The organism is Micromonospora sp. NPDC051300, from assembly GCF_044455315.1.
Lineage (GTDB): Bacteria > Actinomycetota > Actinomycetes > Mycobacteriales > Micromonosporaceae > Micromonospora > Micromonospora robiginosa.
The window spans coordinates 1-57,671 of sequence record NZ_JBITEP010000033.1; the positions used below are offsets into that span (position 1 = coordinate 1).

Below are 57,671 nucleotides of genomic sequence, written 5' to 3' on the forward strand. Positions count from 1 at the left end.
TCACCGCCCACGCTTCGTCGGTCAGTTCGCCTCGACGTACCACCGGCACATCGTCAACGACCCACCGCTACAAGATCGGCAGGACACGCCCTAGGCCATCGGCAGCCGGTAGTCCCGGGCCCCACCGCCGGCGGTGACCACCCGCACCTCGCCGGTGCGCAGCCCGTACGTCACCGACCAGCGGGTGTGCGGCTGCCGCACCGCGTCGAGCAGCCGCAGCGCGCCGGCCGCGTCGACCCTCCCGCCGGTGCGGTCCAACTCCTTCGCCAGCACCCCGTACCGGTGGTCCTGGCGCAGGTCCCGCTCGGGCACCCCGACCGCAGGCACGTTCGTCAGCGCCTGCCACGGACCCTTCCGGCGGTCCACCTTCAGCGTCCCGTCCACGAACTCGACCACCGCGGAGGCGCCGGTGGCGTCCGCGAGCAGGTAGTGCAGCGGCGGGCCGCCGTCGAAGTCCAGGTTGTACCGGCCGAACACGGCGAGGGCCTCGTCCACCGTGGCCGCCGAGTCGAGCACCAGGCGCAGAATGCGCACCGAGCCGACGGTCGGCCGGCCGGGCACCGGCTCGGCCCGCGCGCCGTCGTCGGCGGCCAGCCCCACCGCGAGGCCCCGCTCATTCATCCCGTCGAACGGCAGCAGCGGCGCGTCGAGCAACCGCCGGTCACCTGTCGGGTCGGCGGCGACCCCCAGGTAGGAGATGTCGACCAGGGAGATCGAGGCGTGCCCGTCCGGCGGGTCGGTGCGCAGCACCAGCGCGGGGTTGCGGTCCCAGTCGAAGTTGCGGGCGAACAGCGGACGGTCGCGGTCGGCCACGGCGGCGAAGAGCGAGCAGCCGAACGGGCTCGGCGGGGTGCTGCCGGCCACGCCTGCGGTCGGGTCGTAGTCGCCGACGTAGGTCATCTCGTACAGCGGCAGGTCGTCGACCTTGCGCAGGCTGGCCAGCGTCTGGTCGACCTGGCCGGGGTCCTGCCGGGAGGCGGTCGGCGTGCCGGCGGCGGCCGGGCCGGCCGGCGCGCGGCCCTCTCCGCAGGCCGTGCCGAGCAGGAGCAGTGCCAACCCGGTGGCGACGAGGGTCCTCCGCATACCGGCGACGCTAGAAGAGACGGCGCGCGCTGTCCATCGAGGAATCGGCTCGACCCCGGTCACACGCCCATCTCGGCCTCGTACGCCCGGCGGAACCGACGGCGGGCGGCCGGCGCCAGGCAGAGATGCCGGGCCGACCCCTCGTCGACGACGTTGATCTCGCCGGCGTCCTGGCGGGCCAGCACCAGCCCGGCGAGGGCGGCGCGCGCGCCGAACCGGTCGTACCAGTCCAGCTCCACGTCGACCGCCCAGCCGAGGCTGTGGGCGCTCGGCAGCGTGGCGGCGTGGCCCAGCCGGCGCAGCCGGTGCTGGTGCTCGGCGCTGCGGACCAGGCTGGTCACCCAGAGCGGCGGGGTGCCGGGACGGGTGACGGCGGCGAACTCCCGGGCCAGGTCGTTGAGGAAGGCGATCATCTCGCGGCGGGCCCGGGGGATCAGCAGGCCCGTGGTGTCCGGGGCGGCGCCCGGGCGCACCCGTCGCCGGACCGCCCGCAGGCCGCGCCCGAGCGCCGTGCCGGGCCGCTCCCGGTAGCGGAACTCCAGCAGCCCCCGGCGCCGCAACCACTCCAGGTCGACCAGGTCGACGCTGGTGCGCGCCTGGTCGTCGGTGAGCAGGGCCGGGCTGTCGCCCCACCACAGCACGTCGACCCGGGAGAGCAGGAAGGACCGGACCAGGTCGGTCAGGTCCGGCGCCGGGGGGCGGGAGTCGGGCCGGTGGCGGGCCAGCTCCAGCAGCAGCGTCTCCCGGGCGCCGACCAGGCCCTGCGGGGTCGCCTCGAGGACCGCGGCGACGGCCGGCTCGCGCAACCGCTGGTCGAGCAGCACCTGACGGGCGGCGGTCGACGGCGCGTCCGCCACCGCGCCCACCTCGACCAGCAGCTCCGCCACGGCGGCCCGGTAGGCGGCCAGGTCGGGCCGGGCGCCGCTGGCCGGGCGGTGCCCGGACGGCAGCCGGCGTCCGGGAGTGCCGGAGACGACGGCGGGACCGGGCTGGCGACCGGGGCTACGGTTGGGCATGGTCTCCGCCCCCTCTCGGCAGGACGCGACGTGGTCGAACCTGCACACACGGTAATCGGGCGAGAAGGGCCAACGAGAACAATCCCCCCGAAGCCGCCCGATCAGGTAGCCGACCCGCCCGCCAACGCCTGCACCTCGGCGTAACCGGGCGCCGGCGGGAGCCCGGCGTCCCGTCCGGCGGCGACCGCGTCGACCAGGCGCAGCGCCGCGCCCAGCGCCGCCCGGAACGGCAGCGAACCGGTGCTCACCCGGGCCACCCCGAGCCGGCCCAGCGCGACCAGGTCGGGCCCCTCCGGGCGGTGCAGCACGTTCAGCGGCAGCCCCACCTCCGCCGCCAGCGGCCCGACCTCGTCGTCGGGCGCGCCGGGGACGAAGAAGCCGTCCGCCCCGGCCGCCCGGAACACCGCCGCCCGCCGCCGGGCCTCGGCCGACGGCGACGGCACACCCAGCCACCAGGCGTCGGTGCGGGCATTGACGAACAGCCCGGGGACCGCCGTCCGCACCGCCGCGATCTTGTCGGCGACCAGCGACGCCGGGGCCAGGCTGCCGTCGGGGCGGCCGTCCTCCAGGTTCACCCCCACCACCCCGAGCGCGGCCAGCTCGCCGACGTACCGGGCCACCTCGCCCGGGTCGTCGGCGAAGCCGCCCTCCACGTCCACGGTGAGCAGCGCCGGCACGCCCCGCAGGCGACGGGCCAGCGCCAGCGTCTCCGCCCGGGTCACGCCCACGCCGTCCGGGCGGCCGGCGGCCGCCGCGAGGCCGAGGCTCGTCGTGCCGATCGCCGGATGGCCCCGGGCGGCGAACGCGGCTGCGGAGGCGTGGTCCCAGGCGTTCGGCAGCAGCAGCGGGCGGCCCGGCCGGTGCAGCTCACGGAAGGCGGCGAAACGGTCGGTCATCGTCGGCCGGGGGTAAGGCGGGGCCCCCGGTTAACGCCTCCGGTATAGGCGGGGCCCCCGCTTAACAGGTCGGCGACGCGCAGGGCGCCCGGGGACGCGCCGGGCCCGGCCGGCGGCACCACGCGGCGGGGGCCGGTCAGCACGGCCACGACGTCCGCATGCCGGCCGACCACCCCCTCGCAGTCGCCACGCGCCGGCATACCGGGGAGGGCAGTGATCGTCGGTAGCTCCATCGGCCAACCCTAGGCCGCCGACAGTTCGGCCCGAACCGAACGAACCACCTCGCGCCGCGGCCGGCCCGTGCGTCGATCTTGGAGTTGTGGCACCTCCGACAGCGGGCGAACCCGGACTTTCGAGGAGCCGCAACTCCAAGATCGACGGGGCGGGGCGGGGCGGGGCGCGGCGGGCGGCGCGGGCGGGGCGGGTGGGGTGGGCGCGGTCAGGCGCGGGCGGGGCCGCTGTCACGGGGCGGTGGGGCGAGAGCGGCCGGGGTGAGGGCGAGGGCCTCGGCGAGCGCGTGGCGGCCGGTCGGGGTGAGGCGCACCGACCGGCCGGGGCCCGGCACCGTCCAGCGGAGGTCGCGCAGGCGCGCGTACAGTGCCGCGCCGAGCGCGCCGGCCAGGTGCGGGCGCCGCTCGGTCCAGTCGAGACAGTCGCGCACCAGCGGTCGCCGGGCGGCGTGCAGCGGTTCGACGGGCACGCCGAGGTCGCCCAGCCAGGACGTGCCGGCGGGGGTGAGCGCCAGGCCGGCGCTCCGGTCCAGCACCCCGCGCGCGAGCAGCGCGTCGTACAGCAGCACGCCGAGCCGCCCGGCCAGGTGGTCGTAGCAGGTCCGGGCGTACGCCAGGGCGGCGTCGGCGGTGGCGCCGCGCGACGTGCGCGGCGGCGTGGCCGGCGTCGGGGCGTGGGCGGCCAGGTCCTCGACGAGGTGGGCGACCGCCGGGTCGGCGAGCCGGACGTACCGGTGCCGGCCCTGCCGTTCTTCGACCAGCAGTCCGCCGCGCACGAGCCGGGTGAGGTGGTCGCTCGCGGTGGAGGCGGCCACGCCGGCGGAGCGGGCGAGTTCCCCGGCGGTCCAGGCGCGGCCGTCGAGCAGGGCGAGGCAGAAGCCGGCCCGGGTGGGGTCGGCGAGCAGCGCGGCGAAGCCGGCCAGTCCTCGGCCGTCGGCACGGGTGGTCATCGGCCCATGCTGGCACGGGCACGGTTCGGCAGCCGCCGAACGGTTCGGCACCAGCTCTTTACATCGTTGTATCCAACGTTGTAGAAACGTGTGCACCGCAGTGACCTCCGTCGACTCCGAGGCAGGCCCGATGCGACACCTCCACCGTGGCGGCGTGCTCGCCGCCGTACTCACGCTCCTGCTCGCCGGCGCGGCGCCCGCGCCCGCCGCCGGACCCGACCGCTACCGCAACCCGGTCTCCGCCGGGTTCGCCGACACCTTCGCCGACCCGGTCGTGGTCCGCGGCGACGACGGGATCTGGTACGCCTTCGGCACCTCCGACCCGCTGCGCGAGGGTGAGGGGACGGCACACCGGGTGCCCATCGCCCGCTCCACCGACCTGGTCGACTGGACCTACGTGGGCGACGCGTTCGGCGCCGACCAGCGCCCCGCCTACGCCGCGCCCGGCTCGGCGTTCTGGGCGCCCGACGTGCGCCGGGTCGCCGGACGCTGGGTCATGTACATGACGGTCACCGACACCACCGTCTCCGACGACACGTTCGACACCGCGGTCGGCGTGGCCACCGCGCCGGACCCGGCCGGTCCGTGGACGTTCGTCGACACCCCGGTGGTCGCGCCGCGCCCGGGCGCCGGCGGCGGCTACCTGTGGACCATCGACCCGAGCCAGCTCACCGGCGCCGACGGCCGGTCCTACCTGTACTACGGCAGCTACTACGGCGGGATCTCGGTCACCGAGCTCTCCCCCGACGGCCTGCGGGCGGCCGGCCACCCGACCCTGGTCGCGGTGGACAACAAGTTCGAGGGCGCGTACGCGCTGCGCCGCGACGGCTGGTACTACCTGTTCGCCTCCGCCGCGAACTGCTGCGCCGGCCCGGCCACCGGCTACTCCGTCCAGGTCGGCCGGTCCCGCGACCCGCAGGGGCCGTTCGTCGACCGCGACGGCCGACGCCTCGACGTCTCCCGGGCCGGCGGCACGCCGGTGCTCACCCAGAACGGCAACCGCTGGATCGGCACCGGCCACAACGCGGTCCTCACCGACCTGTCCGGGCAGGACTGGATCGCCTACCACGCGATCGACCGCGCCGACCCCTACCTGGACGAGCCGTTCGGCATCAACGAGCGGCCCATGCTGCTGGACCGCCTCGACTGGTTCGACGGGTGGCCCACCGTCAACGCCGGCGCCGGCCCCTCCGACGGCGCCCGCCCGGCGCCGGTCACCACCGGGCGCGTCGACGCCCGCTTCGACACCGCCGACCTGGGCGGCTGGCGTACCGAGGCGGGCACCTGGCGGGCGGCCGGCGGGGTGCTGGCCGGGACCGGCACGCTGACCTCGCGTACCGGACTCGGCGGCGACCTGCGGGTGGAGACCGACCTGCGGCTCACCGGCGCGCGGACCGCCGGGCTGCGACTCGACACGGTGGACGTCCGGGTCGGCCGGGGCCGGCTGGCCGCCGGCTCGGCGAGCGTCCCGCTGCCCGCCGGCACCGACCTGGGCGACACGCACAACCTCGCGATCGAGGTACGCGGGCGGCAGCTCGTCGCCACGCTGAGCCCGTCCCGCCTCGGCGACCCGGTCGCCCGGGTGACGCTGCGGCTCCCCCGCCCGGCCAACGGCCCGCTCGCCGTCCGCGCCGAGGGCGGCCCGGCGGAGTTCGACAACGTCAGCGCCGCGCGCCTCTACCGCCCGGCCCGCCACCCGGTCGCCCCGCCCCGGGTCGGCCCGGTGCTGCGCGACTGGTCCGACGAGTTCGCCGACGGGCTCGACCCGGCCTGGCGGTGGATCCGCCAGGACCCGGCCGCCACGGTGTCCGGCGGCGCGCTGCGCTGGCCGGTGCAGGACGCCGACCTGACCGGCACCGGCAACACCGCCGGGGTGCTGCTGCGCGACGCGCCCACCGGGAACTACGTCGCCGAGACCAAGGTGACGCTGGACCTGGGCGAGGAGACGGTCCGCAACTACCAGCAGGCCGGCCTGGTGGCGTACGTCGACGACGACCGCTTCGCGCGGCTGAGCACGGTGGCGATCTGGAACACCCGGCAGGTCGAGTTCGGCTACGAGCTGCCCTTCGCCGGCCAGCCGGTGTACGGCGGCAGCATCGTCGGCACCCCGGGCACCACCACCTGGCTGCGGCTGGCCCACCGGGTGGACCCGGTGAACGGCGAGCACGAGTTCCGGGCCGGCTCCAGCCCGGACGGCAAGCGCTGGACGTGGGGCGCGGTGTGGACGTTCCCGGCGGACACCACGCCCCGGATCGGCCTGGTCGCACATGGCGGGGCGACGCCTGCGGTGACGGCGGAGTTCGACTACCTGCGCTTCCACCGCTGACGGACCACTTCGACTACCCAACAACATAGTCGCTGGCCCTGTCGCACACAGCGACAGGGCCAGCGTCGAGCAAGCTGCGGCGATATCTGAACCAGATCGACGGAGGGCTTGACGGACCGGCAAGAGGATGGAGGGTGGGGTGTAAAGCAGGCATTCCAATGCGATGTCCACCGAAACGACGATGCCCTGCTGCCGCCCCATATGTTTGGGTAGTATACCGAATGTTATCTTCCCATAGGGCCATGAAAGGCGAGCATCCGAGTAACCTGAGGTCCGATCGCATCCATGATGGCGGCATCTTCGGACTGGAATGCCGCCCACGCCACAGCTCCCATAATTTCGCGCGGCTCTGAGATCTCGCGCACCGCCTGCATTACGAGCCCTGGATCAAACTCCCCCAAAATGCGGCGAGCGAGTTGCCCGTCCCCTGCGACAGCCTCCGCCGGCCACGTCGCCGAGCCAAGCCATGCCATTAGCTGGCGAACAGCCCGCCTTGATTCTCCCTCCGCCCGCAAGAGGCGGTCCTTGAATCCCCTGACCATTCCTTGATCAAGCTGTGCCGCCTCCTCTCCGGAGTAGGGCCGCAGTCCCTGGACCAGCGACGGTGGCACATGACGGACTGCTAAGGCCTCGTCGTCTCCCGCCTGCCGAAACTGGACCTCCCCCTCATGCAGATCCAATTTCGAGATCAGACTATGCAGCACACCGCTGGCAGCGCCGTTGACACCCACATTCGCAAGCAGCAACCGCAATGCCAGCTGATCACCCAGGACTAGATCATTCCGAAATATTTCTCTTTCCCAAGCCAAGCTTTCTGGATGCAGGGTGGCGACGCCGATTCGGAAATCATCGCAGTCCAGAAGCACAAGAGTTAAATCCCCCGGACAGCGACAGATTTCGTCAGTAAAAATCCCCCTCGTGGTCAGCGATCGGAGGCGGCCGAGCAGCACTTCATGCTCGACAACAGCAAGAACAGGCCGTCGACCTAGCGGTACGTCCTCTCCGCCTTGACGGATCTCCACTCGCCTCACTTCCGGCCATACTCGGTCCAACCACTGGCGAATTGATACGCCCTCGCCAACCAAGCCCACGCGCAGTCCACCAATCTAGACGACTTGCCGAGCGCACCGTGCAGGACAGCATGCAACCCGCAAGACACTAGCGCCTCACGCCGCCGCAGGCAGCCCAGTGACAGGTTCCCATATCCGGGCCAACGAGGTCACTTAGCAGAGTCGGCTTCGTCACGGTTTCCGAGTTGGCTCGGATGCGTAGACCACTCGGCGGCTTGAGCGTGAAGTTCGGCATTGACTCACCCGACCTGTAAACCCGCAAGGGGTCTATCGATGAAGTTCCGCTCTCCACAGCGAACCCCTGCGAGTCGCTCAACTGTGAGCCGTACCGTGCATATACCGCAACCTCTGTCCCATCAGGAACGATGAAGTTTCCACTTGACAGGCTGTGCTCACCATGCCCGGCAAATACGGTCTGACCATCTGGGCGGCCGCCTTGGACCACCTTTCGCGCCGGTGTCGGCATGGATTCCGAACCGGCGCGCCACTGCCCTCCACAGTTATGCACCAGCACCGACGAATTGCCAGCAACCACATAGTACGTGTGCAGGCCGTCGACGGTCAGGTTGTAGACCGTCTGCCACTCCGACGACTCCTTGAGCCGAACAGCGGTGGCAGGCCGATGGTCACCCGTCTCGAAGACGTACCCCGGCCGGATGTCCTTGGCCTCGACCCAGCGTCCCTCACTCGCGACCCAGAAGTGGTGCCCCTCGGTGGCGGTCAGCTGAGCGGTACGGTCCCCACGCTTGCCGTCCACGTCGACGGTGACCTGGACAAGCTTCTTGACGCCCGTGCCGACGATCAGGGCGGTGACCACCCGCACCTGCGTACGCCCCGTGGTGGGGTCGGTCGCGACGACGCGGTCACCGACCCGGACCTCGCTGATCGGCTTGGTTCCGCCACCGGCCATCAGCACCCGCGTCTCCGCTGTGAAGCTGTTGCACCCTCCAGTGATCTTGGTCGCGATCGACCGGGTCTGCCCCGCGATCGCGCGGGCCTCGCCGAGGCCGGCGCTCAGCGCCTTGCTGCCCGCCGAACGGAGGCCGCCGCTGAGTCCCTGCAGGCCGGCCTTGATGGCCGCGCCGCCGATCGAGCCGAGCGCTCCGCCGACCGCGCCGGTGACCGCGCCGAGTGCCGCCGTGCCGACCAGGTCCCAGCCGCGCTTGCCGTTCATGTAGCCGGTGACCGCGGAGCCGACCGCGCCGGCCAGGGCGCCGCAGGCGACCGCGCCGACGCCGGTCCACCCGATCGCCGCGCCGCAGGCCAGGCCGACGACGGTGCCGGCGACGAAGCCGGCGATGTCGGCCTTGTGGTCCTCGACGAACTGGGTCGCCTTGTCCCAGACCGCCGAGACTCCCTCGGTGATCGAGCCGACCGCCTTCGCCGCGTCGAGCCACAGCTTCTGCTGGAACTTCTTCGGATCCTTGATGGCCATCGTGGTGGTCTGCACGACGGCGGCCAGCATCTTGGCGCTGCTTGAGACGATCTTGCCGAGGCTGAGCAGCGGAGCGGTCAACGCCTTGACCACGGGCAGCTTGGTGAACTGGACGAGTTTCTTGGTCGCCGCTCTCGCCTGGGCGACCGCGACTCTCTTGAGCTGTTGGGCCTGGGCCACCAGCGCCTGGCGCTTCTCGTTCGCCCAGTTCACCAACCTGGAGGCGTTCGACTTGATCGTGTTCCGGATGGAGTGGAACGCGCTCGTCGCCTTCTTGACCAGGTAGTTGGCTGCCGACGAGATGACGTTGGAGGCAGCCCGGTAAACCGAGGTCGCGAAATTCTGGGCGTAGTGCCAGCCCGCCGTCACCACGGTCGCGGCCGTGTTGACCACGAACGAGGCGGCGCTGCTCACCCGGTTGACGGTCCGCTTCAGCCAGCGGGGCCAGTGCCCGTCCGGGTCGTCGAAGTCCAGTGGGGCGCCGCCCGCGTACGTGTACCGGTTCGCCAGGATCGAGTCGCCGCTGGTGTAGGTGACGCTGTCCCGGGAGGTGAAGCCGCCGGTGCCCGGGTCGTACCAGCGGGCGCCCATGTCCACCTGGCCGGTGACCGGATCGGTCCAGTCACCCTGGTAGCCCACCCGACCGGTGTTACCGACGCTGGCGGTCCGCTTGCCGAACGGGTCGTAGGCGGTGGAGTCGTTCAGCGTGGACAGTTGCGTGTCCGCCGGGTCGATCGCCGCCACCACGTCGCCGTGCGCGTCGGTAAGCGACAGCCGCTTGTCCGCGCCGATGCCGGTGGCGAGCAGCGAGTTGTCCGCTCCCCGGGCGTAGTATTCCGCGCCGTCGTGCACCACGTCGTCGGTGAGACCGGCGTACACGAAGGGCGTGCCGGACCGCGACAGCACCCGGTCGAGGCTGTCGTACTGGTAGGTCTGGTCCTTCGCCGAGGTGAGCCGGTCGAACGCGTCGAAGGAGTACTGCTCGGCCAGTCCGGAGCTGGTACGCGAGCGCAGCGTGCCCCGCGGGGTGTACGCGTACGTGTAGTCGCCGTCTGAGATCAGCCGGTTGCGCTCGTCGTAGCTGGCCGTCTTCGACCCGGCCTTGGTCCGGTTGCCACTGGCGTCCCAGGCGTAGTCGACAGTGCCGGCCGCCGACGTCCAGCTCGTGAGCCGCCCCGCCTTGTCATAGGTGTAGCCGTTCGTCCCGGCGCCGGCGGTGCCGGTCGTGTTCTTGCTGGTGACGTGCCCGTTCAGGTCGAAGCCGTAGGCCACCGACGCGACGACCTGGTCGGCGGAGTTGCGCAGCACGTCGCTGTTGACCCGGCCGTAGTCGTCGTAGCCGAAGGTCCGCACCCGACCGGCGCCGTAGTCGACCGTCTCGACGTCCCCGGCGGCGTTGTAGCCGTATTTCTGTTGCTGCCCGGTGATGCCGTCGGTGGCGGTGTCCAACCGTCCCTTGACGTAGCCGAAGGTGGAGGTGCCGGCGATGTCGGTGCGGCTGGTCACCAAGCCGTCGTCGTCGTAGCCGAAACTGGCCGTGCCGGACGGGCCGCTCGCGGAGAGGACCTGGCCACGGTCGTTGTACGTGTAGCTGTTGTCGCCGCCCGGCGCACCCACCGTGGTGAGCCGTCCGGCCCCGTCGTAGTCGAGGGTGCGGGCGGCGGTGACGGTCTCGCCCCCGGAGCCGGTCTCACCGGTCAGCCGGCCGGCCGCGTCGTAGGTGCGGGTGCGGCTCACGCCGCCGGGCGCGAGGAGCTTGACCGGGTTGCTGTCCGCGTCGTACCCGATGGTCCAAGTGCGGTCGGCGGGTGACGGGTGGCTCGCGGTCGCCGGCTCGATCGCCGACTCCGGCAGACCGAGATCGTTGTACGTGTAGACGGTCGAGTTGCGGCGACCGTCGGTGTAGCGGGTGCGGTTGCCGGCGGCGTCGTAGCCGAACGTCGTGGTGATCGACTCGGTCGCGCTGACCGGCTCGACCTGCTTCACCAGCCGGTCGGCCGCGTCGTAGTCGTAGGTGTTGACCGTCTGGTACGGGTCGGTCGCCGAGGTCAGATTGCCGGCGATGTCGTAGCCGTAGCTCTGGGTGCGCAGCACCGAGCCGTCCGGCTTGAGGTCGGAGTCGCCGACCCGGTTGCCGAACAGGTCGAAGTCGACCCGACTGGTCCGGCCCAGGCCGTCGGAGACCCGGACCTGCCGCCCGACGTGGTCGTACCCGAAGAGGGTGGCCTCGCCGGTCGGCCTGGTGCTGCGGGTGATCGCACCTACCGCGTCGAAGGTGTTGACGGTGGTCGCGCCGCTCGGCGCGACCACCGACGTGATGTTGCCGGCGTCGTCGTAGAGCATTCTGGTGACGAGGTTGCGCGTGGTCGGCTTGCGCTCGACGACGGTCTGGGTGACCTGCCGGTCGAGGTCGTCGTAGGTGGACTCGGTCCGCGTCCCGGTCGGGCCGGTGGCGGACAGCACCTCGCCGGTGCGGGTGTAGGTGTAGCTGCTGACGGCACGGTCGTCATTCGTCTTCGACGGCTCGTCCCGGGTCACCAGCCGGCTGAGCTGGTCGTAGGTGTAACGGGTGGTGCCGGCCGGGTCGATCTCCTCGACCACGTTGCCGAGCGGGTCGTAGGAGCGCCGGACCTCCGGGGTGACCGGTTGGGTCACCCCGGGCGCCTGGTAGGGCGGCGCGACGCTGCGGACCGGCCGACCCAGCTTGTCGAACTCCGACCGGTTGACCAGGCCCCGGGCGTCGCGGGAGGCGGTCGCCTCGCCGAACGTGTTGTAGCCGGTGCTGCTGGTCGGGTTGGTCGGGGTCGCCGCGCCGCCGTCGCTCTCCGCGGCGACGGTCGGGCCGACCACCCTGACCTGACGGCCGAGTTCGTCGTACTCGAAAGTGGTGGTGTATGCCGCCGCGTCCGCCCCCGCGACGTTGCCACGCGGGTCGGTGACCGTCTTCCGCAGCCCACGCTGGTCGTAGGTGTAGCTGATGATCCGGGCCTCGGACCCGTTCATCACCTTCTCGGTGCGGACGTTGCCGGCGTCGTCGTGGGTGTACTCGACCGTCTCCGAGGCGACGGCTGTCGTCCAGGGCACGTTCGACGGGTTGCCGGTGAGCACCGACTTGGTCACGTTGCCGTTCGGGTCGTACGTGACGGTGGTGCTGCGACGCAGGCCGGTGGGGTCGACGACCGTGCTGGTGGTCTTGCCGGCCCGATCCGGGGTGTAGTCGGTGGTCTGGGTGCCGTTCGCGCCGACCTTGCGGGTCAGGTTGCCGGCGCCGTCGTAGGTGTTCTCCTCGACGAGGTAGTCGCGGGTGGTGCCGTCGGGGTTGTGGAAGCCCTTCAGGGTGATCTTCTGGAGCAGGTCGTCGCGGTAGTACTGGTATTCCAGGCGCCGGCCCATCGCATCGGTGTCGCTGGCCAGGCGACCGGCGAAGTCGTACGAGTAGGAGTGCAGCACCAGGTAGTCGCCGGTGCCCGTGCCGGGCGAGCCGGCCGGGTCGCTGCGCCAGTCCCGCAGCCGCACCTCGGCCACCTTGTTCTGGGCGGTGTAGGCCCAGTCGTACCGGTTGCCGTTGGCGTCGGTCATGGTGGTCTTGTTGCCGAAGCGGTCGTAGCCGAAGGTGGTCTCGTTGCCCTCGGCGTCCACCACCCGGGACGGGCGCCCCTGCTCGTCGTACTCGGTCGTGCTCTGCCGGGAGGCGTCGCCGCCGAGCAGGTCGGCGACAGTCACCGTGGTCTGGTTGCCGTCCGCGTCGTACTCGGTCGTGGTGCGGCTCTGGTGCCGGGTCCCGTCCACCGCGTCGGTGGTGACCGGTCCGGTGACGGTGGCGACGCGGGAGTGCTTGTCGTAGGTGATGGTGGTGGTGACACCGGCCGGATAACTGTCGGAGATGACCTTCTCGGTGATCCGGCGGCCGAGAGCGTCGTAGGTGTATTCGGTGACCAGCCCCGACGGCTCGGTGGTCCGGGCCAGGTCACCGTTGCTGTAGTACCCGAACCGGGTCACCTTGGTCCGGGCGTCGGTGCTGCTGGCGAGCAGGCCGGCGGGCACGCTGCCACCGCCGACGGCCGCCTCCGCCCCGTTGGTGTAGCTGTGGCTGACAGAGCTGCCGTCCGGGCTGGTCTGGCTCTTGAGCTGGCCGTTGGTCTCGTAGACCATCGTCGTGCGGTACGTCGTGTCGGTGGCGCTCGCCGAGCGGCCGTCGCGGGTCTCGACCGCCAGGTCCTTACGGGGGTCGAACGGGTTCGTGATCGTCGCCGGGTAGGTGTAGTACGTGGTGAAGCACTGCGTGCCGGTACGGCAGTTCTTTCGCGTGGCCAGGCGGCTCTCGCTGTCGTAGGTCATCTCGACCGTGTCACCGTTCTCGTTGGTGACCTTGGTCTGCAGGCCCTTCTCGTCGTAGGAGAAGGAGCGGATGGCCATCCCGTCGAGCGTGTGCCGGACGAAGACCGGACCGTCGGAGTCGTCGGGGATGACGGTGCAGAACGCCGGATCGTTCGGGTCCGGCTGGGAACAGGTCTGCGTGGGGCTCGGGCTGGGCGACGGACTCGGCGGGCCCGGCTGGTCCTCGGGCCGGGTCTCGATGCCCAACGGGCTGCCCGAACGGAGCATCTGGCCGCCCAGCGCGTCGTACTCGTACAGGTAGGGGCGGTTGGCCGGGTCGAGCACCTGCACACTGCGCCGCAGGTCGGTGTCGCCGCCGTAGATGGTCGGCCTGCCGAGCTTCCAGGTTCCACCGTCGTCGTCGGTGTACTCCTTGACCCGGTCGGTGGACGTGTCGTACTCCACCTCGGCGCCCACCCGCCCGCTGGGCAGCGTGACCCGCGTGAGCTGCTGCGCGGCGGGTGAGGCGTACCGGAAGTGCGCGGCGACGGTCTCCTTGCCGAGCGGGCGGGAGTAGACGGCGACCTCGTCGATGGCGCCGGCGAAGTAGCGCTGCGCGGTGCCGCCCCACTTCGGCCACGCGGTGGGCGTGGTGGCGGAGGCGAGACCGACCTGGTTGAAGGTGAGCGCCGCGGCGTCGACGGTCCCCGTCCGCTGCCCCACCGAGACGCCGTCGAGGTACATGGTCTGCGTGCTGCCCATCGTGGAGAGCACGACGTGGTGCCACTTGTTGTCGTTGACCTTCTTCGTCGAGGTGATCGGGTCGACGACGCCGGTGGCGAACTGCCCGCGCAACAGGCCGTCGGTGTCGGTGTAGAGGACCGGAACCCCACTGGTCGCCGTCGTGCCGACCGCCTTGTCCTGATAGCCGACGAGCGGGCCGCCGGTCTGGGTGAGCCCGATCTTGAACCACAGCTCGACGGCCGCGTCGCGGCTCTTCTTCACCAGCCCTTTCGGCAGTTCCAGGTAGGCCGAGGTGCCGTTGAACGCGGCCGCGGTGCCGGTGTCGCCCTCGACGACGCCCGGCTGGCCCAGCGTGACGTTGCGGTAGACGGCGGCGTCCTTGCCCAGGTTGATCGCGACCTCGCTGGCGGCGGCCGTGCCCTCGGACTCGCCGAGGCGGTAGTACGAGTCGGGTTTGGCGTCCAGGACCGCGCTCCGGTAGTGCGACCCGGCCGCGTACTCGTAGGCGGTGCAGGCCGAGCCCGGGCCGCAGACCTTGGTGAGCTGGTCGCCGGTGTAGGTGTAGTCCCAGGTCAGCGCCGCACCGTCCACCGGGTCGGTGCTGACCGTCGAGATGTGGTTGCCGGTCCAGGTGAAGCGCAGCGACCGGCCTGCGGTGTTGGTCTGGCTGTTCGACACCTGCGCCTTGGCCAGCTTGCCGGTCATCGTGTCGTAGGTGAGGACCACGGATCGCGACGAGATGTCGGTGATCTTCTGCAACTTGCCGGTCAGCGAGAACTGGTAGGTCGCGCCGGAGCGGTCGAGCAGGGTCCACTTGGACGTGTCGACGGTGAGCCTGGCCACCCGGCCGGCCGGGGCGGCGTACGTGCCGTCGTTGTTGCGGCCGAAGCGCACCTCTTGGCCGTCCGGATAGCGGATCACCACGTTGCCGGTGCCGTCGTCGTCCGGGGTCAGGAACATGTCGTAGCGGCTGGACCAGCCCGCCCCGAAGACGCCTGTCGCTCGCGGGTCGAGGCTGTTGTACGTCCGGGCCAGGTTCAGCTCGGGTCCGACGGTCTGCACGGTGGCGTCGACGGCGGCGGTGGAGAAGTTGCCGGTCTGCGCGTCGAACTCGCGCCCCTGCTCGGCGCCGGGCGCGGTGCCGACCCGGGACAGGAGTTCGGGCTGCGGCACGGCGGCCGTCAGCACCGAGTACGGCGAGATCACCTCACTCGCGGTGTCCTTGACGTACGCCCGCCACATGTAGCTCTTGCCCCAGAGGAGCCGCCCGGCAGGCGCCACCCACGACTGCTTGCTCTGGTAGCCGGAGTTGGTGCAGTTCGTCGCCGTGCCGGAGTCGGTCCGGTCGCAGATCTCGAACTTGAACGTCAGCGAGGACCCGGGAGGCGCGTCGGTGTCCACGGCGCGCGCCCAGAGCAGCGGTGTCAGCGTGCCCGCCTGGTAACCGTTGCCCGGGTAGAGCTCCTGCACCACCGGCGGCACGTCGAAGACCTGGAGCACGATACGTCCGGGTGGCACTTGCTGGTCGGTGAAGACGATCCCGCCGGCCCGGACCATGGTGAAGTCGAGGAAGTACGAGCCCGGGGGCAGCGCCTTGACGGTGGCGTCGAGGGTGACCTTCGCGCCGCGGGCCAGGGTCGCCGGCAGGCTGGCCGCCCGCTGCTGGGTGACCGCCGCCCCGGTGGCGGAGTTGTAGACGCGGTACGCCAGGTAGTAGTTGCTCGGTGACCACGCCTCGGCACCGAGGTTGGTGACCGTGACCTTGACCTTGCCGCTCTGGTTCCGCAGCACCGGCGGCTCGGGCGTCGGCTTCGGGATCGCGTAGGCGGCGTTGTAGGGGGTGTGGGTGACATAGAGCGCGGGTGGGTTCGCGGTGCCGGTCCCGGCGAACTTCTTCCACGCCGTGCCGTCGGTGGCGGACGCGCGCAGGGAGAGTCCGTTGTTCGCCTGGGAGCCGTTCGCCCAGCGCTGCACGAGGTTGCGGCCGCCGGCGCCGAGGTCGAACATCTCCGCCGCGGCCGGGCAGGACGACTGGGACTGCCCCAGCGCCACGTATCCGTGGGCGAACGAGCGGGTCGCGATCGCCCCGCCCACCGCCGGACCCGGGTAGGAGTAGCCCGTTCCGGCCGTCCAGGAACCGGTGACCGGGTGTACGGACACCGCGCGCGGCTTGCAGGCGGCGGCGTCGAAGTTGACCACCGAGAGCGCGGCCCCGAGGATGGTGTGGTTCTGCAGGCGGCTGACCAGACTGCCGAACTTCAGGTAGGCCGCCGCGCTCTGCCCGCCCGAACGACCGACGAGCAGTTCGCTGCCGCCCGAGGTCGAGCTACCGCCGTGCACGTACATGCTGCTGTCGGCGTTGATCGGGTCGACCGCCGGGCCGACCGTCGGGTCCACCTCGACCGGGTAGACACGGTCCGGGTCGGCGAGCCAGGCGCGGTCGAGCGTCACCCGCAACGCCTGTCGGCCGCCCTCGGTGACGATCTGGTAGGTCACGCCGGTCGAGGTGGCCGGACCGGTCGCACCCCCGCCGGAGTCGATCATGTAGCCCGGCGGGATGACGCCCCGCTGGCGGCCCTGGCGGTCGGCCAGCACCACAGCGCCGTCGACCAGCCGCGCGGTGAGGCCGCGCAGGCCCAGCGGGAAGAGGTAGCTGGTCGTCGCGCTCGCCGAGCGCAACACAAGCGTCTCCTTCACGCCACCGGCGTGCGGCTCCAGGCGGAGGTCCACCTCGGGCAGGACGCCGGCATAGGTGACGCTCCGGCCCTCGGCGCGCCCCGGTACCGTCGCCGCGCCGGCCAGCCCGAACGAGAAGGTGGTCTCACCGTCGAAGGACACCCGGGCGAGTTCCGCGGCCGCACCGTCGGTGGCCAGCCGCAGGCCGACCGAGTCCGCCGTGGTCTGCCAGCCGGCGCCCGCGGGGGCCGGTACGAGATCGAGGTCGATAGGGGTCCAACTGCCGTCGGTGCGCCGGAAGTTGATCGGGGTCGACGAGAACTCGGTGGTCTGGGTCCCGTCCGCGTTGTCGAACGACCGCTGGTTGGCCGAGCGTTCGGTGGCCCGCTCCCGGCTGGTGCGCTTGTCGTATCCGCGCGTGGCCACGACGGGCGCGGTGGCCACCGTGGCCCTGTTCCGTGCGGACGGCGCCTTCGCATCCACTCGGTGCAGCGGAAACCGGCTTCGCATCGAGCGCGGCACCTCGCGGTTTACCGGCCCGGTCCGGACGTGCGACCGGCCGGCGGCCGATCCCCACTGCTGACCGGGCTTCGGCCCGGCACTGCGACCCGCACCGCCCCGCGCCTGTTGGGTGGCGTCGGCGGAGAGGGCCGGCACCGCGCTTCCGCCGAGGTTGAGTGTCAGGACGCCGACGAGCGCGAACGCGATCGCCGAGCGGACCGCGGCGGCGCGGATCGGCGCTCCTCCCCGCCGGGACTCGGGACGCGCCCGGGACGGTCGGACGCGCAGATCGGGCAGGCGAGGTGGGCGGAACGACATGGACACCCCTGATCGGAGATGGAGCGGCCGCAGGCGCGGACCGTCGACGGTCACGGCCGGGGCAGGCAGGGACTCTCGGACCGCCCGTGTGGCGGTCGAGCCGGGTCAATGAGCCCGCCGAATTCGGCAGGTTCGACTATCTGGGGTCAGCGTGCTCGGCGTGGTGGAACCGCACACCGGAGAATGAGGCCCGGAAAGGCCGTTCGCCGAAACTTATCCGTGGGTCGGATGCTCACAGCTAGACACCCCCGTGTGCTGCTACTCATCAATTGCGCCGCTGTACAGTGACAGCGCCGCAACGCGGTGTCAAGAGCCCTTACCGTCTCGGCGGTCGTACACCGAGCCGACCTGCGGCAACTACTTTCCGCTACCGGGGTTGGTAAATGGTCCACCTTGGACCGTTAGATACCCGAGCCGGCTGCAGAGTGGTGGCGGGTGGCGCGAACGCACGGTGTCGTGCATCATGACGCTCGGTCGGCGCCTCGCCGGCCGGCAGGTCGGGCAGCCGCGAGCCGAGCACGGATCCGCACACATCCGGATACCCTCCCGCGCGCCCTTATCGGGGAGAGTGGAAAATGGACAGACACCCACGGAAATCGCAGGGCGGAGGCGTCCGCCGACGCACGCTATTAGCCTTTGGAAGCGGGCTGGCAATTGTCGCCGGGACGCTGGCTGTTCCATTCCAAGAAGTGCCGGCAAAAGCCGCCGACGCCTTTACCTGCAGCGGTTCGGTGCCATTCGTCTACAACACCACCGCAGGTCTGCTCTACCAGCGTGACCTGCGCAACCCGTTCACTGGCTCCACCACGTGGGGAGGCCAGACGACCATCGGTACGAGTGGCTGGACCGCCGGCCGGATGCTCGGCGGGCCGGACGGCCGTGTCTACACCATCAGCTCCGCCGGCCTGAACCGCTACCGTCGGGTCGGCACGTCCTGGGAACTGGTGGACGGCAAGCAGAACTGGTTGATCAGCAGCAGCTTCACCGGTTACGCGACCGCCGCCTTCCGCGACAAGATCACCGTCGACGAGGCCGGCGACTTCTACCTCATCGACAACGCCGGCAAGCTCCGCTGGTACCGGTTCGACGAACCCACCCGCAAGTGGGTCATCTCCGGCCGGGTGATCGATTCCGGCTGGGAGAAGTACAACCTGGTCGTGGCCACCAGCCCCGGTGTGCTGTATGCCCGGCTGGCCAGCGGCGGCACCCTGCACCGCTACCGGTTCGACCCGTCCACCGAGCGCTGGCTGATGCGCGACAAGCTGGTCGGCAGCAGCGGCTTCGCCAGCTTCACCAAGGGTCTCTTCACCGCCGGCGGCGACTCGCTGTTCGGGGTGCAGGCCACCGGCAACGTGATCCAGTACCGGTACGACGAGGACGCCGGTGGCTGGCCGGTGCAGTCCCAGAGCGTCGGGACCATGAACTACCCGAACGTGTTCACCTTCACCAACATCTGCCACCAGGGGGCGCTGACCGCCCCGGTCAGGCCGTCCACGCCCACCCAGCAGTACAGCCCGATCGCGGTGTTGCAGGCGCCGCCGGCCTCCGGCGCGGCGGTCGGCACCGTGGAGTACGCCTACGTCGACAACATCGGCCGGACGATCCACGGGCGGCAGACCGATCCGGACGCCTACAGCTCGATCCAGTGGACGCCGGTGGAGAGCGTCGAGAGCTCGACCGGCAAGCCCTCGCTGACCACGGACAAGGACGGGAAGCTCCGGCTGTTCACCCACCAGACCTCCAGCGACGTTCGGGTCCTCACCCAGACCGCACTCGGGGCGCCCGCATGGAAGCCGTGGGCGGGTCTGGCCGGCGGCATGCTCTCCGAGCCGGTCGGGGTGCGGCTGGCCGATGACACCCTCGTGGTCTTCGCCCTGGACGCCGGGGGCGCGCTCTGGGCCCGTACGCAGGACAAGGTCGACGGTGCCGACGGCGACCTGCTGGGCTGGACCAAGCTCGGCGGCACCGGGCTGGCCGGAAACCCGGCCGTGACCGTCGGCACGGACGGGTCGGCCACCGTCACCGCGGTCGACGGGACCGGGGCGGTGGTGACCGCGACCTACAAGGACCGCGCCCTGACCACGCCGTTCACCAGCATCGGCGGCACCGGGTTCACCGGCACCCCGGCGGTCGTGGTGATGCCGGGCCGGCGCGCGATGGTCTTCGCCCGCAACGGCGACGGCACCATCAAGCGGCAGTACCAGAACGTCGACGGCACCTGGAGCGGCACCTGGGACACCGTCGGCTCCGGGACGGTCACGGCGGCCGGCAACCCGAGCGCGATCCTCGATCCGAACCTGGGTCGGATCCTGGTGGTGACCCGCACCTCGGACAACACCCTCGTCAACTCGTGGGAGACGGGGCAGGGCACCGGGGTCTGGGGCGACTGGATCTCCCCGGACGGGTTGGCCACCTACCCGACCGATCCCACCGCGTTCAGCCTCCAGAACAGCAGCGGCACCAGCCTCGCGTACGTGAGTCGCAACCTCAACGGCAGCGTCATCGTCTTCGTGGCGCAGGGCTTGACCTCCGCCGCGCGACGGACGACGGCCACTGCTCCCCGTTTCGCCCAGGTGACGATCCCGCAACCGCGCTGATCCCCCACCGACGCCGGCCGGCGGACCGATCCCGGTCTGTCGGCCGGCGCGTCCGGCGGTACGCCGGCCCGCCGAGGCAGGGCTCAGCCGCCGGGGCGCGGGCACGCGGCGGTCAACTCGCTCACCGTGCGGGTGCCCCCGTCGTAGCTGCGCGCCGCCACGAACTCCCCCGCCGGCCGCTGCGCCCCGGCGACCGCCCGGGCCCGGCGCCGGTCCGCGCCCCGGAAGCGCAGCGCCAGGCTCAGGTGCGGGACCCACCGGCCGGGCAGGTGCCACGGGTGCGGACCGGCCGCCTCGGCGAGCACGTCCCAGACCGCCCCGTGCAGCGCGACCAGTTGCGGCGTCGGGCGGACCAGCCAGACCAGCGGGGCGCTGCCGTCGAGGACGTCCAGCCGGCCCAGTCGCACCGGCAGCGGAAGCGCGGCGTCGAAGAGGTCGCCCAGTCGCCGCTCGGCGCCGGGCGGGAACTCGTCGACCGAGGCGAGCGTCAGGTGTGGCCGGTTCGTCGGGTGCGTGTTGGCGGCCAGGCTGGGCAACCCGGCGGCGGCGAGCCGGCTCCACGCCGCGCGTACGCCCGCGTCGAGCTCCGGCGAGCAGGTCAGTTCCACCGTCCGCACAGGATCAGGCTAGTCCCCGGCGTCCGGCCGCGACGCCCCGGCGTGGTCAGAGCCAGCCGGCCTCGCGGGCGCGCCGGACCGCCTCGGCCCGATCGGCGGCGCCGAGCTTCTGCACCGAGGCGCTCAGATGGTTGCGGACGGTGCCGGCGGCCAGGTGGGTCCGCCGCGCGATCACCGCGACCGGGGTGCCCAGTTCGGCCAGCCGCAGGGTCTCCAGCTCGCGCGGGGTCAACGGGCACTCGGGCAGCGTCAGCGCGTCGGCGGCCAGCGCGGGGTCGACGTAGCGCGCGCCGGCGCGCACCCGCCGGATCACGTCGGCCAGCGCCCCGCCGGGCGCGCCCTTGGCGAGGAATCCGCGCGCCCCGGCGGTCAGGGCCGGCCGGAGCTGGGCGGGACGCGCGTGACCGGTCAGGATCACCGACGCGCACCCGGGCAGCAGCCGGGTCAGCTCGGCGGCGACCTCGACGCCGCCCGGCGGCGGCATCTCCAGGTCCAGCACCGCCACGTCCGGACGGTGGGCCAGCGCCGCGGCCAGGGCGGTGCGGCCGTCCGCGGCGTGCGCCACCACCTCGATGTCCGGCTCCAGGTCGAGCAGCGCGGCCAGCGCGAGCCGGATCAGCTCCTCGTCGTCGGCGAGCAGGACCCGGATCACGACGGCACCGGCACGGTCGCGACCAGGCTGAACACGCCGTCCTCGGCGGACGCCCGGACCCGGCCGCCGGAGGGGGCGAGCCGGTCGGCGAGGCCGCGCAGGCCACCGCTGAACGCGTCCGGGCCGTGGCCACGGACGCCGTCGTTGCGTACGGTCAGGGTCACCTGCGCATCGTCGCGGGTGATCTCGATCCGGCACCAGCCGGCCCGGCTGTGCCGCAACACGTTCGTGCCGGCCTCCCGCAGCACGGCGGCCAGGTCGGCGGCGACCGGGGCGGGCAGCTCACCCACCGGCGGATCGATCGTGCAGCGCACCCCGCTGGACCGCAGCACCTCACCCACCGCCGCCGCCTGCTCGGCCAGGTCGACGGCGCGGTAGCCGTGCACGGCCGCGCGGACCCGGGTCAGCGCCGACGCGGCGAGCCGACGCGCCTCGGCCGCCTCCCGGCCGGCCCGGGCGCCGTCCACAGGCGCCAGCCGCTCGGCCAGCTCGGCCTTCAGCGCGATCACGGTGAGGTCGTGCCCGAGCAGGTCGTGCACGTCCCGGGCGAAGCGCAGCCGCTCCTCCGCCGCGGCGAGCCGCGCCCGGGCCGCCTGCCCCTGCCGGGCCTCGACCAGCAGGTCCCAGAACCACACCTGGACCCAGGTGAGCAGCGCGATCCCGGCGCCCACCCCGCCGGTGACCAGCAGCGCCGTGGCCAGCGGTCCGCCGGTCGCCAGCGTCGTCGCGGCGGCGGCGGCGAGCACACCGACCGCCGTGGCCGCCGCCGGCGCCGGCCGGAACAGCAGCGGCGTCATCCCGACCAGCGACGCGCCCAGCCAGGCCCAGGTGGGCCAGTCCCCGGCCGCCACCGGGCCGAGCAGCGGCAGGCTCAGCAGCGCGGCCACCACCAGCGCGAGGTGCCGGCGGCGCCGGGCCGCGCCGGCGAGCCACGGCGTGACCGCCGCGTGCAGCACCGCGACCTGGGCCACCGTGAAACCGACCAGCGCGACCGTGCCGAGCGCCACCCGCGCCGGGTCCGGTTCCCGGGCCAGGCCGACGGTCGGCAGCAGCACCGTGGTCCACACGTTCGTGCCCAGCGACAGCAGGGTGACGCGGCGGGCCCGGCGTAGCCGGTGGTCCACCGCGTCGACCGTCATGCCCGCCGATCCTAGGGCGTGGCTCGTCGTCCGCCCGACCCGTGGACGGGCCGGGCCGACCGCCGGTTCGCGGCGCCCGCGCAGCTTACTGCGGCGAAAATGGAAATGCTAAGACAATTTCTAGGTCAACTTCTGCGGCAGCAAATGCAATTAACCTTTTCTCCGCGTGCGTTTCCCCGCATCGGATGATACGAATGGAGGCAGGGCAAGGAATTCACATCGGTCGGCCTCCGGTCGCCCCGCTGTCGCGGCGAGCAATCGCCGGAAAGGCGCACCGAACAGCACCGATGCGATCCGGGCGCGAGCCGAAGCCGCGCCTCCGCCCCCCGGCGCCCGAGGCGCGGAAACAATTGTCGGCGTCCCACGTGGGCTGGGACGACAAAGGGGAAGAGGAAATGTCGCGAGTCATCCGTAACACCATTCGTTCGCTGCTGGCCGCCGGATGAGCGGCCGGCCTGGTCGCGGTGGCCGCGCCGCCGGCCAGCGCCGCGACGTACACCGGATATCTCCAGGGCACCTGCGCGCAGGCGGTGGGCAGCGCCTACCGGCTCCAGTTGAAGATTCCGGTCAACGAGCTCAACGTGCCTGTCGTCTACGCCGACGGCAGCGCCGGCACGGTCAGCGCCACCACCGCCTTCATGACCATGAACGTCGAGTGGTGCTCGAACGGCAGCGCGGTGACCTACGCCAAGATCGTGTCCAGCAACGCGGACCGGACCAGCGGCGGCGTCAGCACCAACCTCGAACGCAAGAGCTACACCAAGTCCGGCACGCCGCCCACCGCCGTCGGCGGGCCGTACACCCTCGGCACGGCGGCCACCTGGGGGCGCAACTTCTCCGGCACGGTCAGCGGCCAGCCGTTCGGCGTCGGCGGATCGTTGACGTTCACCCCGGCGAACTTCACCTCGACCATGACGGTCAAGGTCTATCCGACCGACGCCCGGGTGGAGTGCACCGGCACCGCGGTCGGACACGCCGAGTTCTGCTCCCCCAACTACTGATCCGCAGCGCCGGTGGCGGCGCCCCGACCGCAGGGGCGCCGCCGCCACCCAGGAGGGATGTCACGGTCGACCCGTGCGTTCCGCACGGTTCCGCGATGACGAACGCGCCTTCTCCGGTGCGTCGGGTGCCGGCAGGGTCGGGGCATGACGGAGATGACTGTGGTCGTACCCCGGCGGTGGGCCGGGTGGACGCGGACCCGGCACCTGGCCGGGATGACGGTGGCGATGGTGGCCGGCATGGTGCTGCTCGGCCCGCTGTGGCGGGCGGTGGGGCAGGCGGTCGGCGGCGCGGGCGCGCTGGCCCGGGCGGACGTCGCCGCGCTGGTGATGGCGACGAACATGTCCCTGGGGATGGTCGCCTGGATGTGGCACCGAGGCGACGGGTGGGCGGCCACCGCGCAGATGACGGCGGCCATGTTCGTCCCCTTCCTGCTCCTGTTCCCGCCCTGGTGGGCCGGCCTGGTCGGGGACCACACGCTGATGCTCGGCGGTCACCTGCTGATGGTGCCGGCGATGGTGCTGGTGGCGCTGCGGCACCACCACCCGGCCGGCGTCGCCCCGCCGCGCCGGCCGGCGGCGGCCGTGGCGCGTCGCTGGCCGGCCGCCCTGGCGCTGCTGATGACCGCCGACATGTGGTTCGCGCCGACCGTGGTCCCGCCCTGGACGCTGCTCGTGCTCCCGGCCGGCTACCTGCTCCTCGGCACCTGGCGGCGGCAGTGGGCCGACCGGCGGCGGCTCGGGGTCCAGCTCGCCGGGCTGGCCGTCTGGGGCGGCCTCGCCGCGGTGGCGGTGGCGGTACCGGACCGCGTCGCCGGGGTGCTGGTCGGCCTCGGCTGGCTCGGCCACACCGGCTGGGACCTCTGGCACCACCGCGCCGGCTCGGTGGTGCCCCGGGGGTACGCGCAGTGGTGCGCCGTGCTGGACGTGGCGGTCGGAGTCACCACGCTGCTGGCCGTGCTGTCCCGGTGACCGGCGCGGGTGGCGCGGGGAACGTTTGTGCCGGTCGCCGCGACCCGCGTCCGGCGGTGATGAAAGGCTTGTCGGATGAGCGCCGCACCGACCCCGACCGACCCCACCACCCCCGCCGACGCCGAGGACGCCCCCGCCTTCGCGGATCTCGGGCTGCGCGCCGAGCTGCTGGGAGCGCTGTCCGCCCTCGGCTACGAGGAGCCGACCCCGATCCAGAGCGAGGCGATCCCGCCGCTGCTGGCCGGCCGGGACCTGCTCGGACAGGCGGCGACCGGCACCGGCAAGACCGCCGCGTTCGCGCTGCCGCTGCTGCAGCGGATGCCTGTGGCACGCCCGGACGGTGACCCGGTGTCGCTGGTGCTGGTGCCGACGCGGGAGCTGGCGGTGCAGGTCTCCGAGGCGTTCCACCGCTACGGCAAGGACCTGGGCGCCCGGGTGCTGCCGATCTACGGCGGCCAGCCGATCGGCCGGCAGTTGCGGGCCCTGGACCACGGGGTGGACGTGGTGGTGGCCACGCCCGGGCGGGCGCTCGACCACATCGCCCGGGGCACGCTGCGGCTGGGCTCGCTGGCCACCGTGGTGCTGGACGAGGCGGACGAGATGCTCGACATGGGCTTCGCCGAGGACATCGAGGCGATCCTGGAGCACGCCCCGGAGGGCCGGCAGACGGTGCTCTTCTCGGCCACCATGCCGGCCCGCATCGACGGGCTGGCCCGGCAGCACCTGACCGACCCGGTCCGCATCCGGATCGAGCGCGAGCGGCAGGTGGCCGGCGCGGCGCCGCGGGTGCGGCAGAGCGCCTACCTGGTGGCGCGGGCGCACAAGCCGGCCGCGCTGGGCCGGGTGCTCGACGTCGAGTCGCCCACCGCCGCGATCGTGTTCTGCCGCAGCCGGGAGGAGGTGGACCGGCTCACCGAGACGATGAACGGCCGGGGCTACCGGGCCGAGGCGCTGCACGGCGGGATGAGCCAGGAGCAGCGGGACCGGGTGATGGGCCGGCTCCGCTCCGGCACCGCGGACCTGCTGGTCGCCACCGACGTGGCGGCCCGTGGACTGGACGTCGAGCAGCTCACCCACGTGGTCAACTACGACGTCCCGTCCGCGCCGGAGGCGTACGTGCACCGGATCGGGCGGGTGGGCCGGGCCGGGCGGGAGGGGGTGGCGATCACCCTCGCCGAGCCGCGCGAGCACCGGATGCTCAAGACGATAGAGCGGGTCACCGGCCAGCGGATCACCATCGACAAGATCCCGACGGTCGCCGACCTGCGCACCCGGCGGTTCGAGCTGACCCAGGCCGCGGTGCGGGAGGCGCTGCTGGAGGACGACCTGGAGCCGTTCCGGGCGGTGGTCGAGTCGCTGACCGACGAGTTCGACCTGATGGAGGTGGCGCTCGCCGCGGTGCGGCTGGCGCACGAGGCCACGCTGCCCGGCACCGCCGACGAGGAGGAGATCCCGCAGGTCGCCGTCCGCGCGAACCGGGACGCCCGGCCCGGGGCCGAGGGCCGGGACCGGCGGACCGGGGTGCGCTCCCGCGCCGCCGGCACCACCCAGGTCTTCATCGGCCTGGGACGGCGGGCCGGGGTACGTCCGCAGGACCTGGTGGGCGCGATCACCGGCGAGACGCGGGCGAGCGGTCGGGACATCGGCTCGATCGAGATCGCGGACCGGTTCTCGCTCGTCGAGGTGCCGCAGGATCTGGCCGACGAGGTGATCGCGGGGCTGCGCGGCAGCACCATCAAGGGCCGCAAGGCCACCGTCCGGCGGGACCGGGACGGCCACGGCGACTCCGGCGGCGAGCGCCGCTACGAGGGCCGGGACCGGCGCGACCGCCGGTAACCGGAGACCGTGGCGACGGACCGGCCCCGGCGGGGGTCGGTCCGGCGTGCCGCCGTACGGCGGTCAGGTGCAGTTGCGGACGGACCAGACCGGGTCCCAGTTCTGGGCGGCGGCGAACCGCACGACGGCGAGGTCGACTCGGGTTCACCTCGCATTCGGTACGCACGGACCCCCGCCGCCGACCTGGCGACGGGGGTCCGACGGGCAGCGGTCAGGCCGTGGCGAGCGGCTGGCCGCCGATGCTCTGCGCGTCCACCTCGGCCGGACGCAGCGCCAACGCGAGCACGTCGGCGACGTCGGCGAGGGTGTGCACGGTCAGCGCCTCCCGGACCTCGGCGGGCAGGTCGTCCAGGTCCGGCTCGTTGCGCTTCGGGATGATCACCTCGGTCAGGCCCGCCCGGTGCGCGGCGAGCAGCTTCTGCTTCACGCCGCCGATCGGCAGCACCCGGCCGGAGAGGGTCACCTCGCCGGTCATCCCGAACTCGGGCCGGACCGGACGACCGGTCACCAGGGACGCCAGCGCGGTCACCATGGTGATGCCGGCGCTCGGGCCGTCCTTGGGCACCGCGCCCGCCGGGAAGTGCACGTGGATCCGCCGGCCGGCGAGCGCGTTCGGGTCGATGCCCAGGCGTCGCCCGTTGGAGCGCAGGTACGACAGCGCGATGTGCGCCGACTCCTTCATCACGTCGCCCAGCTGACCGGTGAGGGTCAGCCCCGGCTCGCCCTCCATGCCGGTGGCCTCGATGAAGAGCACGTCGCCGCCGGCCCCGGTGACGGCCAGGCCGGTCGCCACGCCGGGCACCGCGGTCCGCTCGGCCGACTCCGGGGTGAACTTCGGCCGGCCCAGGTAGCGGGCCAGGTTCCCGGTGTCGACGCGGACCGGCGCCGGGTCGGACGCCAACGCGACTGTCACCTTGCGCAGGATCTTGGCCAGGGCCCGTTCGAGCTGCCGGACGCCCGCCTCGCGGGTGTACTCCCCGGCGATCAGCGCCAGCGCCTCGTCCGCGACGGTCACCTCCTCGGCGGTCAGGCCGGCCCGCTCCCGCTGCCGGGGCAGCAGGTGGTCGCGGGCGATGGCCACCTTCTCGTCCTCGGTGTAGCCGTCCAGCGTGACCAGCTCCATCCGGTCCAGCAACGGGCCGGGAATCGACTCCACCACGTTGGCGGTGGCCAGGAACAGCACGTCGGACAGGTCGAGGTCGACCTCGAGGTAGTGGTCGCGGAAGGTGTGGTTCTGCGCCGGGTCGAGCACCTCCAGCAGGGCCGCGGCCGGGTCGCCGGAGTAGCCGGCGGCCAGCTTGTCGACCTCGTCGAGGAGCACCACCGGGTTCATCGAGCCGGCCTCGCGCAGCGCCCGCACGATCCGGCCGGGCAACGCGCCGACGTAGGTGCGCCGGTGGCCGCGGATCTCCGCCTCGTCGCGCACGCCGCCGAGGGAGACCCGGACGAAGTTGCGTCCGAGCGCCCGGGCGACGGACTCGCCGAGGCTGGTCTTGCCGACGCCGGGCGGGCCGGCCAGGGCGAGCACCGCGCCGGAGCCGCGCCCGCCGACCACACCCAGGTTGCGCTCCGCGCGGCGGTTGCGCACCGCGAGGTACTCCAGGATGCGGTCCTTGACGTCGGCCAGGCCGGCGTGGTCGGCGTCGAGCACGGCCCGCGCCGCCGCCAGGTCGGTGTGGTCCTCGGTACGGGTGCCCCAGGGCATCTCGAGGACGGTGTCGAGCCAGGTGCGGATCCAGCCCGCCTCGGGCGAGGCGTCGCTGGCCCGTTCCAGCTTGCCGACCTCGCGCAGCGCCGCCTCGCGCACGTCGTCCGGCAAGGCGGCGGACTCGACGCGCGCGCGGTAGTCGGCGGAGCCGTCCGGCTCGTCCTCGCCAAGCTCCTTGCGGATCGCGGCGAGCTGCTGCCGGAGCAGGAACTCACGCTGGGACTTCTCCAGCCCCTCGCGGACGTCGCTGGTGATCCGCTCGGTGACCTCCTGCTCGGCCAGGTGTTCCTTCACCCAGCCGACGAGCAGTTCCAGCCGGGCGGTGACGTCCGGCGCGGCGAGCAGTTCGGTCTTCTGCGTCAGGCTGAGCCAGGGCGCGTAGCCGGCGGAGTCGGCCAGCTCGGAGAGGTCGGTCATCCGCTCCATCGCGTCGATGACCTGCCAGGCCCCGCGCTGCTGGAGCACCGAGGTGGTCAGCGCCCGGTACTCGCGGGCGAGTTCGCGGGCGCGGCCGGCCGGGGCCGGCTCGTCGAGGGCGGTCGCCTCGACCCAGAGGGCGGCGCCGGCGCCGGGCACGCCGGAGCCGATGCGGGCCCGGGTGAGACCGCGGACCACGGCGGCCGGCTCACCGCTGGGCAGCCGGCCCACCTTCTCGATGGTGGCGACCACGCCGACCGGGCCGTACTCGCCGTCGATGCGGGGCACCGCCAGCAGCGTCTTGTCGCCGCTGGCGCGGGCGGCGTCGACCGCGGCCTGGGTGGTCGGGTCGAGGGTCACCGGGACGACCATCCCGGGCAGCAGGACGGCGTCGGTCAGGGGAAGTACCGGAAGAGTTGCCATCGAAACACACCTGCCATCGTCGGTTGAGCGTGTCTGACTCAAGTAACAAACCGTTCCCCTTGTTCCGGCCTGTGACCCACGACACTCCGTCGACGTGCCCGCCACCGCCGCGGCCCACCGACCCCTTTTACCTCCCGCCGATTCCGCGACCCGCCGAATGAGACGGCGCGGGTATTGTTGCGAAATTACCGCTTGGTAGGTCAAACTCTTAGCCACACCCCGCCCGACACAGGGAGTAATGGCGATGGCAAGGAAAGTAATCACCGTTCTGACCGACGACCTCGACGGCGGAAAGGCCGATCGGACCGTCGAGTTCAGCCTGGACGGCGTGGCGTACACGATCGACGTCTCGGACGAGAACGCGGGCGTCCTGCGCAAGGCCCTGGACCCCTACATCAGCGCTGGCCGGCGCATCGGCCGCGGCCCCGTCGACACCGGCCGCACGACCCGGCGCGCCACCCGGCCGAGCACCTCCGGAATGGACCGCGAGCAGAACCGCGCCATCCGCGAATGGGCGGCCAAGAACGGCCACGAGATTTCCGAGCGCGGGCGCATCCCGGTCTCCGTGGTGGAGGCGTACAAGAACCGCTGAGCCTTCCGGGCCACCGTCGGGCGCCCGGGGTCGGGCCGAGAAATCGGCGTGACCCCGGGCGAGTTCTGTCCGGTCGACAATTTTCGCGACACGCGGTCGGGGCGGCACCAATTTCCACACGCGCGAACGGCCGGAGCCGCCCGAGATCCTTCCCGGGCGGCTCCGGCCGTCGTCGTACGGTCAGTTGACCTGGATGCGCACCACGTCGATGGCGGGGGTCTGGTTGGCCCGCTCCATCATCGGGATCCGGTGCGAGCCGTCACCGGCCCAGACCGAGCACTGGGCCAGGCCCGAGTCCGGCAGGCCCGGGATCTGGATCAGCACGTCGTCCGGCTGGTTGCCGCCCTTGCCGTCCTCGGTGGCGACGAAGAAGGCGGGCACGTCCTGCGGGTTCGGGGGCTGCCGGGTGCTGCCGAGCATCCGGCACGCGGTGTGGAAGTGGCCGCGCACCAGACCCTGGTCGTTGAGCAGCGAGCTCTCGATGTAGTAGCCACCCTGCCCGGCGGCGAGGAAGCGGTCCCGCACCAGGTTCTTCGTGGTGACCCGGAGGGTGAACGGCTGGTTGCGCTGCACCTGGTTCGGGAACTGCGTGATCAGCAGCGACGGGTTGTTGGCCGCGGCGCCGACCTCACCGAAGGCGGTGCTCACGCACCGGTTGCCGTTCTGGAAGCCGTTGTGCGCCTCCAGCTGGCTCTGGCCGCAGTCCTTGGCCAACGGCTGAAGGCCACCGCCGTTGTTCTGGCCACCGTTGTTGTTGCCGCCGTTGTTGTTGCCGCCGGTCTGACCGCCGTTGTTGTTGCCGCCGGTCTGACCGCCGTTCTGGCCACCGTTCTGACCGCCGCCGTTGTTCGCGCCGCCGTTGTTCGCGCCGCCGTTCTGCGCGTTGTCGGCGAGCGCGCACTGGGCGAGCTTCTCCAGGCCCTGCGGGCGCTGGCCACCACGACCGATGGCGGTGGCGATCCGGTTCAGCGTGGCGGTCCGCTTGTCCGCCAGCGGACGGAGGATCGCGTTGTTGATGAAGTTGCCACCGTTGCGGCCCTCCGCCGCGAGCCGGCGGTTCGCCTCGGCGATCTGGCTGTCCAACAGGGCCAGGTTGCGGTCCACCTCGGCACGGGCCCGGTCGGGCACCTGCGGCAACTTGCCCTTGACGTCGGGGCAGGCCACGGTCGGGGTGCCGGCGCCGGCGCCACCGGCGTTCGTCTGCTGGCACTCGGCCGCCGACATCTGGCCGTCGCCCCAGTGGTTACGCACCCAGCGGCCGTTCTGCCAGGTCCGGGTGGTGCTGCCCTGACCGCCCGGAGCGGTCGCACCCGGGCTCGAGGGCACGCAGGACGCCGAGGCGGCTCGGGTGGTCCTGCGCTGGTCCTGGGCGGACGAGATCTGGGTGACGGCGACGATGCCGCCGAAGACGGCGAGCGTGCCGACCACGGCCAGCACCCGCTTGCTCCGCGCGTTACCGGATGACCGGCGCGCCCGTGTGGACCTGCGCATCGAATTGCTCTCCTTCTCGATCCGGTAGTCGACTGGTGATCCCGGGGCGTCATTCCTCGGGGTGGGATCACTGCGACACGTGGTCGCGCGTCAATGGCCGACGGTGCCCTCTCCGCACCGTCTCCGCGCCGTCCGGGCGCGGCGGAAGATCTGCGTCCATTCCCGCTTAGGTACGGAGCGCCGTCGGCGAAGGTTCAACCGGAGATCAGAAAAAAATCGAGGGCCCGGCCGGTGGTGCGGAAGTGCGGATCAGTCGGCGCAGAGATGGTCGAACGCGAAGCCGCCGTCGAAAGAGTCCCGCCGGGCGGCGAGGCGCCGCACCTGCTCGCGCAGGGCGTCCCGGTCCACCAGGGACGCCGCGTCGGCGTCGAGGTCACGCAGCCGCTCCCCCAGAGCCACCGCGGCCAGGTCCTCGGCGAGCCGGCCCGGGTCCACCCCGCAGGAGAAGCCCCGACAGGACAGCCGCACCCGCTCCACCCGGCAGCGACCGGCCCGCACCTCGACCCAGCTCCACCCCTCCGCCGGGCCGTCCGTCCACCGCACGTGCAGGCCGCGCACGATCGGGTCGGCCAGCCGGCCCGCCACGTACGCGTCGACCGCGTCGGCCCGGGCCAGCGCGCCGAGGTCGTTGACCGGCCCCCGCCGGCCGTCCGGCAGCCGGCCCACGATGTCGCGGAAGGAGACCGTGTCCCCGCCGTCCGGGTCGGTGCCCTCGGCGTACGCGCGGGCGTCGAGCACGTACTCGACGAACCGGCGGACGTGCTCGCCACCGCCGAGCGTCGACGACTCGACCCGCAGCAGCGGCAGGCCCACGGCGGCGCAGACCGCGTCGGTGAGCCGTTCGTCGCGGCGGGCGGGCGAGCCGTCGGGCGTGGGCGCGCCGAGGCGCACGGCGAACCGCGGCAGGCCGGTGTCGGCGGCGCAGACCACCAGGTCGAGGCGGGCCCGTCCGGCGGTGCTCCACTGGCTGCCGGTGACTCCCGGCGGGCGGCCCTGCGCCAGTTCGCCGAGCCGCCGGTCGGCGTACCCGACGTGACCGGCGCGCACCAGGCGCGGCGCTGCCGTGGCCGGGACCGGCCGCAGCCAGGAGGCGGCCACGCTGCCGGTGCTCGTCATCTCGCCACAACCCGTCCGTCGCTCGCCCGACGTCCGAGTGTAGGGCGTCGATCATGGGGGCCGCCTCGGCGGTGCGGCGAAATCCGGACGACCGACGGGCGGTGCGCGGCCCGGGTCCGGCGATCTAGGCTCTGCGGGTGCACAGCGGACGGACCCCGGAGCGATTCACCAAACGCAGCCTCGTCGCCGTATCCCACGCCATCGAGCGGGCCGCGCTGACCGAGGCCGAGGACGGCCCACTGGTCGTGTTCGCGCTCTTCCAGCGGCTGCCGTACTTCGAGCGCGAGCGCACGGTCTACCAGCGCCTCGCCGGCCGGGCGGCGGTCACCGTGGTCGGCATGGTCGGCGGTCCCCCGCCGGACCTGCCCGACGGGGTGTACGGAGTGGCCCTGGACGAGGCGGAGGAGCTGGCCCGGGAGTGGAGCGTGGTGGCGCTGACCCCCCGTTTCGGCGCGACGCTCGTGGCGTACGACAGGGGTGAGGTCACCCCCGCCGCGACGCTGGAGTCCGGCCGCCTCTTCGAGGGCCGGTGGGGGTTCCGCCGGGACGCGGCGCTGCACGAGGTGATCCGGCTGCGGGAACGACTCGCCGAGCGGCTGCCCGGCGCGGCCCGGTCGGCGTTGGACGAGGCGGTCGCCCGGGTACGGGACATCCCGGCCGGTCCGGGTGAGGCGCGCGCCGAGTCGGCGCTGAAGCTGCTCGCCCGACGCGGCGACCGCGGCGCGCCGCCTGTCGAGACGACGGACGGCATGCTCGACGAGCCCGGCCTGCGCCAGTGGAGCGGCGCGGACGGGGTGACCGCCTCCGGCACGCTGCCGGTGGCGCTGGTCGGCCTGCGGGTGGACGAGCCGGCCGGCTCGCCGGAGCGCTTCGGCAGGCGCAGCGCCGCCCGGGAGGGTCAGGCCCTGCTCGCCGCCGTGACCGGCGTGCTGCGGCCGGTCGACCGGGCGGTGCGGGTCACCGACAACGAGTTCCACCTGGTCCTGCCGGCGCTCGGCGAGCCGGAGGCGCTGGCCGTGGTGGGCCGGCTGCACGAGGCGATCGGGGCGCTGGCCCGGTCGTTCCCGTTCGTCGCCTACTCGGTGCACGCGGCGGTCGCGGTGACCACCCGGCGGCCGCTGCCGACGGCGGACCTGCGGGCCGCCGTGCAGTGGGCGGTACGCGAGGGGGTGCCGGTGGCGGGCCTGCCGCCGGAGCCGGCCGCCGCCACGGCCGGGGCCGGCTGAGCGGTCACCGCCACACGACCACCTCGGTCGGGAGCTTGCGGTCGATGTCCGGCACGGTGGCGCCGGACGCGGGATAACCGACCGGGATGATCAGATTTCCCCGTTCCTCGGCCGGCCGGTCGAGCAGCTCGTTGAGGAAGCGCATCGGGCTCGGCGTGTGGGTCAGCGTGGCCAGGCCGGCCCGGTGCAGCGCGGCGAGCAGGAAGCCGACCGCTATCCCCACCGACTCCTTCACGTAGTAGGGCCGGGGCGAGCGCGGCCCGCGGTGCACCTCGAACACCACGATCACCGCCGGCGCGGTCTCCAGGAACGGTTTGCTCGCGTCGGTGCCGAGTGGGGCGAGCGCGGCCAGCCACTCCTCCGGCGCGCGGCGCTCGTAGAAGACCCGCTCCTCGGCCTCGGCCGCAGCCCGCAGCCGCCGCTTCAGCGCCGGATCGGTCACCACCACGAACCGCCAGGGCTGCCGGTTGGCCCCGCTGGGCGCCGACGCCGCCGCCCGCAACGCCTCGGCCAGCACGCCGGCCGGGATCGGGCGGTCGCTGAAGTCGCGTACGGTCCGGCGGCGGACCATCTGGTCGGCGAACTCGCGGGCCCGGGACAGCGCCTCGGCCGGCGGGACCCCGTAGTCGGGGACCGGTCGACCGGTCGGGTGGGGAGGCATCCGCTCATTCTCGGCCGGTGCGCCGGAGCCGGCCACCGGAGAGCCGTGGCGGTACGCGAGGATGAGCCGGTAGGAGGGGAGGCCGGGCGTGCGCGTGGTGTCGCTGGTGCCGTCGCTGACCGAGGCGGTCGCGGCGACCCGGCCGGAGGTGCTGGTCGGCGCGACCGACTGGTGCACGCATCCGGCCGGGCTGGACGTCGCCCGGGTCGGCGGGACGAAATACCCCGACCTGGACCGGGTGCTCGCTCTCTCGCCCGACCTGGTGCTGCTCAACGAGGAGGAGAACCGGCTGGCCGACGCGGAGGCGCTGCGCGCGGCCGGCGTCGCGGTGCGGGTCACCTTTCCGCGCACCGTGCCGGAGGCGCTCGACCAGCTCGGCGAGCTGCTCGCCGCGATCGGCGGGTCCGACGAGCCGGCGTGGTTGCGCTCGGCCCGCCGGGCCTGGGCCGCGCCGCCCGTGCCGGAGCGGGTCCGCACCGCCGTGGTGCCGGTGTGGCGGCGCCCCTGGGTGGTGCTGGGCCGGGACACGTTTGCCGGGGACGTGCTGCGCCGGCTCGGCGTGGTCAACGGCTGGGCCACCGACCCGGAGCGCTATCCCCGCCCCACGCTCGACCGGCTGCGGGGCCGGGCGCCGGAGCTGGTGGTGCTGCCGGACGAGCCGTACCGGTTCACCGCCGAGGACGGGCCGGAGGCCTTCCCGGGGGTGCCGTCGGCGCTGGTCTCCGGTCGGCACCTCACCTGGTACGGCCCGTCGCTCGCCGAGGCGCCGGCGCTGCTCGCCGCCCAGCTCGCCACCGAGGTCTGAGCGGTCGCCCGGGACCGGACGCGACGGTCAGGCGATCGGGGTGGCGTGCACCGGGTCCAACTCCATCAGCGTGGTGTCGTCCACGTCGTAGGAGATGGCGTTGTGCACCGCGACCACGCCGGCGACCTGGCCGGCCAGGCGGCCGGCGAGGTCGACGGCGCTGCGGCGGTCCAGCCGTCCGTCCATGGTGACCTCGCCGCCGCGGGCCTGCACCGTGACCAGGCCGTCGCGGACGGAGAGCACTCGGCGCAGCACCTCCTGGACCACGTCCTCGCGGATCTCCGCGTCGGTGCGCAGGTGCACCCGCAGCAGGTCGCCACGGGTGACGATGCCGGCCAGCCGGCCGAGGTCGTCGAGGACCGGCAGCCGCTTGACCGCCTCCCGGTCCATCAGCCGGGCGGTGGCCGCCAGCGACGCCCGCCCGTGGGTGGTGACCGCCGGCGCGGTCATCAGGTCCCGGGCCACCAGCGCGCCCGCCTTCTCCCGGGCGACGCGCCGGCGACGCCCGGCGAACACCCGCCGCTCGTCGGGGTGGCCGGCCCGCTCCACCTTGTGCAGCAGGTCCGCCTCGGAGATCACCCCGAGCACCCGGTGGAACGAGTCCACCACCGGCACCCCGCTGACCCGCTCCCGCACCAGCACATCGACGACGTCGCGGTACGGCGTCTCCTCGCCCACCGTGGCGACGTCCCTGGTCATCACGTCCGCCACCTGCCATGTCCTCATCGCGACCTCCTCGCCACGTGGCTCCACCAGCGACGCTAGGCCGCCGGCGGAGGCTCGGGCAGGGGCGGCGGGCCGCTACCCGGCGGGCCCTCCGGACCGGGTCGGGACGGGACCAAGGACCCGGACGCGAGGCACCCTCGGCCCTGCTCCCCGCCCTCGCCCGGGAGTGGAATGAAGGTGCCACCGGAAAGCGCGGTGCGAGGCACAGGAAGGACGTGGAGACCATGACCGCGACAATCGAGCGGACCCCCGCCGCCACCATCGCTCCGGCGGCCGAGACCCCCCGCCAGAAGGCCACCCGCTACGTCTGGGCCGGGCTGCGGATCGCCCTGGGCTGGACCTTCCTCTGGGCCTTCCTGGACAAGATGTTCGGCCTGGGCCACGAGACCCCGGCGAAGAACGCCTGGATCAACGGTGGCAGCCCGACCAAGGGCTTCCTGAGCTTCGGCGCGGCCGGCCCGTTCCAGGGCTTCTACCACGACATCGCGGGCGCGGCCTGGGCGGACTGGCTGTTCATGCTCGGCCTGCTCGGCATCGGCGTGGCGCTGCTGCTCGGCATCGGCACCCGGATCGCCGCCGCCGCCGGTGGGCTGCTGCTGGTCATGATGTGGACCGCCGTGCTGCCCCCGGAGAACAACCCCTTCATGGACGACCACCTCATCTACGCGGGCCTGCTCGCCGGCCTGGCCCTGGTCGGCGCCGGCAACACCCTCGGCCTCGGCCGGGCCTGGGCGAAGCTCCCCCTGGTCCAGCGCCTGCCCTGGCTGAGGTGAGCGCAGGTCGCCCCGGGCGGGCGTCGCCGGCAGGCGACGCCCGCCCGGTCGTACGCGCCGGGGCGGGTACCGGCGCGTATCGGCCGGTCGCGATCGGGCAGGATCGACGGTGACCACACCGTCAGCACCGAGGAGACCCGCTCATGGAGAAGCCCGAGGTTGGCCCGATCGAGGGCGCGCCGCCCGCCGATCTCGTCGTCGAGGACATCACGGTCGGCGACGGCCCGGAGGCCCACGCCGGCCAGCTCGCCAGCGTGCACTACGTGGGCGTGGCCCACTCGACCGGCCGCGAGTTCGACGCCTCGTGGAACCGGGGCGAGACGTTCGAGTTCCCGCTCGGTGGCGGCCAGGTCATCGCCGGCTGGGACCAGGGCGTGATCGGCATGAAGGTCGGCGGCCGGCGTCGGCTCACCATCCCGCCGCACCTGGGCTACGGGGCCCGGGGCGCCGGCGGCGTCATCAAGCCGAACGAGACGCTCGTCTTCGTGGTGGACCTGCTCGGCGTGCGCTGAGCGCTCGCGCGGTCAACGGGCCGCCGGCGGCACGCCGGCGGCCCGGTCGCGCGGTCAGGCGGCGCAGGTCAGCAGCTCGCGGGCGGGGCCCGACTCGCGCACCGGCACGACCCGGTGCAGGCCGGTCACCCGCAGCACCCGGGCCACCACCGGGGCCGGGTCGAGCAGCACCAGCTCGCCGCCGCGGGCCCGGATCCGCAGGTGGGCGGCGGCGAGCGCGCGCACCCCGGCGGCGGAGAGCAGCGGCACGCCGGACAGGTCGACGCGCACCACCGGCCGCGCCGGCGCCGCCCAGAGCGCGGCCCGGAACGCCGACACGGTGGCGATGTCGATCTCGCCCACCGGGCGCAGCTCGACCGCGTGGTCGAGCACCTCCGTCACCACCGCGAAGCGGTCGCCGCTGTCCCTCATACCGGCAAACCTACCCCCGACCACCGACAGTTCCGGCAGCTCGGCGGCGGGGTTCCGGGTATCGCCCGGGTGCCGACCCCGACCCGTCTCAGGGTCGTCCCCGAACCGCCCGCCGGCCGTCGTCGCGGGCGGGACACGCCGCGCGGGACTCCCCGCCGGCGGGCCGGCGGGCCCACAATGACCCGATGGCCGTCCCCCGCCCGCGCGTGCCCCTGCTGATCCGTCCGGTCCGCGAGCCGGCGACCGTGCCACCGCCGCTTACCGGCGTCTGGGCCCCCGACGACACCCGGCTGGACACCGCCGACCTGCTGCCGCTGCCCGACGGCGGGCTCGGGCCCGAGGACGTGGTGGTCGACGCCGAGGGGCGGGCGATCAGCGGCGACGAGGACGGCCGGCTCTGGTGGTGGCCGGTGGACGCACCGGCCGGCACCCGGCCCACGCTGCTCGCCGTGACCGGCGGCCGGCCGCTCGGCATCGAGCTGGACCCGGTCGACGGCGGGCTGCTGGTCTGCGACGCCTACCGGGGGTTGCTGCGGGTCGACCCGGACGGCGTGGTGCACGAGCTGACCGGCACCGCGCCGCCGGTGCACCTGGCCGACAACGCGGCGGTGGCCCGCGACGGCACGGTCTACTTCACCGACAGCTCCGACCGGTTCCCGCTCTCGCACTGGAAGCGGGACCTGCTGGAGCACCGCCCCAACGGCCGGGTGCTGGCCTACGACCGGCGGACCGGGCGCACCGACGTGGTGGCCGGCGGGCTCTACTTCCCCAACGGGCTGGCGCTCACCCCGGACGAGTCGGCGCTCATGCTTGTCGAGACCGCCACCCACCGGCTGCTGCGGGTCGACCTGCCGGGTGGCCGGGCCACCGTGCTGGCCGACCTGCCGGCCTACCCGGACAACGTCTCCCCGGTCGGCGACGGGACGTACTGGATCGCGCTGCCCAGCCCCCGGCTGCCCGCCATGGAACGGCTGCTGCCCCATCCCCGGCTGCGGCAGCTCGTCGCGTTGCTGCCCGGGGCGGTGCAGCCGCAGCCGCGCCGCTACGGGCTGGTCGCGCTCGTCGACGGCACGGGGCGGGTGCTGCGGACCCTGCACGGCCCGAGCGGCGCGTACCCGATGGTGACCGGCGTGCGGCAGCACGGCCGGCAGCTCTGGCTGGGCAGCCTGACCGCGACCGGGGTGGCCCGCGTCGACCTGGACTGAGACCGGCGCGCCAGGGCCGGCCCGCGCGGACGCGGGCCGGCCCATGGCCGTTCCTCCCCGGATCTCAGCCGCCGCTGTTGCTCCTGGTCGGGGTGGGCGCGGGTGCGGACCCGCCGGCCACCGCGCCCGGGTGCGGCGTCGGACTCTGCGTGGGCTTCAGCCCCGCCGGTACGGGCAGCGCGCTGCCCTTGGCGAACTCGTTCCAGCTCACGTTCCAGGCGGTGAAGCCGTTGCCCGGCTGGAGCTGCACCTCGGTGCCCTTGACGGTCACCAGGTCGCCGACCTGCGTGACGCCCATCAGCCAGTCGGCGCCGGCGGCGGAGACGTTCGTGCAGCCGTGCGAGGTGTTGTTGTAGCCCTGCTCCCCCTCGGACCACGGGGCCGAGTGGATGAACTCCCCGCCCCAGGTCAGCCGCTGCGCGTCGTCCACGTCGACCACGTAGCCGCCGTCGGGCTCGCCCCGGGTGTCGAACGTGGTGTGCTCGTGCTTCTCCATGATCACCATGGTGCCGCTGGAACTCGGCGTGCTCGGCTTGCCGAGGCTGACCGGGAGCTTCCGGAGCACCTTGCCGTCCTGGTAGACCGTCATCTGCTTGGTGGTGTTGTCGATGTCCAGCGACACCTGCCGGCCCACCTTGGCGGTCGCCACCCGGTCGGAGTCGCCGACCGCCTCCTTGCCGATGGGCAGCCCTTCCAGCGCGCTCCGGACGCTGATCCTGGTGCCGGGCTTCCAGCGGTCCGGCGCCCGGTACTCGGCCTGCTTGCCGTCGGACATCCAGGACCAGGTGCCGGGCTGGGCCGGACTCGTCTTGACGAACAGCCGGCGCTGCACGTCCGCCCGGGCCTCCGGCGGGATCGGCGGGTCGAAACCGAGCACCACCGGCATCGCCGTCCCGTACGTCTGATTGTCCTGGAAATACAATTCGCTGGTGACGGCCGGTTTGGTGGATTTGGCCATCGTCGTGAACGTCGTCTTGCGCGTCGTGGTCTTCCCGGAATCGCCGGTCACGGTCACCTCGGCCGTGTACGTCCGGGAATTGGCCAGCGGAGCGTCCGGCACCCAACCGGATCCGTCCTCGCGCGCCTGGGCCGGCACCGGGCGCCCCTTGTCGTCGGTGAGCTTCACGCCGGTCACCTTGCCGTTGCTGACCCTCGTGCCCACCTCCGCGCTGATCGGCACGTCGCGGGCCCGGTCGGCCGGCGTCACCGTGACCGACGGCGGCGCCGCCTCGGCCTGTTTCACCGCCGACCTCGGTCCGGCGGTGCACGCGCCGACCGCGAGCGGCACGGCCGCGACGGTCATCGCGAAAAGCGTCAGTCGCCGCCTCACAAACATATTTCGCCCCCCATTTCCGAACCCCCTCGCCCACATTCTGTAGGCCCGGCGTCACGGTGTGGCATCTTCGGCGGAATTGCTCGGAAACGGCTGCGCGAGATCCCGCAGCGGGAAAAGACCTTGGTACGAGTTCGCCCCTCGAGGGGCGGTTTCGTACCAAGGTCTCCCGGCGTCGGATCAGGTGTTGGCGATCAGCAGGGCGGGGCGTTCGACGCAGTCGGCCACGTGGCGCAGGAAACCGCCCGCCACGCCGCCGTCGCAGACCCGGTGGTCGAAGGTGAGGCTGAGCTGGGTCACCTTGCGGACCGCGAGCTGACCGTCGACCACCCAGGGCTTGTCCACGATCCGCCCGACGCCGAGCAGCGCCGCCTCCGGGTGGTTGATGATCGGCGTGGAGCCGTCCACCCCGAACACGCCGTAGTTGTTGAGCGTGAACGTGCCGCCGGTCAGCCGACCGGGCGGCAGCGTGCCGGCCCGGGCCGCCGCCGTGGTCTCGGCCAGCGCGGCGGCCAACTCCCCGGTGGTGAGCCGCTGGGCGTCGCGAAGCACCGGCACTACCAGGCCCCGATCGGTCTGCGCGGCGATGCCCAGGTGCACCCCGGCGGACTGCACGATCCGCTGCGCCTCGGTGTCGACCCGCGCGTTGAGCTGCGGATACCTCCGCAGGCCGCTGAGGCAGACGCGGGCCAGCAGGGCCAGGATGCTCACCGGCGCGTCCGGGTTGGCGGCGTTGATCGCGGCCCGGGTCTCCAGCAACCCGGTGGCGTCCACGTCCACCCAGATGGTCACCTCGGGGATCTCCCGGCGACTGCGGGAGAGCTTGTCCGCGATGACCTTGCGGATGCCGGTGAGCGGGACGACCACGTCGCCGTCGCCGGTCGGGGCGAGCCGGACGTGCGCGTCCGGCACCGCCGCCAGCCGTGCGGCCGGGGCGCTCCGGGCCGTCTCCACGTCCGCCCGGCGGATCACGCCACCGGGACCGGTCCCGCGCAGCGACGCCAGGTCCACGCCGTGCTCCCGGGCCAGCCGCCGCACGATCGGCGAGATGACGAGCGGCGCCGACGCCGGAGCGGCGGCCCGCGCCGGCTCGGGGGTCCGGTCCACCGGCACGGGGTCGGCCGCCGCCGGCGAGCCGACGTCCGCCGGGGCCGGGGTGCCGGGTTCCGGGGCGACCGCCAGGCGCGGCCGGCGACGCCGCCGGGCCGGGCCGCCGTGCCCGGTGCCGTACCCGATCAGGACGTTGCCGGACCCGGCCCGCTCCTCCTCGCGGTAGGTGGCGTGCGGGTCCGCCGTGCCGTCGCCGTCGAGCGCGGCGATGGTGATCAGCGGCTGGCCGACCGGGCGGACCTCACCCGCCGCGCCGTGCAGCGCCACGACCCGACCGGGGTACGGACAGGGCACGTCGACCACGGCCTTGGCGGTCTCCACCTCGACCACCGTCTGGTCCACGGTGACCACGTCGCCGACCGCGACCCGCCACTCGACGATCTCCGCCTCGCTCAACCCCTCGCCCAGGTCCGGCAAGAGGAAGTCACGCGTTCCGGTCGCGGCTGTCATGCCGTGCCGGCCGGGCACGCCCTCACGGCCCTCGCTGCGCTCGGTGCGTTCGGTCATGCCGTGCCGGCCGGGCACGCCCTCACGGCCCTCGCTGCGCTCGGTGCGTTCGGTCATGCCGCCACCCACCGGGTGTCGGGCTGGTCGTCCCACTGGAGCCGGGCCACGGTGTCCAGCACCCGGTCCACCGAGGGCAGGTGGGTGTGCTCCAGCATCGGCGCGGGATAGGGGATGTCCAGGCCGGACACCCGCAGCACCGGGGCGTGCAGGGCGTGGAAGCAGCGTTCCTGCACCCGGGCGGCGATCTCGGCGCCGACCCCGGCGAAACCCTGCGCCTCCTGGATCACGACGCACCGGCCGGTGCGGCGCACGGACGCGGTGACGGTGGCGTCGTCGAACGGCACGATGCTGCGCACATCGACCACCTCCAGGTCCCAGCCCTCCTCGCGGGCCGCCTCCGCCGCGGCCAGCGCCACCGGCACCGCCGGGCCGTACGCGACGAGCGTCGCGTCGGTGCCCGGCCGGCGGACCACCGCGGTGCCGATCGGATCCGTGCGCACCGGCAGCTCCGCCTCCGCGCTGGCGAAGTAGAGCTTCTTCGGCTCCAGGAACACCACCGGGTCCGGGTCGTCGATCGCGGCGCGCAGCAGGGAGTACGCGTCCTCGACGGTGGCCGGCGTGACCACCTTCAGCCCGGGGGTGTGCGCGTAGTAGGCCTCGGACGAGTCGCAGTGGTGCTCCACCCCGCCGATACCGCCGGCGTAGGGCACCCGGATCACGATCGGCACGCTGAGCGCGCCCCGGGTCCGGTTGCGCAGCTTCGCCACGTGCGAGGCGATCTGCTCGAACGCCGGGTACGCGAACGCGTCGAACTGCATCTCGACCACCGGCCGCAGCCCGGACATGGCCAGGCCGACCGCGAAGCCGACGATGCCGGCCTCGGCGAGCGGGGTGTCGAAGCACCGCTTGTCGCCGAAGCGCGCCTGCAACCCGTCGGTGATCCGGAAGACGCCGCCGAGCTGGCCGACGTCCTCACCGAAGACGACCACCCGCTCGTCGTCGAGCAGCGCGTCGGCGAGCGCGGCGTTGAGCGCCTTCGCCATGGTCACGGCGGCCATCAGGCGTCCCCCTCCTCGTCGCGGGCCGCGGCCAGCTCGGCCCGGACCAGTTCACGCTGCTCGACAAGTTGCGGCGTGGGCTCGGCGTACACGTGGTCGAAGAGGCTGAGCGGGTCCACGGTGGGCTGCTCGTCCATCCGTCGGCGCAGCGTCGCGGCGTACGCCTCGGCCTCCTCGGCGACCGCGGCGACCGCGGCGTCGTCCAGCGCGCCCCGCGACCGCAGGTACGCCTCCAGCCGGGCGATCGGGTCGCGGTCGCGCCACGCCTCGACCTCCTCGGCGTCGCGGTAGCGGGTCTGGTCGTCGGCGTTGGTGTGCGGCTCCATCCGGTAGGTGTGCGCCTCGACGAGGTACGGCCCCTTGCCGGCGCGGGCGTGCGCGACCGCGCGGTTGAGCACCGCCAGCACGGCCACCGGGTCGTTGCCGTCGACCTGCTCGCTGGGCACGCCGTAGCCGACGCCCTTGTAGGCCAGGCTCGGGGCGGCGGTCTGCCGGGACAGCGGCACGCTGATCGCGTACTTGTTGTTCTGCACCAGGAACACGACAGGCGCCTTGAACACGGCGGCGAAGTTGACGCCCTCGTGGAAGTCGCCCTCGCTCGTCGCGCCGTCGCCGATGAACGCGAGCGCGACGGTGTCCCGCCCCTGGTAGGACTCGCCGTAGGCCAGGCCGGCGGCGTGCACGGTCTGGGTGGCGAGCGGGGTGCACTGCGGCGCGGTGCGGGTGACCGCCGGGTCGTACCCGCAGTGCCAGTCGCCGCGCAGCAGGGTGAGCACCTCGACCGGGTCGAGGCCCCGTGCGGTCAGCGCCATCGACTCCCGGTAGGTGGGGAAGACCCAGTCCGAGTCGCGCAGCGCGAGCACGCCGCCGACCTGGCACGCCTCCTGGCCGCGCGCGGACGGGTAGACGGCCAGCCGGCCCTGCTTGGTCAGCGCGGTGGCCTGCGTGTCGAAGCGGCGGCCGACGACCATCCGGCGGTACATCTCGCGCAGCGCCTCCAGCGGCGGCTCCGGGTAGTCGTCGCGGGGTGGCAACGCGGTGCCGTCCGGGTCGAGCATCCGGACCGGCTCGGGCTGCGGCAGCAGGCCGGCGGACGGGTCGGCGGCGGCCGGGGTGGCCGGCCGGCGGGTGCGCGGGGATGCCCTGCGGACCGCCTGGGGTGTGGTCGTCACGGCGGGGACCTCCTGGACGTGTGGTGGCCCTATGCTCCTGCCCGGGGATGATTGACTCAACATCCGCGATGAACGTGGGACGAATGGCACCAGGAGGTGAGCGGGGTGAGCCAGGAGACCGGCACCACACCGGGCGCGACGGGCGGAACGGGACGTTCGGCCGGGCCGCTCGACGACGTCGACCGGCGGATCCTGCGGGAACTGGTCGCCGACGCCCGGCTCTCCATCCGTACGCTCGCCGAACGGGTCCACGTCTCGCGCACCAACGCGTACGCCCGCATGGAGCGGCTGCTGCGCGACGGCGTGCTCACCGGCTTCACCGCCCGGGTGGCGCCCGAGCCGGCCGGGTTGGGCACCTCCGCGTACATCGCGCTGACCATCGAGCAGAACACCTGGCGGGAGGTCTCCGCCGAGCTGGCCCAGGTGCGCTACATCGAGCACGCGGCGCTGCTCAGCGGCGAACACGACGTCCTCGCCCTGGTGCGCGCGCCGGACAACGCCACCCTGCGGGACGTGGTGCTGGACCGGGTGCAGAGCATCGCCGGGGTGCTCTCCACCCGCACCTGGCTGGTCTTCGAGGAGTTCGACGGCACGCTCAGCCCGTGGGCATGACCGCTCAGCGCTCCGGCGGCGACTCCAACCCCTCGCGGTCGGCCAGCTCCAGCAGCGGTTCCAGCGAGTGCCGCCGCCCGTCCAGGGCGGCGTGCGGGTCGCCGCGCCCGGCGAACCGGGCCGGCATGCTGACCACGTCGAAGTCCTCCGGCCGGGCGTCGTCCAGCTCGGCCCAGTCCAGCGGCGCGGAGACCAGCGCCGCCGGCGTGGGCCGGATCGAGTACGCCGACGTCATCGTGTGGTCGCGCGCCATCTGGTTGTAGTCGACGAAGACCGGCCTGTCGCGCTGGTCCCGCCACCAGGTCGTGGTGACCAGGTCGGGACGCCGGCGCCGCATCTCCAGGCCCAGCGCCAGCACCGCCCGCCGGCACTCGCCGAAGCTCCAGCGCGGCTCGATCGACAGGTAGACGTGGATGCCCCGCCCGCCGGTGGTCTTCGGGAAGCCCTCCATGCCCAGCTCGGACAGGAACGCCCGCACCTCGTGGGCCACCGGCACCACCTGCGCGAAGTCCACCCCCGGCATCGGGTCGAGGTCGATGCGCAACTGGTCGGGGCGCTCCACGTCGGCCTTCGACACCGGCCACGGGTGGAAGCGCAACGTGCCCAGGTTGGCCGCCCAGGCGACCACCGCCAGCTCGCTCGGGGCCACCTCGTCGGCGGTCCGGCCGCTGGGGAACGTGATGTGCGCGGTACGCACCCAGTCGGGCGCGCCGGCCGGCACCCGCTTCTGGTAGAACGCGTCGCCCTTGTTGGTCTGCCGGGTGGCCACCGTGGCGCCCTCGAACACCCCGCGCGGCCAGCGTTCCAGCATGGTCGGCCGGTCACGCAGCGCGCGCAGGATGCCGTCGCCGACGGAGAGGAAGTAGCGCACCACGTCCAGCTTGGTCAGCCCGCGTTCCGGGAAGTAGGGCTTGTCGGGGCTGGAGACGCGGACCAGCCGCTCCCCCACCCGGATCTCCTCGGCCGCCGCGGTCGCCACGCAGAACACCGTAGGGCACCGGCCACCGTCGCGCGGGCTTCTCGTCAGGTGATCAGCAGGACGCCGACCACGATCAACGGCACCGAGACGAAGAGGAAGATGCCGACGCCGGTCAGCACCCGGCCGCCACCGCCGTCGGCCCGTTCCGGCGCGAGGCCGAACGTGGACCGCGCCGGCAGCATGCCGATCCGGCTCAGGGTGAGGTCGCCGGTCATCCCGATCACGGCGCCGACCAGTAGGAACGCCACTCCCAGCCGGTGCACGAAGTCACCGCCGCTGATCGCCACCCAGGTGCCGACCGCCGCCGCGATCACCACCACCGCGATCACGAAGAGCACCAACGCCTCGCGCAACCCCCGGACCACCGTCGACATGCCCAACCCCTTCCACGGGCCACCGGCGACCCGGCGGACATTCTGCCGGGTCGATGCAACAGCGCGCTGCCCCACCGATGGCGCCCGGGCGGCCACGGCGGCGGGCGGGTGCGCCCACCACCCGCCGGGCCGAACCGGCCGGGCCGGGGCGGTTACCCGACGCGGGGCCCGGGTACCGGGAGCCGCATGGCGGAGTTGGCAGCGCTCTGGATCGTCCGGCACGGCGAGAGCACCGCGAACGTCGCGGCCGGCGCGGCCGAGACGTCCGGCGCGGAGCTGATCGACCTCACCCACCGGGACGCGGACGTGCCGCTGTCGGCGACCGGCGAGGAACAGGCCCGGGCGACCGGGCGGTGGCTGGCCGGCCTGCCCGAGGATCGGCGGCCCGAGGTGGCCGTGGTGTCGCCGTACCTGCGCGCCGTGCGGACCGCCGAGCTGGCGCTCGCCGGGACCGGCGTGCCGGCGAGCCGCGACGAGCGGCTGCGCGACCGGGAACTGGGCATCCTCGACGGGCTCACCGGGCACGGGGTGCGCCGGCGGCACCCGGACGAGGCACGGCGACGCGACCGGCTCGGCAAGTTCTACTACCGTCCGCCCGGCGGCGAGTCGTGGACCGACGTCGCGCTGCGGCTGCGCGCGCTCCTCGGCGACCTGCGCCGCGACCACGACGGCGGCCGGGTGCTGCTGTTCGGTCACGACGCGCTGGTCTTCCTGCTCCGATATCTGGTGGAGGGGCTCACCGAGGCGGAGCTGATGGCGCTCACCCGCGAGCACGTCATCGCCAACTGCTCGGTGACCGGGTGGCGCGCCGACGAGTCCGGTCGACTCCGCCCGGAGATGTTCAACGACGTCGCCCACCTGCACCGGCAGGGGGCGACGCCCACCAGGGAGGACGAGGTCCATGCCGAGCCGGTCTGACGTGATCACCCCCGCGCTGCTGCGCGACTGGGCGCTGCCCGTGCCCACCGGCGGCAAGGAGGCGCGCGGCACGGTGCTGGTGGTCGGCGGCTCCCGGTTCACTCCCGGGGCGGTGCTGCTGGCCGGCGTCGCCGCGCTGCGCGCCGGCGCCGGGGTGCTCCAGTTGGCCGCCGCCGAGTCCACCGCCCCGTCGCTGAGCATCCAGGTCCCCGAGGCGCTCGTGGTCGGCCTGCCGGAGACCGACGAGGGCGCGGTCCGGGGCGACCCCGGCGACGTGCTGTGCGGCCTGGTCGCCGAGGCGGACGTGGTGACGGTCGGCCCCGGCCTGCGGGACATCGACGCCACCCGGGACCTGCTGCGCCTGGTGCTCGACGCGGCCGGCCGGGAGACCGCGCTGGTGCTCGACGCGTACGCCCTCGGGGCGCTCAGCCACGAACCGGACCTGCTGGTCGGCTCGGGCCGCAAGGTGGTGCTCACGCCGAACCTCACCGAGGCCCGGCACCTGCTCGACCGCGACCCCGGCGACGACCTGGACGCCGAGGCGGTCGAGCTGGCCCGCCGGTACGAGGCGGTGGTGTCGTTGTACGGCCACATCGCCACCCCGGACGGCCGGGCCTGGCGGGAGGAGAGCGGCGACGCCGGGCTGGGCACCTCCGGCAGCGGTGACGTGCGGGCCGGGCTGCTCGCCGGGCTGCTGTCCCGGGGCGCCGACCCGGCGCAGGCGGCCTGCTGGGCGGCGTTCGCGCACGCGGTGAGCGGGCAGCGGTTGGTGCCCCGCTACGGCCGGATCGGCTTCCTCGCCCGTGAGCTGCTCGACGAGATCCCGTACACGGTGGCGACGGTCTGACGCGCGACGCCCGGCGGCCTGTGGTGTGCGTAACACCACAGGCCGGACCGGCGCTGAACCGGCAACGGCGAGCAGCCTGCTCGTCGGACCGGATCGGCCCCTGGGAGTACGTGTGAAGAACCTTCGTCGCAAGACACTGGCCGGCGCGTCCGCCGCGGCGCTCGGCGCCGGCCTCGCCCTGACCGGCGTGCCGTCGCCGGCGGCGGCCGTCGGACCGGACACCTCCTACCTGGTCCTCGCCCCGCAGGGCGCCACCACCGGCAAGGCCGCCGCCCGGGTGGCCGCCGCCGACGGCACGGTCGTGGCCAGCTACGACCAGATCGGCGTGCTCGTCGTCCGCTCCACCAATCCGGCCTTCGCCACGCAGGTGGCCGGCGCGGGCGTCCAGTCGGTCGCGTCGACCGCCGCCTGGGCACCGCCCTCGACGAGGGCGAGACGGTGGAGGTGGCCGCGCCCGACGCCACCGCCGACCCCACCCGCGAGCCGCTCTACGGCCAGCAGTGGGACATGGACATGATCCACCTCCCGCAGGCGCACGCGGTGACCACCGGCCGCGCGGACGTCGTCGTCGGCGTGCTCGACAGCGGCATCTCCAGCAGCCACCCGGACCTGGCGACCCAGATCGCCAAGGACAAGAGCACGTCCTGCGTGGGCGGCGTCACCGACACCGCCGAGGCGGCCTGGAACCCGACCACCAGCGACCACGGCACCCACGTGGCCGGCACCATCGCCGCAGCGGTCAACGGCGTCGGCGTCACCGGCATCGCGCCCGGGGTCAAGGTGGCCGCCGTCAAGGTGGTCAACGACGACGGCTACATCTTCCCGGAGGCCGCGGTCTGCGGGTTCCTCTGGGCCGCCGACCACGGCATGAAGCTGACCAACAACAGCTACTACATCGACCCGTGGGAGCTGAACTGCCGCAACGACGCCCGGCAGCGCCCGGTGTGGCAGGCCGTGCAGCGGGCGATCCGCTACTCGCAGTCCAAGGGCGTGCTGAACGTGGCGTCCGCCGGCAACTCCAACTACGACCTCGCGCACAAGATCACCGACACCGGCAGCCCGAACAACGGCACCCCGGAGGAGCGCGAGAACCTGACCAGCGCCTGCCTCGACCTGCCGGCCGAGGTGCCCGGCGTGGTGACCGTCGCCGCCGTGGGCCCGACCGGCGAGAAGAGCTACTACTCCTCGTACGGCCAGGGCGTCATCGACGTGACGGCGCCGGGTGGCGACACCCGGTTCCGCACCCAGGGCGCGCGCTCGACGTCCACCGACGGCATCCTGTCCACCACCTTCAACACCGTCACCCGCACCAACGGGTGGGGCTACAAGCAGGGCACCTCGATGTCCGGCCCGCACGCCACAGGCGTCGCGGCGCTGGCGCTGTCGGCCCACCCGGGCATGACCCCGGGCCAGCTCTCGTCGTTCCTGGAGCGCACGGCGGTGGCGAAGTCCTGCCCGGCCGGTGTCTACAACCCGGTGCCGCTGATCCCGACGGGTCCGAACGCCTACGACGCGACCTGCTCGGGCGGCAACCGCAACGGGTTCTACGGCGCCGGCCTGGTCGACGCGTACAACGCGGTGCGGTAACCCTCGCGCACCCACGGACCGGGCCCGGCGACGATCGCCGGGCCCGGTCCGTTTGTCCTGGTCGGACGCCGGGTAGGGGCTTCGTCAGCCGACCAAGGAGGTAACCCGGTGTCCACCGACGCGATCGTCCTGCTCAAGGAGGACCACAAGGAGATGCGCCGCCTGTTCAAGGCCTTCCAGGAGGCCGAGGACGGGCCGGCGAGCCGGCGCGGGAAGATCGTCACGCAGATCGTCGAGGCGCTGACGGTGCACACCTACCTGGAGAACGAGGTGATGTACCCGGAGGTCCGCAAGCTGGTGCCGGACGTCGAGGACGACATCCTCGAGTCGTACGAGGAGCACCACGTCGCGGACGTGCTCTGCCTCGAACTGCACGCGATGGACGCCGACGACGAGCGGTTCGTGGCCAAGACGACGGTGCTGATCGAGAACGTGCTGCACCACGTCGAGGAGGAGGAGCAGGAGTGGTTCCCCAAGGTGCGCGAGGCGCTCGGGCGTAACCAGCTCCAGGAGATCGGCCAGCGCATGCTCGACCTGCGCCCGTCGGCGCCGAAGACGCCGACCGCCCCCAAGGCGCTGAAGAAGGCCCGCGACGCCGTGGTCGCCTGACCCGGATGCAAGGCGGGGCCCCTTCTTAACACCCGGTGATAAGAAGGGGCCCCGCCTATGCAGAATGCGTTAAGAAGGGGCCCCTCCTTACACCTCAGCCCACGAGGGGGGCGCGCGACCCCGCAGGTCCGGCCCGGCGCCGACCGCTAGGATCGGCCTCGGGCCGTGACTGGCGCGTGGAGATGGAGCACCATCGGGGAGCGGCCTCGTCATGAGGACGCATGCCGAGCGCCTGGGCCTTCCGCACGTCACCAGGAGGTCGCATGTCGCACAACGTCGAGTCCACCGCCTTCCGCACCGCGCTGGAGGTGATCCGCGCCGTCGAGCCGCGGGTCGCGGACGCCATCGGGGCGGAGCTGGCCGACCAGCGTGAGTCGCTGAAGTTGATCGCCAGCGAGAACTACGCCTCCCCCGCGACGCTGCTGGCCATGGGCAACTGGTTCAGCGACAAGTACGCCGAGGGCACGATCGGGCGGCGTTTCTACGCCGGCTGCCAGAACGTGGACACCGTCGAGGCGCTCGCCGCCGAGCACGCCAGGGAGCTGTTCGGGGCGACCCACGCCTACGTGCAGCCGCACTCCGGCATCGACGCCAACCTGGTCGCGTTCTGGGCGATCCTGGCCGACCGGGTCGAGTCGCCCGCGCTGAAGAAGGCGCAGAAGCGCCAGGTCAACGACCTCACCGAGGCGGACTGGTTCGCGCTGCGCCGGGAGCTGGGCAACCAGCGGATGCTCGGCATGTCGCTCGACGCCGGCGGCCACCTCACCCACGGCTTCCGGCCGAACATCTCCGGCAAGATGTTCGACCAGCGCAGCTACGGCACCGACCCGGCCACCGGCCTGATCGACTACGACCGGGTGGCCGAGGCGGCCCGGGAGTTCAAGCCGCTGATCCTGGTCGCCGGCTACTCGGCGTACCCGCGGAAGGTCAACTTCCGGATCATGCGGGAGATCGCCGACTCGGTCGGCGCCACCTTCATGGTCGACATGGCGCACTTCGCCGGCCTGGTCGCCGGCAAGGTCTTCACCGGCGACTTCGACCCGGTGCCGCACGCCCACATCGTCACCACCACCACGCACAAGTCGCTGCGCGGCCCGCGCGGCGGCATGGTGCTCTGCGGCCCGGAGCTGGCCGACCAGGTCGACCGGGGCTGCCCGATGGTGCTCGGCGGCCCGCTGCCGCACGTGATGGCCGCCAAGGCGGTCGCGCTGGCCGAGGCCCGGCGCCCCGACTTCGCCGACTACGCCCAGCGGATCGTCGACAACGCGCAGGCGCTCGCCGACGGGCTGCTGCGCCGGGGCGCGACGCTCGTCACCGGCGGCACCGACAATCACCTGGTGCTCATCGACGTCTCCGGGTACGGCCTGACCGGTCGGCAGGCCGAGCAGGCGCTGCTCGACTCCGGGATCGTGACCAACCGCAACGCGGTGCCGCAGGACCCGAACGGCGCGTGGTACACCTCCGGCATCCGGATCGGCACGCCGGCGCTGACCACCCGGGGGCTCGCCGCCGCCGAGATGGACGCCACCGCCGAGCTGATCCACACCGTGCTCACCGCGACGAGCGCGGGCACCGGCCCGGACGGCGCCCCGTCGAAGGCGAAGTACGTGCTCGACCCGGCGACCGCCGAGTCGGTCGGCAAGCAGGCCGCCGACCTGCTCGCCCCGTTCCCGCTCTACCCCGAGGTCTCGCTGGGCTGAGACAGGCCGCGCCCCTGCCGGCCGGGCGGCCGGCGGGGGCGCGGGACCTCAGCGCAGCGGGCGCTTGAGGTGGTAGCGGTGCACCTCGGTGCTGCCCTGCACGTTGTTCACGTCCTCGGCCGCGGAGACCAGCTCCCAGCCCTCCCGGCCGACCCGGTTGAGGTGCGCGACAGCGGTGTCGCCGTACGCGGTGACGTCGGTGCGGGACCCGTCCGGGCCGTACCAGACGAACGAGACGTGGAAATTCCGGCCCTGCCCCTGATAGCGGCGGACCAGCAACGCGTACTCCCAGGCAACCATCCGTCCATTATCAACGGAGGGCCGGCGCTCGGGAACACGGGTGGTGCCGGAACCGCGACACTGCGCCGTCAGGCCGGCGCCCCCACGGCGGCCGTGGTGTCGGTGACCAGCGCGGCGAGCCGGTCCAGCCCCAGGTCGATCTGCGCCGGGGTCACCGCGCTCACCGACAGGCGCAGCGCGTCCACCGGCGTGCCGGCGTCGTAGAAGTGCGCCATCGGGGTCCAGAGCACGCCGTACTCGCGCGCGGAGCGGTGCAGCAACGCGTCGTCGACCGGGAACGGCACGGTCACCACCACGAAGAAGCCGCCGGCCGGCACCGTCCAGCGCACCGGCCCGCCGGCCGGGAAGCGCCGGGCCAGGCCGTCGACCAGGTGGGCGAGGTTGCGGGCGTACGCGGCCCGCTCCCGGACGTTCGCCGCCACCAGCGAGCAGTCGTGCGCCAGCAGCACGCCGCCGATCACCGCCTGGCTGATCGGCGACGTGTTCACCGTGACCATGCTCTTGATCTTGGCGAGCTGGTCGGCGAGCGGGCCCACCGTGCCGTCCGCGCCGGCCACCCGCTGGTCCGCGACGACGTAGCCGACCCGGGCGCCGGGCAGCACGGTCTTCGCGAACGACCCGAGGTAGACGACCCGGCGGGCGGTGTCCAGCGCCTTCAGCGTGGGCCGGCGGTCCGTGCCGTCGGCCGGGAAGAGGCCGTACGGGTTGTCCTCGATGATCAGCAGGTCCTCCTCGGCGGCCAGGTCGAGCAGCCGCCGACGCTGCGCGGTGTCCATGCTGACGCCGGACGGGTTGGCGAAGTCCGGCATCACGTAGCAGGCGCGCGGTCGCAGCCCCTCGGCACGGGCCCGACGCACCCCGGCGCGCAGGTCGGCCAGGTCGACGCCGTCCGGACCGCCGGCCACCGGACGCACCGGCAGGTCGACCAGGCGGGCCGCGCCGGTCAGCCCGACGTACGTGGGCGCGACCGCGAACAGCACGTCGGCCGGGTCGGCGCGCAACGCGCGCAGCACCAGGAACATCGCCTCCTGGCAGCCGACGGTCACCACGACCGCCTCCGGGTCGACAGTGATCCGCTCGTCGACGGCGAGGTTGCGGGCGATCAGGTGGTGCACGATGCCCTTGGTCCGCCCGTACTGCAACAGCGTCCGGTCGACCTGGGCCGGGCCGAGCCCCAGGTCGTCGGCGAGGTGCCGGCGGAAGCGGTCCAGGTGCCCGGCCAGCGCCGACGAGTCGAAGAACTCCTCGTACGGCCGGCCGGCGGCCAGCGACACCGCGTCCGGGTAGTGCTGCGCCACCTCGTTGAGGAAGTTCATCGAGTTCAACGCCGGATCGCCGACGCTGCCGTGCAGCGCCGTGACGGCCAGGTCCACCGGTTCCACGTCAGCCTCCGATCCGGGTGCGCAGCCCCCGCGCCGCCGCCGGGTCGGGGCAGCCGCTGAGGATGAGCGCGTCGCGCAGCTCGGCCGCGAGCAGCGCCAGGGCGGCCTCCGCGCCGGCCCGCCCGCCGGCGGCGAGCGCCCAGAGCAGCGGACGCCCGAGCAGCACGCCGGACGCGCCGAGGGCGAGCGCGCGCAGCACGTCGACGCCGCCGCGCACGCCGCTGTCCAGCAGCACCGCGCACCGCTCCCCGACCGCGTCGACCACCTCCGGCAGCACGCTCACACTCGCCGGGGCGGCGTCGAGCTGCCGGCCGCCGTGGTTGGAGACCACCACCGCGTCCACGCCGGCGTCCACCGCGCGGACCGCGTCGCGCGCGTCCAGGATGCCCTTGACCAGCAGTGGAACCGAGGTACGCGCCCGCAGCCAGGCCAGGTCCGCCCAGCTCACCGCCGGGGCGAAGACCGCGCCGGTGTGCACCGCCACCGCCGAGACTCCGGGCGTGCCCTGGTGGGCCAGGTCGTCCCGGCCGCCGGGCAGGTTGGCGGCGGTGACGTGCGGCGGCAGCGCGAAGCCGTTGCGCGCGTCGCGCAGCCGCCGGCCCAGCACCGGCACGTCCACGGTCACCACCACCGCCGCGCAGCCGGCGCCCAGTGCCCGGTCCAGCAGGTCGGCCACCAGCGCCCGGTCGCGCAGCCAGTAGAGCTGGAACCAGACCGTGCCGCCGGCCGCCGCGACCTCCTCGACCGGCGTGCTGGACAGCGTGCTGACCGCGTAGGGCACGCCGGCCGCGGCCGCCGCCGCCGCGAGCGCCGTCTCCCCGTCGGGGTGCAGCAACCGCTGGTACGCCATCGGCGCGACCGCCACCGGCAGCGCCGCCGGGCCACCCGGCAGCGTCGCCTCGGTGGACGGCTCCTCCACCCCGGCCAGCATCCGGGGCAGCACCGCCACCCGGTCCAGCGCGGCCCGGTTCGCGGCCAGCGCGGTCTCGGCGCCGCTGCCGCCGTCGACGTAGTCCCACACGTCGGCCGGCAGCACCGCCCGGGCCAGCGCCGCGAAGTCGTCCAGGCACGCCGGCGCCACGAATCCCGGTTCGGCGACCGGGGCCGGTGTCCGGCCGGTCCGCTCAGCCATGGGTGCCGGCACCCGTCGCGCTCGCGGCCGGCTGCCCGCCCGCCGCCGCCGGACCGGCCGACTCGCCGCCCCCCGACGCCGAACCGGCCAACTCGCCGCCCCCCGACGCCGAACCGGCCAACTCGCCGCCCCCCGACGCCGAACCGGCCAACTCGCCGCCCCCCGACGCCGAACCGGCCGACTCGCCGCCCCCCGCCGACGCCGAACCGGCCGGGTCGAGGCCGAACCGGCGGCGCAGGAACGCGGCGGCCCGCCGCTGGGCGTCACCGCCGGCGTCGAACACGCCGGCCATGGCGAAGAAGCCGTGCACCATGCCCGGGTAGTCGGCCGTCTCGGTCGGCACGCCGGCCTCGGCCAGTCGCTCGGCGTACCGGCGGCCCTCGTCGCGCAGCGGGTCGTGGCCGGCGGTGACGACCAGCGCCGGCGGCAGGCCGGCCAGGTCCTCGGCGAGCAGCGGCGAGGCGAGCGGATGGGCCGCGTCGCCCGGGTCGGCCAGGTAGTGACCGCGGTACCAGCCGACCGAGTGCCTGTTGAACAGGAGCGGGTCCTCGTCGTCGGCCGGGCGCTGCCCGGGACGCTGGTCGGTGTTCGGGTAGACCAGCACCTGGGCGGCGAGCCGGGGGCCGCCGTCGGCGCGGGCCAGCAGCGTCACCGCGGCGGCCAGGTTGCCGCCGGCGCTGTCCCCGCCCACCGCCAGCCGACCCGGATCGACCCGGAACTCGTCGGCGTGCGCGGCCAGGTGGCGCAGCGCGGCGTGGCAGTCGTCCACCGCCGCCGGGAACGGGTGCTCCGGGGCGAGCCGGTAGCCGACGGTCACGGTCTGGCAGCCGGCCAGGTTGACCAGCCGGCGGCAGATCCCGTCGGCGGTGTCCACGCTGCCGAGCGTCCAGCCACCGCCGAAGAAGTAGACGAGCGTGGGCAGCGGGCCGTCGCCGGCCGGCCGGTGGATCCGCACCGGCAGCGGCCCGGCCGGGCCGGGCACCGTCGTGTCGCGTACCTCGGCCACCGGCTCGACCGCGCCGGCGCCGGCGCGGATCGCGGCGAGGTCGGCGGCGCGGGCCTCGGCGAGGGTCTGGGTGTAGAGCGGCGCGGCGCCGTCGGCCGCGCGCGCGGCCCGCCACGCGACCACCTGCGGATCGAGGGTCATCCGGCCTCCCCGGTGGTGACGAAGAGCTTGTCGATGCCGCGCAGGAAGAGGCTGCCGCTGTAGGTGTAGGGCTGGGTGACGGCGAGCCGGGGGAAGCGGGCGAAGAGGCGGGGCAGCGCGAGCCGACCCTCCAGTTTCGACACCGCCGAGCCGAGGCAGAAGTGCAGACCCACCCCGAAGGCCAGCGACGGCGGGCCGTCCCGGTGCGGGTCGAAGCGGTCCGGGTCGGGGAACCGCGACGGGTCGCGGTTGGCGGCGGCGATCAGCAGCAGCACGTTGTCGTCCCGGGCCACCGGCACACCGTCCAGCTCGGCGTCGGCCGGCGCGGACCGGGCCAGGAAGTGCACCGGGCTCTCCATCCGCAGCACCTCGTCCACGCAGCCGCGGGCGAGCGCGTCGTCGCCGGGCAGCGCGGCGGTCACCTCCGGGTGGGCGAGCAGCAGCGGCAGTCCGTTGCTGAACATGTAGACGGTGGTGACGAAGCTGGCGTTGAACAGGACGATCAGGTTGCTGATCAGCTCGTCCTCGGTCAGCTCCACGTCGCCGGCGTCGAGCACCTCGACCAGGCCGCTGATCAGGTCGGCGCTCGGCGCGCGGCGGCGGTGGGCGATCAGGTCGCGGTAGTAGGCCCGCAGCTCCTCGGCGGCCTGGTTGGCCCGGGCCAGCCGCTCCGGCGTCTTGCCGGCGACGTCCATGTACTCGTCGATCCAGTCCACGCGCTGCCGATACCAGGCCAGGTCCGCGGCCGGCAGGCCGATGAACTCGGCCATCACCAGCGCCGGCACCGGGTACGCGAAGTCGGCGACGAAGTCCACCTCGGCGCCGTCCGCGCCGGCCTCGGCCATCGCCGCCAACCGTTCCTCGACGATCCGCACCACCACCGGCTCCAACGCGCCCAGCCGGCGCGGGGTGAACGTGCTGGCGAACACCGCGCGCATCCGGGTGTGGTCCGGCGGGTTGATGAACATCATCGAGGTCAGGAAGGTCCGCAGGATCTCCTGCTCCTCCCAGCCGGGCGGGAAGCCCTTGTACCACCCGGGATCGCGCAGGATCCGGTCCACCACGTCGTACCCGCCGGCCACGGCGGTGACGGTGCTGTGCTCGGCGCGGGTGGGAATGGCGTTGATCGGCCCGTGCGCGTGCAGGGCCGTGTAGAAGGGATACGGGTTCTGCCGGCCCTGCTCGCTGTACAGGCCGGTCAGGATCTCACTGACGTCCACGGCGGTTCTTCCTCCCCAGGAAACGGCGGCGGGGGCGGCCGCCGTGTCGACGCCGCCCCCGCCCGGTGTCACAGCCCGAGCAGTCGCAGTGGGACGGCGTTCGCCATCGCCTGCGCGCCCGCGTCGTTCGGGTGGATGTGGTCCCCGGCGTCGTACGCCGGCAGCAGCCGGCTCGGCCGCGCCGGGTCACGCAGCACGGCGTCGAAGTCGAGCACGCCGTCGAACTCGGCCCGCCCGGCCCCGCGCAGCCAGGCGTTGACCGCGTTGCGGGTGGCGTCCTTCTCCTCGGTCCACACCCCCGGCCCGCCGTTGCCCTCGTACGGCGTGATGGTGCCGACCAGGCTGGTCAGCCCACGCGCCTTCACCTGCTGGTTGAGCTGCCGCAGCGAGGCGATGATCGCGTCGCTGCTGTCGTCGCTCATCCAGATGTCGTTGATGCCCAGGTGGGTGATGACGGTGCGGGCGCCGGTCTGCGGAAACACGTCCTCGTTGAGCCGGGCCAGGGCGTTCGGGCCCAGCTCGTAGTAGCCGGGGAAGCCACCCGCGCCGGGCTCGGTGCCCTCGTGGTTGAGTCGGTTGCCGGCCAGGCTGAGGTTGAGCACGCCCGGCGTGCGGACCTCCGGGCGGGCGTCGACGAGCCGCTTCGCGAGCAGGTCCGGCCAGCGCTTGTCGGCGTTGACGGTGCTGCCGTTGCCGTCGCCGATGGAGTCGCCGAGGACCACCACCGAGCCGGGCGTGGCCCTGCGCTCCACGTCGATGCCGGACAGGAACATCCAGCAGCAGTTCGGCTTGATGGTGAAGCCGGCGCCGCCGGCCGCGGTGGTCAGGTCGGTCGCCCCGATGAAGTTGGTGACCCGGGACTGGCCGTGGAACGTGACAGGTCCGGTGAGCACCGGGAAGTACAGGGTGACCACCAGGTCCTCCTGCTCGGCGACCGGATAGGCCAGCGGGTCGCTGAGCAGCTCGGCGCCCTTGTTGATGGTCGCCGACGTGCCGCCGGAGAAGGTCAGCTCCCGGACGCTTGCCGGGTCGACGTCGGACAGGTCGTCGGCGGTGGCGGTGTTCGGCCGGGCGACGGTGGCGTGACCGACCTTGACGGCCTGCTCGCCGTAGAGGTTGGTGAGCCGGACCCGCAGGCGCGGGCCGCCCACCGTGGTCTGCACCGTCATCCGGATGCTCTGGTCGTTGAGGCCGGTGTTCGTCAGTCCCACGGTGTTTCCGCGGGTGACCGCCGCGGCCCAGCTC

44 protein-coding genes, 1 pseudogene and 1 riboswitch (1 of these 46 running past the window's edge) are annotated in these 57,671 nt (G+C 73.4%); of the genes and pseudogenes, 18 read left to right on the top strand and 27 right to left on the bottom strand.

All coding sequences use genetic code 11. The features are described 5' to 3' along the window. Positions 1–90: 90 nt before the first annotated feature. The 4 genes from ACIA5A_RS26595 to ACIA5A_RS26610 all read right to left on the bottom strand — a co-directional run bounded on the left by ACIA5A_RS26595 (position 91) and on the right by ACIA5A_RS26610 (position 4,175). Positions 91–1,083: a linear amide C-N hydrolase gene (locus ACIA5A_RS26595; protein WP_396767170.1), complete on the bottom strand. Its 993-nt coding sequence runs from the start codon at positions 1,081–1,083 to the stop codon at positions 91–93. A 59-nt stretch (positions 1,084–1,142) separates the two neighbouring features. Next, positions 1,143–2,099 (bottom strand): DUF5715 family protein, encoded by a 957-nt coding sequence (locus tag ACIA5A_RS26600; RefSeq protein WP_396767171.1) that lies wholly within the window; start codon positions 2,097–2,099, stop codon positions 1,143–1,145. 101 nt (positions 2,100–2,200) lie between these two features. Then, positions 2,201–2,995: an isocitrate lyase/phosphoenolpyruvate mutase family protein gene (locus ACIA5A_RS26605; protein ID WP_396767172.1), complete on the bottom strand. Its 795-nt coding sequence runs from the start codon at positions 2,993–2,995 to the stop codon at positions 2,201–2,203. Positions 2,996–3,434: 439 nt separating this feature from the next. Continuing rightward, a complete protein-coding gene (locus tag ACIA5A_RS26610; protein ID WP_396767173.1) occupies positions 3,435–4,175 on the bottom strand; it encodes an ArsR/SmtB family transcription factor in 741 nt (246 codons plus the stop codon). Positions 4,176–4,305: 130 nt separating this feature from the next. Here ACIA5A_RS26610 and ACIA5A_RS26615 point away from each other — a divergent pair, with 130 nt between their 5' ends. Then, positions 4,306–6,501, top strand: coding sequence for a family 43 glycosylhydrolase (locus ACIA5A_RS26615; RefSeq protein WP_396767174.1), 2,196 nt, complete (start codon positions 4,306–4,308; stop codon positions 6,499–6,501). A gap of 224 nt (positions 6,502–6,725) precedes the next feature. On the opposite strand, the gene ACIA5A_RS26620 is transcribed toward ACIA5A_RS26615, so the two are convergent. Together ACIA5A_RS26620 and ACIA5A_RS26625 are read right to left on the bottom strand one after the other, a co-directional pair. Next, the gene (locus tag ACIA5A_RS26620; RefSeq protein ID WP_396767175.1) at positions 6,726–7,523 is read right to left on the bottom strand and encodes a hypothetical protein; all 798 of its coding nucleotides are present in this window, start codon (positions 7,521–7,523) and stop codon (positions 6,726–6,728) included. A gap of 136 nt (positions 7,524–7,659) precedes the next feature. Beyond that, positions 7,660–17,169: a LamG-like jellyroll fold domain-containing protein gene (locus ACIA5A_RS26625; RefSeq protein ID WP_396767176.1), complete on the bottom strand. Its 9,510-nt coding sequence runs from the start codon at positions 17,167–17,169 to the stop codon at positions 7,660–7,662. Positions 17,170–18,293: 1,124 nt separating this feature from the next. Between ACIA5A_RS26625 and ACIA5A_RS26630 the strand changes: the two genes are divergently transcribed. After that, positions 18,294–20,159 carry a tachylectin-related carbohydrate-binding protein gene (locus ACIA5A_RS26630; RefSeq protein ID WP_396767177.1) on the top strand — a complete coding sequence of 622 codons (1,866 nt, stop codon included), beginning with the start codon at positions 18,294–18,296 and terminating at the stop codon, positions 20,157–20,159. Positions 20,160–20,242: 83 nt separating this feature from the next. Here ACIA5A_RS26630 and ACIA5A_RS26635 read toward each other — a convergent pair whose 3' ends face one another. Genes ACIA5A_RS26635 through ACIA5A_RS26645 form a run of 3 tightly spaced genes read right to left on the bottom strand, consistent with a single transcriptional unit; the run spans position 20,243 to position 22,567 of the window. After that, positions 20,243–20,776, bottom strand: a complete 534-nt coding sequence (locus tag ACIA5A_RS26635) for a 2'-5' RNA ligase family protein (protein ID WP_396767178.1) — start codon at positions 20,774–20,776, stop codon at positions 20,243–20,245. 46 nt (positions 20,777–20,822) lie between these two features. Then, a complete protein-coding gene (locus ACIA5A_RS26640) occupies positions 20,823–21,428 on the bottom strand; it encodes a response regulator (protein WP_396767179.1) in 606 nt (201 codons plus the stop codon). After that, positions 21,425–22,567 carry a sensor histidine kinase gene (locus ACIA5A_RS26645; protein ID WP_396767180.1) on the bottom strand — a complete coding sequence of 381 codons (1,143 nt, stop codon included), beginning with the start codon at positions 22,565–22,567 and terminating at the stop codon, positions 21,425–21,427. Before ACIA5A_RS26645 ends, ACIA5A_RS26640 begins: the two co-directional genes overlap by 4 nt. Before the next feature lie 464 nt (positions 22,568–23,031). On the opposite strand from ACIA5A_RS26645, the gene ACIA5A_RS26650 reads away from it, so the two are divergent. From ACIA5A_RS26650 to ACIA5A_RS26660, 3 genes are all read left to right on the top strand, one after another. Then, complete coding sequence (locus ACIA5A_RS26650; protein WP_396767181.1) at positions 23,032–23,568, top strand: hypothetical protein; 537 nt, start codon at positions 23,032–23,034, stop codon at positions 23,566–23,568. A gap of 144 nt (positions 23,569–23,712) precedes the next feature. After that, complete coding sequence (locus ACIA5A_RS26655; protein WP_396767182.1) at positions 23,713–24,537, top strand: hypothetical protein; 825 nt, start codon at positions 23,713–23,715, stop codon at positions 24,535–24,537. A 75-nt stretch (positions 24,538–24,612) separates the two neighbouring features. After that, the gene (locus ACIA5A_RS26660; protein WP_396767183.1) at positions 24,613–26,373 is read left to right on the top strand and encodes a DEAD/DEAH box helicase; all 1,761 of its coding nucleotides are present in this window, start codon (positions 24,613–24,615) and stop codon (positions 26,371–26,373) included. Positions 26,374–26,584: 211 nt separating this feature from the next. Here ACIA5A_RS26660 and lon read toward each other — a convergent pair whose 3' ends face one another. After that, a complete protein-coding gene (gene lon / locus ACIA5A_RS26665) occupies positions 26,585–28,921 on the bottom strand; it encodes an endopeptidase La (RefSeq protein ID WP_396767184.1) in 2,337 nt (778 codons plus the stop codon). Positions 28,922–29,165: 244 nt separating this feature from the next. Here lon and ACIA5A_RS26670 point away from each other — a divergent pair, with 244 nt between their 5' ends. After that, complete coding sequence (locus tag ACIA5A_RS26670) at positions 29,166–29,513, top strand: Lsr2 family protein (protein WP_396767213.1); 348 nt, start codon at positions 29,166–29,168, stop codon at positions 29,511–29,513. Positions 29,514–29,693: 180 nt separating this feature from the next. On the opposite strand, the gene ACIA5A_RS26675 is transcribed toward ACIA5A_RS26670, so the two are convergent. Next, on the bottom strand, positions 29,694–31,004 hold the full coding sequence (locus tag ACIA5A_RS26675; protein WP_396767185.1) for a hypothetical protein: 1,311 nt from the start codon (positions 31,002–31,004) through the stop codon (positions 29,694–29,696). Positions 31,005–31,253: 249 nt separating this feature from the next. After that, a complete protein-coding gene (locus ACIA5A_RS26680; RefSeq protein WP_396767186.1) occupies positions 31,254–32,120 on the bottom strand; it encodes a hypothetical protein in 867 nt (288 codons plus the stop codon). Between the two features lie 137 nt (positions 32,121–32,257). On the opposite strand from ACIA5A_RS26680, the gene ACIA5A_RS26685 reads away from it, so the two are divergent. After that, positions 32,258–33,346: a DICT sensory domain-containing protein gene (locus ACIA5A_RS26685; RefSeq protein WP_396767187.1), complete on the top strand. Its 1,089-nt coding sequence runs from the start codon at positions 32,258–32,260 to the stop codon at positions 33,344–33,346. 4 nt (positions 33,347–33,350) lie between these two features. Here ACIA5A_RS26685 and ACIA5A_RS26690 read toward each other — a convergent pair whose 3' ends face one another. Then, positions 33,351–34,007, bottom strand: a complete 657-nt coding sequence (locus ACIA5A_RS26690; RefSeq protein WP_396767188.1) for a nitroreductase family protein — start codon at positions 34,005–34,007, stop codon at positions 33,351–33,353. Between the two features lie 88 nt (positions 34,008–34,095). Between ACIA5A_RS26690 and ACIA5A_RS26695 the strand changes: the two genes are divergently transcribed. Beyond that, positions 34,096–34,812: a helical backbone metal receptor gene (locus tag ACIA5A_RS26695; RefSeq protein WP_396767189.1), complete on the top strand. Its 717-nt coding sequence runs from the start codon at positions 34,096–34,098 to the stop codon at positions 34,810–34,812. A 27-nt stretch (positions 34,813–34,839) separates the two neighbouring features. Here ACIA5A_RS26695 and ACIA5A_RS26700 read toward each other — a convergent pair whose 3' ends face one another. Further along, a complete protein-coding gene (locus ACIA5A_RS26700; protein ID WP_396767190.1) occupies positions 34,840–35,538 on the bottom strand; it encodes a CBS domain-containing protein in 699 nt (232 codons plus the stop codon). Positions 35,539–35,753: 215 nt separating this feature from the next. Between ACIA5A_RS26700 and ACIA5A_RS26705 the strand changes: the two genes are divergently transcribed. Both ACIA5A_RS26705 and ACIA5A_RS26710 read left to right on the top strand, forming a co-directional pair. Next, on the top strand, positions 35,754–36,311 hold the full coding sequence (locus tag ACIA5A_RS26705; RefSeq protein WP_396767191.1) for a DoxX family protein: 558 nt from the start codon (positions 35,754–35,756) through the stop codon (positions 36,309–36,311). A 143-nt stretch (positions 36,312–36,454) separates the two neighbouring features. Next, the gene (locus ACIA5A_RS26710; protein WP_107160247.1) at positions 36,455–36,823 is read left to right on the top strand and encodes an FKBP-type peptidyl-prolyl cis-trans isomerase; all 369 of its coding nucleotides are present in this window, start codon (positions 36,455–36,457) and stop codon (positions 36,821–36,823) included. Positions 36,824–36,877: 54 nt separating this feature from the next. Here the strand turns inward: ACIA5A_RS26710 and ACIA5A_RS26715 are convergent, their stop codons facing one another. Continuing rightward, positions 36,878–37,234, bottom strand: a complete 357-nt coding sequence (locus ACIA5A_RS26715; RefSeq protein WP_396767192.1) for an anti-sigma factor antagonist — start codon at positions 37,232–37,234, stop codon at positions 36,878–36,880. A 185-nt stretch (positions 37,235–37,419) separates the two neighbouring features. Here ACIA5A_RS26715 and ACIA5A_RS26720 point away from each other — a divergent pair, with 185 nt between their 5' ends. Beyond that, positions 37,420–38,439 (top strand): SMP-30/gluconolactonase/LRE family protein, encoded by a 1,020-nt coding sequence (locus tag ACIA5A_RS26720; protein WP_396767193.1) that lies wholly within the window; start codon positions 37,420–37,422, stop codon positions 38,437–38,439. Between the two features lie 64 nt (positions 38,440–38,503). Here ACIA5A_RS26720 and ACIA5A_RS26725 read toward each other — a convergent pair whose 3' ends face one another. The 4 genes from ACIA5A_RS26725 to pdhA all read right to left on the bottom strand — a co-directional run bounded on the left by ACIA5A_RS26725 (position 38,504) and on the right by pdhA (position 43,652). Beyond that, entirely contained in the window at positions 38,504–39,775 is a 1,272-nt protein-coding gene (locus ACIA5A_RS26725) for an Ig-like domain-containing protein (RefSeq protein ID WP_396767194.1), read from the bottom strand. Between the two features lie 177 nt (positions 39,776–39,952). Beyond that, a complete protein-coding gene (locus ACIA5A_RS26730; RefSeq protein ID WP_396767214.1) occupies positions 39,953–41,332 on the bottom strand; it encodes a dihydrolipoamide acetyltransferase family protein in 1,380 nt (459 codons plus the stop codon). A 110-nt stretch (positions 41,333–41,442) separates the two neighbouring features. Next, positions 41,443–42,447: an alpha-ketoacid dehydrogenase subunit beta gene (locus ACIA5A_RS26735; protein ID WP_396767195.1), complete on the bottom strand. Its 1,005-nt coding sequence runs from the start codon at positions 42,445–42,447 to the stop codon at positions 41,443–41,445. Beyond that, complete coding sequence (pdhA, locus tag ACIA5A_RS26740) at positions 42,447–43,652, bottom strand: pyruvate dehydrogenase (acetyl-transferring) E1 component subunit alpha (RefSeq protein ID WP_396767215.1); 1,206 nt, start codon at positions 43,650–43,652, stop codon at positions 42,447–42,449. Before pdhA ends, ACIA5A_RS26735 begins: the two co-directional genes overlap by 1 nt. A gap of 72 nt (positions 43,653–43,724) precedes the next feature. Here pdhA and ACIA5A_RS26745 point away from each other — a divergent pair, with 72 nt between their 5' ends. Next, positions 43,725–44,231, top strand: coding sequence for an Lrp/AsnC family transcriptional regulator (locus ACIA5A_RS26745; protein WP_396767196.1), 507 nt, complete (start codon positions 43,725–43,727; stop codon positions 44,229–44,231). A gap of 4 nt (positions 44,232–44,235) precedes the next feature. Here the strand turns inward: ACIA5A_RS26745 and ACIA5A_RS26750 are convergent, their stop codons facing one another. Together ACIA5A_RS26750 and ACIA5A_RS26755 are read right to left on the bottom strand one after the other, a co-directional pair. Next, positions 44,236–45,219 carry a DNA polymerase domain-containing protein gene (locus ACIA5A_RS26750; protein WP_396767197.1) on the bottom strand — a complete coding sequence of 328 codons (984 nt, stop codon included), beginning with the start codon at positions 45,217–45,219 and terminating at the stop codon, positions 44,236–44,238. Positions 45,220–45,254: 35 nt separating this feature from the next. Continuing rightward, positions 45,255–45,584 (bottom strand): hypothetical protein, encoded by a 330-nt coding sequence (locus tag ACIA5A_RS26755; RefSeq protein ID WP_181568672.1) that lies wholly within the window; start codon positions 45,582–45,584, stop codon positions 45,255–45,257. 186 nt (positions 45,585–45,770) lie between these two features. Between ACIA5A_RS26755 and ACIA5A_RS26760 the strand changes: the two genes are divergently transcribed. The 6 genes from ACIA5A_RS26760 (at position 45,771) to ACIA5A_RS26785 (ending at position 51,245) form a co-directional block, all read left to right on the top strand. After that, a complete protein-coding gene (locus ACIA5A_RS26760; RefSeq protein WP_396767198.1) occupies positions 45,771–46,502 on the top strand; it encodes a histidine phosphatase family protein in 732 nt (243 codons plus the stop codon). Then, entirely contained in the window at positions 46,486–47,349 is an 864-nt protein-coding gene (locus ACIA5A_RS26765; protein WP_396767199.1) for an NAD(P)H-hydrate dehydratase, read from the top strand. The genes ACIA5A_RS26760 and ACIA5A_RS26765 overlap by 17 nt, the downstream gene beginning before the upstream one ends. A 112-nt stretch (positions 47,350–47,461) precedes the next feature. Then, positions 47,462–47,866, top strand: coding sequence for a hypothetical protein (locus ACIA5A_RS26770; protein WP_396767200.1), 405 nt, complete (start codon positions 47,462–47,464; stop codon positions 47,864–47,866). Continuing rightward, positions 47,794–48,936 (top strand): S8 family peptidase, encoded by a 1,143-nt coding sequence (locus ACIA5A_RS26775; RefSeq protein ID WP_396767201.1) that lies wholly within the window; start codon positions 47,794–47,796, stop codon positions 48,934–48,936. Before ACIA5A_RS26770 ends, ACIA5A_RS26775 begins: the two co-directional genes overlap by 73 nt. A 108-nt stretch (positions 48,937–49,044) precedes the next feature. Then, positions 49,045–49,545, top strand: coding sequence for a hemerythrin domain-containing protein (locus tag ACIA5A_RS26780; protein ID WP_396767202.1), 501 nt, complete (start codon positions 49,045–49,047; stop codon positions 49,543–49,545). 155 nt (positions 49,546–49,700) lie between these two features. Further along, positions 49,701–49,790: riboswitch (ZMP/ZTP riboswitch) on the top strand. Between the two features lie 18 nt (positions 49,791–49,808). Beyond that, the gene (locus ACIA5A_RS26785) at positions 49,809–51,245 is read left to right on the top strand and encodes a glycine hydroxymethyltransferase (protein WP_396767203.1); all 1,437 of its coding nucleotides are present in this window, start codon (positions 49,809–49,811) and stop codon (positions 51,243–51,245) included. A 48-nt stretch (positions 51,246–51,293) separates the two neighbouring features. Here the strand turns inward: ACIA5A_RS26785 and ACIA5A_RS26790 are convergent, their stop codons facing one another. From ACIA5A_RS26790 to ACIA5A_RS26815, 6 genes and pseudogenes are all read right to left on the bottom strand, one after another. Then, positions 51,294–51,545: a hypothetical protein gene (locus ACIA5A_RS26790; RefSeq protein ID WP_091056082.1), complete on the bottom strand. Its 252-nt coding sequence runs from the start codon at positions 51,543–51,545 to the stop codon at positions 51,294–51,296. Between the two features lie 68 nt (positions 51,546–51,613). Then, complete coding sequence (locus ACIA5A_RS26795; RefSeq protein ID WP_396767204.1) at positions 51,614–52,927, bottom strand: PLP-dependent aminotransferase family protein; 1,314 nt, start codon at positions 52,925–52,927, stop codon at positions 51,614–51,616. A gap of 1 nt (position 52,928) precedes the next feature. Beyond that, positions 52,929–54,059 (bottom strand): alpha-hydroxy acid oxidase, encoded by a 1,131-nt coding sequence (locus tag ACIA5A_RS26800; protein WP_396767205.1) that lies wholly within the window; start codon positions 54,057–54,059, stop codon positions 52,929–52,931. 223 nt (positions 54,060–54,282) lie between these two features. Further along, positions 54,283–55,206: pseudogene (locus tag ACIA5A_RS26805) on the bottom strand (alpha/beta hydrolase); the annotation flags it as partial. After that, entirely contained in the window at positions 55,203–56,426 is a 1,224-nt protein-coding gene (locus tag ACIA5A_RS26810) for a cytochrome P450 (RefSeq protein WP_396767206.1), read from the bottom strand. The pseudogene ACIA5A_RS26805 and the gene ACIA5A_RS26810, both read right to left, overlap by 4 nt. A 68-nt stretch (positions 56,427–56,494) precedes the next feature. Then, on the bottom strand, positions 56,495–57,671 hold the 3' portion of the coding sequence (locus ACIA5A_RS26815; RefSeq protein ID WP_396767216.1) for an SGNH/GDSL hydrolase family protein. The gene runs 107 nt beyond the window's last position; only the last 1,177 of its 1,284 coding nucleotides appear in the window; its start codon lies off the right edge, out of view; its stop codon occupies positions 56,495–56,497.

Excerpts from the sequence above, each read along its gene's own strand:
- ACIA5A_RS26595 (WP_396767170.1), bottom strand. The coding sequence starts at position 1,083 with ATGCGGAGGACCCTCGTCGCCACCGGGTTGGCACTGCTCCTGCTCGGC.
- ACIA5A_RS26600 (WP_396767171.1), bottom strand. The coding sequence starts at position 2,099 with ATGCCCAACCGTAGCCCCGGTCGCCAGCCCGGTCCCGCCGTCGTCTCC.
- ACIA5A_RS26605 (WP_396767172.1), bottom strand. The coding sequence starts at position 2,995 with ATGACCGACCGTTTCGCCGCCTTCCGTGAGCTGCACCGGCCGGGCCGC.
- ACIA5A_RS26610 (WP_396767173.1), bottom strand. The coding sequence starts at position 4,175 with ATGACCACCCGTGCCGACGGCCGAGGACTGGCCGGCTTCGCCGCGCTG.
- ACIA5A_RS26615 (WP_396767174.1), top strand. The coding sequence starts at position 4,306 with ATGCGACACCTCCACCGTGGCGGCGTGCTCGCCGCCGTACTCACGCTC.
- ACIA5A_RS26645 (WP_396767180.1), bottom strand. The coding sequence starts at position 22,567 with ATGACGGTCGACGCGGTGGACCACCGGCTACGCCGGGCCCGCCGCGTC.
- ACIA5A_RS26655 (WP_396767182.1), top strand. The coding sequence starts at position 23,713 with ATGACGGAGATGACTGTGGTCGTACCCCGGCGGTGGGCCGGGTGGACG.
- ACIA5A_RS26660 (WP_396767183.1), top strand. The coding sequence starts at position 24,613 with ATGAGCGCCGCACCGACCCCGACCGACCCCACCACCCCCGCCGACGCC.
- lon (WP_396767184.1), bottom strand. The coding sequence starts at position 28,921 with ATGGCAACTCTTCCGGTACTTCCCCTGACCGACGCCGTCCTGCTGCCC.
- ACIA5A_RS26670 (WP_396767213.1), top strand. The coding sequence starts at position 29,166 with ATGGCAAGGAAAGTAATCACCGTTCTGACCGACGACCTCGACGGCGGA.
- ACIA5A_RS26675 (WP_396767185.1), bottom strand. The coding sequence starts at position 31,004 with ATGCGCAGGTCCACACGGGCGCGCCGGTCATCCGGTAACGCGCGGAGC.
- ACIA5A_RS26680 (WP_396767186.1), bottom strand. The coding sequence starts at position 32,120 with ATGACGAGCACCGGCAGCGTGGCCGCCTCCTGGCTGCGGCCGGTCCCG.
- ACIA5A_RS26690 (WP_396767188.1), bottom strand. The coding sequence starts at position 34,007 with ATGCCTCCCCACCCGACCGGTCGACCGGTCCCCGACTACGGGGTCCCG.
- ACIA5A_RS26700 (WP_396767190.1), bottom strand. The coding sequence starts at position 35,538 with ATGAGGACATGGCAGGTGGCGGACGTGATGACCAGGGACGTCGCCACG.
- ACIA5A_RS26710 (WP_107160247.1), top strand. The coding sequence starts at position 36,455 with ATGGAGAAGCCCGAGGTTGGCCCGATCGAGGGCGCGCCGCCCGCCGAT.
- ACIA5A_RS26715 (WP_396767192.1), bottom strand. The coding sequence starts at position 37,234 with ATGAGGGACAGCGGCGACCGCTTCGCGGTGGTGACGGAGGTGCTCGAC.
- ACIA5A_RS26720 (WP_396767193.1), top strand. The coding sequence starts at position 37,420 with ATGGCCGTCCCCCGCCCGCGCGTGCCCCTGCTGATCCGTCCGGTCCGC.
- ACIA5A_RS26725 (WP_396767194.1), bottom strand. The coding sequence starts at position 39,775 with ATGTTTGTGAGGCGGCGACTGACGCTTTTCGCGATGACCGTCGCGGCC.
- ACIA5A_RS26730 (WP_396767214.1), bottom strand. The coding sequence starts at position 41,332 with ATGACAGCCGCGACCGGAACGCGTGACTTCCTCTTGCCGGACCTGGGC.
- ACIA5A_RS26735 (WP_396767195.1), bottom strand. The coding sequence starts at position 42,447 with ATGGCCGCCGTGACCATGGCGAAGGCGCTCAACGCCGCGCTCGCCGAC.
- ACIA5A_RS26755 (WP_181568672.1), bottom strand. The coding sequence starts at position 45,584 with ATGTCGACGGTGGTCCGGGGGTTGCGCGAGGCGTTGGTGCTCTTCGTG.
- ACIA5A_RS26760 (WP_396767198.1), top strand. The coding sequence starts at position 45,771 with ATGGCGGAGTTGGCAGCGCTCTGGATCGTCCGGCACGGCGAGAGCACC.
- ACIA5A_RS26765 (WP_396767199.1), top strand. The coding sequence starts at position 46,486 with ATGCCGAGCCGGTCTGACGTGATCACCCCCGCGCTGCTGCGCGACTGG.
- ACIA5A_RS26785 (WP_396767203.1), top strand. The coding sequence starts at position 49,809 with ATGTCGCACAACGTCGAGTCCACCGCCTTCCGCACCGCGCTGGAGGTG.
- ACIA5A_RS26790 (WP_091056082.1), bottom strand. The coding sequence starts at position 51,545 with ATGGTTGCCTGGGAGTACGCGTTGCTGGTCCGCCGCTATCAGGGGCAG.
- ACIA5A_RS26800 (WP_396767205.1), bottom strand. The coding sequence starts at position 54,059 with ATGGCTGAGCGGACCGGCCGGACACCGGCCCCGGTCGCCGAACCGGGA.